The 55,992-nt window shown below is 69.9% G+C and carries 53 protein-coding genes and 1 riboswitch (1 of these 54 cut by a window edge); of the genes, 30 read left to right on the top strand and 23 right to left on the bottom strand.

Annotated features, from left to right (window positions below; genetic code table 11):
* Window positions 1-75 precede the first annotated feature (75 nt).
* The 4 genes from K7G59_RS25170 to K7G59_RS25155 all read left to right on the top strand — a co-directional run bounded on the left by K7G59_RS25170 (window position 76) and on the right by K7G59_RS25155 (window position 3,993).
* Window positions 76-843 (top strand): enoyl-CoA hydratase/isomerase family protein, encoded by a 768-nt coding sequence (locus K7G59_RS25170; RefSeq protein WP_225837952.1) that lies wholly within the window; start codon window positions 76-78, stop codon window positions 841-843.
* 298 nt (window positions 844-1,141) lie between these two features.
* The gene (locus tag K7G59_RS25165) at window positions 1,142-1,645 is read left to right on the top strand and encodes an ATP-binding protein (RefSeq protein WP_225837951.1); all 504 of its coding nucleotides are present in this window, start codon (window positions 1,142-1,144) and stop codon (window positions 1,643-1,645) included.
* A gap of 357 nt (window positions 1,646-2,002) precedes the next feature.
* Window positions 2,003-2,806: a polysaccharide deacetylase family protein gene (locus tag K7G59_RS25160; RefSeq protein ID WP_225837950.1), complete on the top strand. Its 804-nt coding sequence runs from the start codon at window positions 2,003-2,005 to the stop codon at window positions 2,804-2,806.
* A complete protein-coding gene (locus K7G59_RS25155; RefSeq protein ID WP_225837949.1) occupies window positions 2,806-3,993 on the top strand; it encodes a YncE family protein in 1,188 nt (395 codons plus the stop codon). The genes K7G59_RS25160 and K7G59_RS25155 overlap by 1 nt, the downstream gene beginning before the upstream one ends.
* Here K7G59_RS25155 and K7G59_RS25150 read toward each other — a convergent pair.
* Window positions 3,960-4,619, bottom strand: coding sequence for a GNAT family N-acetyltransferase (locus tag K7G59_RS25150; RefSeq protein WP_225837948.1), 660 nt, complete (start codon window positions 4,617-4,619; stop codon window positions 3,960-3,962). The genes K7G59_RS25155 and K7G59_RS25150 overlap by 34 nt on opposite strands.
* 348 nt (window positions 4,620-4,967) lie before the next feature.
* Between K7G59_RS25150 and K7G59_RS25145 the strand changes: the two genes are divergently transcribed.
* Window positions 4,968-5,180, top strand: a complete 213-nt coding sequence (locus tag K7G59_RS25145; RefSeq protein ID WP_225837945.1) for an EF-hand domain-containing protein — start codon at window positions 4,968-4,970, stop codon at window positions 5,178-5,180.
* Window positions 5,181-5,254: 74 nt separating this feature from the next.
* On the opposite strand, the gene K7G59_RS25140 is transcribed toward K7G59_RS25145, so the two are convergent.
* The 4 genes from K7G59_RS25140 to K7G59_RS25125 all read right to left on the bottom strand — a co-directional run bounded on the left by K7G59_RS25140 (window position 5,255) and on the right by K7G59_RS25125 (window position 9,097).
* Window positions 5,255-5,809: a glycoside hydrolase family 25 protein gene (locus tag K7G59_RS25140; RefSeq protein WP_225837943.1), complete on the bottom strand. Its 555-nt coding sequence runs from the start codon at window positions 5,807-5,809 to the stop codon at window positions 5,255-5,257.
* Window positions 5,810-5,885: 76 nt separating this feature from the next.
* Window positions 5,886-6,926 (bottom strand): Ca2+-dependent phosphoinositide-specific phospholipase C, encoded by a 1,041-nt coding sequence (locus tag K7G59_RS25135; protein WP_225837941.1) that lies wholly within the window; start codon window positions 6,924-6,926, stop codon window positions 5,886-5,888.
* A 138-nt stretch (window positions 6,927-7,064) separates the two neighbouring features.
* On the bottom strand, window positions 7,065-7,640 hold the full coding sequence (locus K7G59_RS25130; protein ID WP_225837938.1) for a low molecular weight phosphatase family protein: 576 nt from the start codon (window positions 7,638-7,640) through the stop codon (window positions 7,065-7,067).
* On the bottom strand, window positions 7,637-9,097 hold the full coding sequence (locus K7G59_RS25125; protein WP_225837936.1) for a polysaccharide biosynthesis tyrosine autokinase: 1,461 nt from the start codon (window positions 9,095-9,097) through the stop codon (window positions 7,637-7,639). Before K7G59_RS25125 ends, K7G59_RS25130 begins: the two co-directional genes overlap by 4 nt.
* A gap of 1,445 nt (window positions 9,098-10,542) precedes the next feature.
* Between K7G59_RS25125 and K7G59_RS25120 the strand changes: the two genes are divergently transcribed.
* The 3 genes from K7G59_RS25120 (at window position 10,543) to K7G59_RS25110 (ending at window position 13,747) form a co-directional block, all read left to right on the top strand.
* Window positions 10,543-11,394: a glutaminyl-peptide cyclotransferase gene (locus K7G59_RS25120; protein ID WP_225837934.1), complete on the top strand. Its 852-nt coding sequence runs from the start codon at window positions 10,543-10,545 to the stop codon at window positions 11,392-11,394.
* 197 nt (window positions 11,395-11,591) lie between these two features.
* Window positions 11,592-12,800, top strand: coding sequence for a glycosyltransferase (locus K7G59_RS25115; protein ID WP_225837932.1), 1,209 nt, complete (start codon window positions 11,592-11,594; stop codon window positions 12,798-12,800).
* Complete coding sequence (locus tag K7G59_RS25110; RefSeq protein ID WP_225837930.1) at window positions 12,797-13,747, top strand: NAD-dependent epimerase/dehydratase family protein; 951 nt, start codon at window positions 12,797-12,799, stop codon at window positions 13,745-13,747. Before K7G59_RS25115 ends, K7G59_RS25110 begins: the two co-directional genes overlap by 4 nt.
* Window positions 13,748-14,555: 808 nt before the next feature.
* Here K7G59_RS25110 and K7G59_RS25105 read toward each other — a convergent pair.
* Window positions 14,556-15,842: a nucleotide sugar dehydrogenase gene (locus K7G59_RS25105; RefSeq protein ID WP_225837928.1), complete on the bottom strand. Its 1,287-nt coding sequence runs from the start codon at window positions 15,840-15,842 to the stop codon at window positions 14,556-14,558.
* Window positions 15,843-16,087: 245 nt separating this feature from the next.
* Here K7G59_RS25105 and K7G59_RS25100 point away from each other — a divergent pair, with 245 nt between their 5' ends.
* Both K7G59_RS25100 and K7G59_RS25095 read left to right on the top strand, forming a co-directional pair.
* Window positions 16,088-17,167 (top strand): NAD(P)-dependent oxidoreductase, encoded by a 1,080-nt coding sequence (locus K7G59_RS25100; RefSeq protein ID WP_225837926.1) that lies wholly within the window; start codon window positions 16,088-16,090, stop codon window positions 17,165-17,167.
* Entirely contained in the window at window positions 17,164-18,309 is a 1,146-nt protein-coding gene (locus K7G59_RS25095) for an MraY family glycosyltransferase (protein WP_225837924.1), read from the top strand. The genes K7G59_RS25100 and K7G59_RS25095 overlap by 4 nt, the downstream gene beginning before the upstream one ends.
* A gap of 116 nt (window positions 18,310-18,425) precedes the next feature.
* On the opposite strand, the gene K7G59_RS25090 is transcribed toward K7G59_RS25095, so the two are convergent.
* Window positions 18,426-18,944, bottom strand: coding sequence for a DapH/DapD/GlmU-related protein (locus K7G59_RS25090; RefSeq protein ID WP_225837922.1), 519 nt, complete (start codon window positions 18,942-18,944; stop codon window positions 18,426-18,428).
* Between the two features lie 264 nt (window positions 18,945-19,208).
* Here K7G59_RS25090 and K7G59_RS25085 point away from each other — a divergent pair, with 264 nt between their 5' ends.
* Window positions 19,209-20,306, top strand: coding sequence for a glycosyltransferase (locus K7G59_RS25085; protein WP_225837920.1), 1,098 nt, complete (start codon window positions 19,209-19,211; stop codon window positions 20,304-20,306).
* 105 nt (window positions 20,307-20,411) lie between these two features.
* Window positions 20,412-21,716: a lipopolysaccharide biosynthesis protein gene (locus K7G59_RS25080; RefSeq protein ID WP_225837918.1), complete on the top strand. Its 1,305-nt coding sequence runs from the start codon at window positions 20,412-20,414 to the stop codon at window positions 21,714-21,716.
* Between the two features lie 44 nt (window positions 21,717-21,760).
* Here K7G59_RS25080 and K7G59_RS25075 read toward each other — a convergent pair whose 3' ends face one another.
* The 10 genes from K7G59_RS25075 to gcvT all read right to left on the bottom strand — a co-directional run bounded on the left by K7G59_RS25075 (window position 21,761) and on the right by gcvT (window position 33,141).
* A complete protein-coding gene (locus K7G59_RS25075; RefSeq protein ID WP_225837916.1) occupies window positions 21,761-22,609 on the bottom strand; it encodes a bifunctional 2-polyprenyl-6-hydroxyphenol methylase/3-demethylubiquinol 3-O-methyltransferase UbiG in 849 nt (282 codons plus the stop codon).
* A 9-nt stretch (window positions 22,610-22,618) separates the two neighbouring features.
* Window positions 22,619-23,884 carry an O-antigen ligase gene (locus K7G59_RS25070; protein WP_225837914.1) on the bottom strand — a complete coding sequence of 422 codons (1,266 nt, stop codon included), beginning with the start codon at window positions 23,882-23,884 and terminating at the stop codon, window positions 22,619-22,621.
* Between the two features lie 130 nt (window positions 23,885-24,014).
* Entirely contained in the window at window positions 24,015-25,934 is a 1,920-nt protein-coding gene (asnB, locus tag K7G59_RS25065) for an asparagine synthase (glutamine-hydrolyzing) (RefSeq protein ID WP_225837912.1), read from the bottom strand.
* A 137-nt stretch (window positions 25,935-26,071) separates the two neighbouring features.
* Complete coding sequence (locus K7G59_RS25060) at window positions 26,072-27,931, bottom strand: DUF4012 domain-containing protein (RefSeq protein ID WP_225837910.1); 1,860 nt, start codon at window positions 27,929-27,931, stop codon at window positions 26,072-26,074.
* Between the two features lie 284 nt (window positions 27,932-28,215).
* Window positions 28,216-28,464: a hypothetical protein gene (locus K7G59_RS25055; protein ID WP_225837908.1), complete on the bottom strand. Its 249-nt coding sequence runs from the start codon at window positions 28,462-28,464 to the stop codon at window positions 28,216-28,218.
* Entirely contained in the window at window positions 28,461-28,592 is a 132-nt protein-coding gene (locus tag K7G59_RS34770) for a hypothetical protein (protein ID WP_263976732.1), read from the bottom strand. The genes K7G59_RS25055 and K7G59_RS34770 overlap by 4 nt, the downstream gene beginning before the upstream one ends.
* 87 nt (window positions 28,593-28,679) lie before the next feature.
* Window positions 28,680-30,047: an L-serine ammonia-lyase gene (locus K7G59_RS25050; RefSeq protein WP_225837906.1), complete on the bottom strand. Its 1,368-nt coding sequence runs from the start codon at window positions 30,045-30,047 to the stop codon at window positions 28,680-28,682.
* Between the two features lie 167 nt (window positions 30,048-30,214).
* Complete coding sequence (gene glyA, locus K7G59_RS25045) at window positions 30,215-31,480, bottom strand: serine hydroxymethyltransferase (protein WP_225837905.1); 1,266 nt, start codon at window positions 31,478-31,480, stop codon at window positions 30,215-30,217.
* 14 nt (window positions 31,481-31,494) lie between these two features.
* The gene (gene gcvH / locus K7G59_RS25040; protein ID WP_225837904.1) at window positions 31,495-31,872 is read right to left on the bottom strand and encodes a glycine cleavage system protein GcvH; all 378 of its coding nucleotides are present in this window, start codon (window positions 31,870-31,872) and stop codon (window positions 31,495-31,497) included.
* A 141-nt stretch (window positions 31,873-32,013) separates the two neighbouring features.
* Complete coding sequence (gene gcvT, locus K7G59_RS25035) at window positions 32,014-33,141, bottom strand: glycine cleavage system aminomethyltransferase GcvT (RefSeq protein WP_225837903.1); 1,128 nt, start codon at window positions 33,139-33,141, stop codon at window positions 32,014-32,016.
* Window positions 33,142-33,293: 152 nt separating this feature from the next.
* A riboswitch (glycine riboswitch) is annotated at window positions 33,294-33,393 on the bottom strand.
* A gap of 181 nt (window positions 33,394-33,574) precedes the next feature.
* On the opposite strand from gcvT, the gene K7G59_RS25030 reads away from it, so the two are divergent.
* The 9 genes from K7G59_RS25030 (at window position 33,575) to K7G59_RS24990 (ending at window position 43,563) form a co-directional block, all read left to right on the top strand.
* Window positions 33,575-34,291, top strand: a complete 717-nt coding sequence (locus K7G59_RS25030) for an AAA family ATPase (protein WP_225837902.1) — start codon at window positions 33,575-33,577, stop codon at window positions 34,289-34,291.
* A gap of 65 nt (window positions 34,292-34,356) precedes the next feature.
* Entirely contained in the window at window positions 34,357-35,154 is a 798-nt protein-coding gene (locus K7G59_RS25025; RefSeq protein WP_225837901.1) for an enhanced serine sensitivity protein SseB, read from the top strand.
* A 211-nt stretch (window positions 35,155-35,365) separates the two neighbouring features.
* A complete protein-coding gene (locus K7G59_RS25020; protein ID WP_225837987.1) occupies window positions 35,366-36,124 on the top strand; it encodes an enhanced serine sensitivity protein SseB C-terminal domain-containing protein in 759 nt (252 codons plus the stop codon).
* A gap of 330 nt (window positions 36,125-36,454) precedes the next feature.
* Complete coding sequence (locus K7G59_RS25015) at window positions 36,455-37,453, top strand: ABC transporter permease (RefSeq protein ID WP_225837900.1); 999 nt, start codon at window positions 36,455-36,457, stop codon at window positions 37,451-37,453.
* Window positions 37,454-37,489: 36 nt separating this feature from the next.
* Window positions 37,490-39,271: an ABC transporter substrate-binding protein gene (locus K7G59_RS25010; RefSeq protein ID WP_225837899.1), complete on the top strand. Its 1,782-nt coding sequence runs from the start codon at window positions 37,490-37,492 to the stop codon at window positions 39,269-39,271.
* Window positions 39,272-39,343: 72 nt separating this feature from the next.
* The gene (locus tag K7G59_RS25005) at window positions 39,344-40,351 is read left to right on the top strand and encodes an ABC transporter permease (protein WP_225837898.1); all 1,008 of its coding nucleotides are present in this window, start codon (window positions 39,344-39,346) and stop codon (window positions 40,349-40,351) included.
* On the top strand, window positions 40,348-41,439 hold the full coding sequence (locus tag K7G59_RS25000; RefSeq protein WP_225837896.1) for an ABC transporter ATP-binding protein: 1,092 nt from the start codon (window positions 40,348-40,350) through the stop codon (window positions 41,437-41,439). Before K7G59_RS25005 ends, K7G59_RS25000 begins: the two co-directional genes overlap by 4 nt.
* Window positions 41,436-42,830 (top strand): ABC transporter ATP-binding protein, encoded by a 1,395-nt coding sequence (locus tag K7G59_RS24995; protein WP_225837894.1) that lies wholly within the window; start codon window positions 41,436-41,438, stop codon window positions 42,828-42,830. The genes K7G59_RS25000 and K7G59_RS24995 overlap by 4 nt, the downstream gene beginning before the upstream one ends.
* 73 nt (window positions 42,831-42,903) lie before the next feature.
* A complete protein-coding gene (locus K7G59_RS24990; protein WP_225837893.1) occupies window positions 42,904-43,563 on the top strand; it encodes a trimeric intracellular cation channel family protein in 660 nt (219 codons plus the stop codon).
* Here the strand turns inward: K7G59_RS24990 and K7G59_RS24985 are convergent.
* Window positions 43,472-44,698 carry an esterase family protein gene (locus K7G59_RS24985; RefSeq protein ID WP_225837892.1) on the bottom strand — a complete coding sequence of 409 codons (1,227 nt, stop codon included), beginning with the start codon at window positions 44,696-44,698 and terminating at the stop codon, window positions 43,472-43,474. The two genes, K7G59_RS24990 and K7G59_RS24985, sit on opposite strands and share 92 nt — an antisense overlap.
* Window positions 44,699-44,855: 157 nt before the next feature.
* Between K7G59_RS24985 and K7G59_RS24980 the strand changes: the two genes are divergently transcribed.
* Window positions 44,856-45,716 carry a thioesterase family protein gene (locus K7G59_RS24980; protein ID WP_225837891.1) on the top strand — a complete coding sequence of 287 codons (861 nt, stop codon included), beginning with the start codon at window positions 44,856-44,858 and terminating at the stop codon, window positions 45,714-45,716.
* Between the two features lie 177 nt (window positions 45,717-45,893).
* Here the strand turns inward: K7G59_RS24980 and K7G59_RS24975 are convergent, their stop codons facing one another.
* Window positions 45,894-46,535, bottom strand: a complete 642-nt coding sequence (locus K7G59_RS24975) for a TetR family transcriptional regulator (RefSeq protein ID WP_225837890.1) — start codon at window positions 46,533-46,535, stop codon at window positions 45,894-45,896.
* Window positions 46,536-46,656: 121 nt separating this feature from the next.
* Between K7G59_RS24975 and K7G59_RS24970 the strand changes: the two genes are divergently transcribed.
* The 4 genes from K7G59_RS24970 (at window position 46,657) to mnmA (ending at window position 49,987) form a co-directional block, all read left to right on the top strand.
* Window positions 46,657-46,824: a hypothetical protein gene (locus K7G59_RS24970; protein ID WP_225837889.1), complete on the top strand. Its 168-nt coding sequence runs from the start codon at window positions 46,657-46,659 to the stop codon at window positions 46,822-46,824.
* A 32-nt stretch (window positions 46,825-46,856) separates the two neighbouring features.
* Window positions 46,857-47,135, top strand: coding sequence for a DUF4190 domain-containing protein (locus K7G59_RS24965; RefSeq protein ID WP_225837888.1), 279 nt, complete (start codon window positions 46,857-46,859; stop codon window positions 47,133-47,135).
* A 160-nt stretch (window positions 47,136-47,295) separates the two neighbouring features.
* A complete protein-coding gene (locus tag K7G59_RS24960; RefSeq protein ID WP_225837887.1) occupies window positions 47,296-48,465 on the top strand; it encodes a cysteine desulfurase family protein in 1,170 nt (389 codons plus the stop codon).
* 397 nt (window positions 48,466-48,862) lie between these two features.
* Window positions 48,863-49,987 (top strand): tRNA 2-thiouridine(34) synthase MnmA, encoded by a 1,125-nt coding sequence (gene mnmA / locus K7G59_RS24955; protein WP_225837886.1) that lies wholly within the window; start codon window positions 48,863-48,865, stop codon window positions 49,985-49,987.
* Window positions 49,988-50,073: 86 nt separating this feature from the next.
* Here mnmA and K7G59_RS24950 read toward each other — a convergent pair whose 3' ends face one another.
* From K7G59_RS24950 to K7G59_RS24935, 4 genes are all read right to left on the bottom strand, one after another.
* Window positions 50,074-51,072 carry an SRPBCC family protein gene (locus tag K7G59_RS24950; protein ID WP_225837885.1) on the bottom strand — a complete coding sequence of 333 codons (999 nt, stop codon included), beginning with the start codon at window positions 51,070-51,072 and terminating at the stop codon, window positions 50,074-50,076.
* 4 nt (window positions 51,073-51,076) lie between these two features.
* The gene (locus tag K7G59_RS24945; protein ID WP_225837883.1) at window positions 51,077-51,730 is read right to left on the bottom strand and encodes a histone protein; all 654 of its coding nucleotides are present in this window, start codon (window positions 51,728-51,730) and stop codon (window positions 51,077-51,079) included.
* Window positions 51,731-52,102: 372 nt separating this feature from the next.
* Window positions 52,103-52,897, bottom strand: coding sequence for an alpha/beta fold hydrolase (locus K7G59_RS24940; RefSeq protein ID WP_225837881.1), 795 nt, complete (start codon window positions 52,895-52,897; stop codon window positions 52,103-52,105).
* A 63-nt stretch (window positions 52,898-52,960) separates the two neighbouring features.
* On the bottom strand, window positions 52,961-53,284 hold the full coding sequence (locus K7G59_RS24935; RefSeq protein WP_225837879.1) for a DUF427 domain-containing protein: 324 nt from the start codon (window positions 53,282-53,284) through the stop codon (window positions 52,961-52,963).
* Between the two features lie 51 nt (window positions 53,285-53,335).
* Between K7G59_RS24935 and K7G59_RS24930 the strand changes: the two genes are divergently transcribed.
* The 4 genes in view from K7G59_RS24930 to ligA are tightly spaced (at most 55 nt apart) and all read left to right on the top strand, a layout consistent with a single transcriptional unit that may run on beyond the window.
* Window positions 53,336-53,875, top strand: a complete 540-nt coding sequence (locus K7G59_RS24930; RefSeq protein WP_225837877.1) for a TIGR00730 family Rossman fold protein — start codon at window positions 53,336-53,338, stop codon at window positions 53,873-53,875.
* A gap of 7 nt (window positions 53,876-53,882) precedes the next feature.
* Entirely contained in the window at window positions 53,883-54,581 is a 699-nt protein-coding gene (locus tag K7G59_RS24925) for an SDR family oxidoreductase (protein WP_225837875.1), read from the top strand.
* A gap of 55 nt (window positions 54,582-54,636) precedes the next feature.
* On the top strand, window positions 54,637-55,626 hold the full coding sequence (locus tag K7G59_RS24920; RefSeq protein ID WP_225837985.1) for a methionine synthase: 990 nt from the start codon (window positions 54,637-54,639) through the stop codon (window positions 55,624-55,626).
* A 15-nt stretch (window positions 55,627-55,641) separates the two neighbouring features.
* Window positions 55,642-55,992: the 5' end (the start) of an NAD-dependent DNA ligase LigA gene (ligA, locus tag K7G59_RS24915; protein ID WP_225837873.1), read on the top strand. Its footprint extends 1,848 nt past the window's final position; only the first 351 of its 2,199 coding nucleotides appear in the window; its start codon is at window positions 55,642-55,644; its stop codon lies beyond the right edge, outside the window.

Here is a 55,992-nt window from a genome sequence, read left to right as displayed (position 1 = left end):
CATGATGCGCGCTTCTACGCGCGTTGGCCAGAGGGGGCGCTGCTGCTTCGTGTGAACGCCCGCTAACCTGCGGGCATGACCGTCACTCTCGAAGTCGCTGAAGGCGTCGGAACCCTGCGCCTGGACCGCCCGCCGATGAACGCCCTGGACGTCGCCACCCAGGACCGACTGAAGGAACTCGCCGAGGAGGCCACGCGGCGCGACGACGTGCGCGCCGTGGTGATCTACGGCGGCGAGCGGGTGTTCGCGGCGGGCGCGGACATCAAGGAGATGCAGGACATGGACCACACCGCGATGGTCCTGCGCGCCCGCGCCCTGCAGGACTCCTTCACCGCCGTGGCCCGCATCCCCAAGCCCGTCGTCGCCGCCGTCACCGGTTACGCGCTCGGCGGCGGCTGCGAACTGGCCCTGTGCGCCGACTACCGCATCGCGGCCGACAACGCCAAGCTCGGCCAGCCCGAGATCCTGCTGGGCCTGATCCCGGGCGCCGGCGGCACCCAGCGGCTGCCCCGGCTGGTCGGCCCCTCCAAGGCCAAGGACCTGATCTTCACCGGCCGGATGGTGAAGGCCGACGAGGCCCTGCAGATCGGCCTGGTGGACCGGGTCGTCCCGGCCGCCGAGGTGTACGAGCAGGCGCACGCCTGGGCCGCGAAGCTCGCCCAGGGCCCGGCGATCGCCCTGCGCGCGGCGAAGGAGTCCGTCGACACCGGCATCGAGACCGACATCGACACCGGGCTCGCCGTGGAACGGAACTGGTTCGCGGGGCTGTTCGCCACCGAGGACCGGGTGCGGGGCATGCGCAGCTTCGTCGAGGAGGGGCCGGGCAAGGCGAAGTTCCTGTGATCCTCGCGACGGATGTCGCGGTGTGAACTCGCCCTGGCCTGCTTGCGGTGCACGACGTCTCACCCGGGTCCCTCGATGGGGCTGATTGCGGGAGCCTCGAGGCGGCCTTGACTCCGCTGTGTCGAGGGAGCCTGACGATTGCCCGGAACTGAGCCGTCGTGGCAGGTCGCAGCGGTCGAGTCGGACATACCCATGCCGTCGGCATATGCCGATCGAGTGGCCCGGAACGGGGTCGTGCGAGGGGCGTATTCCTCCGGAACGGCCCCGAAGGCGGCTCCGGACGGCCATCATGGGGGGCATGGCGGGGCTGGAGGGCATCGAACAGCCGCAGGGGCACAGCCGTGCGACCGCGGCACGCTGGTCGCCGGCGGTCGAGGACGAACACGCACTCAAAGCGCTCGAACTGTTCGGCGACCCGACCGAGGCGGAGGTACCGCTGCCGTCCCGCCCCGAGTCCGCGGCCACTGCGCGCCGGCTGACCCAGGTCGTCGTCCTGCGCCACTGGCGGCTGACGCCCAAGCTGGCCGAGGACGCGGTCCTGCTCGTCTCCGAACTCGTCGGCAACGCGGTACGACACACCGGCGCCCGCGTCTTCGGCCTCCGCATGCGCCGCCGCCCCGGCCGGATCCGCGTCGAGATCCGCGACCCCTCCCGCGGCCTGCCCTGCCTGATGCCGGTCCAGGAGCTGGACGTCAGCGGACGCGGCCTGTTTTTGGTGGACAAACTCTCCGACCGCTGGGGCGTCGACCTGCTGCCATGCGGCAAGACAACCTGGTTCGAGATGCGCGTCGCCGACCGCTGAGCCCGGCCGTGGACGGGTGGCTGGTCGCCGGGGTCGTCATGCGGGGGTCGCGGGCGTGCGCCGCCGGCCGATGAGCCCTGCCGGGGTGTCGTCGGGGCGGCTCGTCCATCGTTGGTGCGGCCTCGCGGGCGTCGATGCGCGCGGGCGGGCCCGGGCCTTCGCCGCAGGTGTCGGCACCAGGCCGGCTGCCGCGCCGTAGCAGCCCGTGACGACCCGTGAAGAGTCGTGAAGACCCGTGAAGACCCGCGATGAGCGGAGTGGCAATCCCCCCTGCTGTCGCAGGCATTGCGGGCGCTGCGACCCGAAAATGTCCCCCGAATGGGGCAATCGGTGATTTTCTTACCAATCACCTCTTAAATGGTGCGGGTGACCACGACCAACCGACGCGGAGTGCTGCGCGCGGGCACCGGGCTCGTTGCCTCGTGCGCGCTCGCCGCCGGTTGCGGCGCCGAACCGGCCGCCGCCCCGCACGCCACCGCCACCTCCGCGGCTTCCGGCTCCGGCCGGCGTCCCGCGGGTGCCGTCTCCCGGACGGCCCCCGGCCCCCGCGCCTACCCGGGGCAGCCCGCGCAGATCACCCACGGCCCGCGCAGCCGTCCCCAGGTAGCCCTCACCTTCCACGGCCAGGGCGACCCCGCCCTGGCCCACTCCCTGCTCACCGCGGCCGAGCGGCGCGGTGCCCGGCTCACCGTCCTCGCCGTCGGCACCTGGCTGGACGAACACCCCGACGTCGCCCGCCGCATCCTCGACGGCGGCCACGACCTCGGCAACCACACCCAGCGGCACATCGCCGTCAACACCCTGACCGAGGCTCAGGCACGCAAGGAGATCACCGACTGCGCCGACCGCCTCAGACGGCTCACCGGGTCCATCGGCACCTGGTTCCGGCCCTCCCGCGCCCCGGCCGCCACTCCGCTCGTCACCCGACTGGCCCGCACCGCCGGCTACCCGCACGTGCTGGCGTACGACATCGACTCCCTCGACTACACCCGGCCCGGCGCCCGCGCCATCACCCGCAAGATCCTCGCCGAGGTGCGGGGCGGATCGGTGGTGAGCCTGCACCTCGGTTACCCGGACACGGTCGCCGCCCTGCCCGACGTCCTCCACGAACTCGACCGCCGCGGACTGCGCGCGGTCACCACCACGGAGCTGCTGAGCTGATGCGATCCACGAAAGCCGCCCGCCTGCTGGCCGCCTGTGCCGCCCTCACCGCCCTGTCGCTGCTGTCCGCGTGCGGCGCGGGCTCCGAGCAACACGAGAACGAGGCCCTCGGCAGCAAGGCACCGGCCCCGCCACAGGTGAGGAAGCCGCAGGTGAACGTCCTGCCCGGCATGCCCCCGGTGCTGGACCCGAAGGACGTCTACGCCGCCGACCGCCCGAACCGGCTCTCGCCGGTGGTCAGGAACTTCCCCTCCCGGGTGTACGTCCCCAACACCAACTCCGACACGGTGACGGTCATCGACCCGACGACCTACCGGATCCTCGAGACCATCCCGGTCGGCCGCCAGCCCCAGCACGTGGTGCCCTCCTGGGACCTGAAGACCCTCTGGGTCAACAACGACCTCGGCAACAGCCTGACCCCCATCGACCCGAAGACCGGCCGGGCCGGCCGGCCGGTCGCCGTGCATGATCCGTACAACCTGTACTTCACACCCGACGGCAAGTACGCGGTCGTCATGGCCTCCATGGACCGGGCACTCGTCTTCCGCGATGCGCACACCATGAAGGTCGTGAAGTCCGTGCCGGTCAGCTGCTACGGCGTCAACCACGCCGACTTCTCCCGCGACGGCCGCTACTTCATCGTCTCCTGCGAGTTCAGCGGCGAGATCCTCAAGGTCGACACCGCGAAGAGGAAGGTCGTCGCGCAGGAAAGGCTGCCGCTCCACGGTGCCATGCCGCAGGACGTCAAGGTCTCACCCGACGGCAAACGGTTCTACATCGCCGACATGGTGGCCAACGGGCTGTGGATCCTGAACGGCGACACCTTCGAGCGGCCCCGTTTCCTCGCCACCGGCAAGGGCGCCCACGGCCTGTACGTCAGCCGGGACTCCCGCGAGATGTACATCTCCAACCGGGGCGAGGGAACCATCTCCATCTTCGACTTCAGCCGGAACCGGCTCATCGGGAAATGGCATCTGCCCGGCGGCGGCAGCCCCGACATGGGCGGGGTCTCGGCCGACGGCCACGTGCTGTGGCTGTCGGGCCGGTACAACTCCGAGGTGTACGCCATCGACACCCGCACCGGCACGCTCCTGGCCCGCATCAAGGTCGGCAGCGGTCCGCACGGCCTCGCCGTCTACCCCCAGCCCGGCCGCTACTCCCTCGGCCACACCGGCATCTTCCGCTGAAGCAGCAGCTCCGAGCCCACCGGCCGGTACCCGGCCGCCTGGAACGCCCGCAGACTGCGGGCGTTCCCCGCCGAGACCTGCGCCCACACCGGTTCTCCGGCCAACTGCCGTGCCGCCGTCACCAGCGCCCGCCCCAGCCCCCGGTGCCGTACCCCCTCCTCGACCTCCACGGCCACCTCCAGCCGGCCCCCGACCCCGCGTCCCAGCACCAGCAGCCCGCCGTCCGCCGCCCACACCCGCACCGCCTCGCGCCGCTGCCGGGAGCTCATCACCCGGGGATGGGAGGGCTCGGTGACCTCCCGCAGTGCGAGCGTCGGGCCGTCCGGCAGCGGGGAGCCGACCAGCAGCACGTCGATCGTGTCGCCGCGGCGGCCCGTGCGGTCCATCAGGGCGGTCAGGAAGCGGGCGTTCATGGCGGCGGCCAGGGCGTCGCTCTCCCGTTCGGCCGCGCGCAGTGTGCCGTACACCCAGTCCGGGTCCTGGTCCGTGAACACCACCGAGTGCGCGGTGAACGCCAGCACCCCGGCGTCCCGCTCCGAGGGCTGCGGCACGACCGTCGTACCGCCGTCGGCCGGCGGGAAGACGCCACCCGCCGCCGCGTCCAGGATGTCCCGCAACGTCTGCATCACCACGCTCCTTGAGTCTCCGTCCACTGGAAGGCCCAGACTCCCAGCCATGGCGGAAGACGGCACCGGACTCTTCGCCATCCGTGGGCCGTTCCGCGGACGGCTTCCGGCACCGGGCGCCGCCTTCGTCGCCCGCCTGGAACCGATCCGCACCCTGCGCGAGCCGGGCCTGGCTCGTCCGGCTGTCCGCCGCCGGACGGCACCGCTGACTGCTCGCCCCCGTGAGCCGGCGGCCCGCACCACACGTCGCCTGGGTGGTCGCCGCACTCCGCGCTGAGGAGGGCCGTTAATCTGACCAGCGTCAGTACGCCTGCACGGCATGAGAAAACGAACAAAAGGGGCGGATCGGTGGCGGACATCGAGGAAGCACGCAAGCAGTTCCAGCGGATCGACGCGAACGGTGACGGGTTCATCACCGCGGCCGAGTTCAAGCACGCCCTGGCGCAGGAGGGTGACTGGAACGTCACCGAGACGGTGGCCGAGGCCATCATCAGGACCCGCGACCTCAACGGCGACAAGGTCCTGTCGTTCGACGAGTTCTGGGCCTACCTGAGCAAGTGAGGTGAGCGAAAGGGGGTGCCTGCTTCCGGTGGGGAGGGGCACCCCCTTCGTCATGCAGGAGCAGGAGCGGGATGTCAGGGCGCGGCCCACTCGCGCAGTGCGGACGCGTGGGCGAACGCGGCCACGCTCCTGTCGTGCGGGTCGCTGGAGTACTGGTGGAAACGCCACTCGGCATTGATGCGGGGATGGCCCGCGGTGACGTAGTCGGCGATCCACAGGCCGTCGCCGGCGTACGAGGTGACGTCGACGTTCAGCCAGTACTCCCGGTTCGTGTAGAGCAACACGCGGTTGTGCGGCCGGAGTCTCTTCAGAGTCCGGATGAACAGGTCCTTGTCCGCGTTGCTCGCGTGTGTCCCGGCACCGGTGGTCTCCCAGTCGACGGCCAGGAGGTCACCCGGGTGCTCGGGCGCGTGTCTGACGAAGTGCTGGGCCTGGTCGGAGAGGTGACCCGGCCAGAGGAAGTGGTAGAAGCCGACCACCAAGCCGGCGTCCCGCCCCCGTTTCGCCTGGGCGGACAGTCGTGGATTGACGTACGAACGCCCCTCCGTCGCCTTGACGAAGACGAAGGAGAGGCCGTCCGTGCCGTAGGAGGACGACTGGAAGGAGCTTACGTCGATGCCGTGCAGCATACGGTCGTTGTGCCCCTGTTCCCGCTTGCGGAACGTCCATGCGCGGAACCCTCACGATCGGGTCCGCGCCGCGAGGTCAGCTCCTGGCCGTCGCCGAGCTCAGCACCGACGCCGACTTCGCCGACCAGTCGGAGGTGATGACGCTTGCGTGATCCCCTGCCAACAGGGCGAGCCGGGCAGCGACTTCCGCATCGGTCGGGTCGGTGGAGGAGATCGCCGGAGACACCTTGTCGGCGGCCGTCATGATCAGGATGTAATGGCTGGTGGAGTAGAAGGACGTGGCGTAGCCGTTGTTCACGTACGTCGCCGCGTCACCGTCGAAGAACACGAACCAGGGCCGGATCGAGGCGTCGTAGCGGCTGGTGCGCGGGTCGCCGTTCTCCGCGCCGAGCACTGCCGGGAAGGCCTGTGCGCGCGTGATGTTCCCGGCCGTGTACAGGTCGCGCAGATGGTCCCCGTACTCCTCGTCCGTCCAGTAGTGGTCGAACGGGTTGGACTGCTCCACCGTGCCGGGGATCAGCTCGAAGAGGAACTTGCCCTTCAGTGCGTCCCGGGCGGGCCAGGCGTCGGCCTTGGCCGCCGCGTCCAGCGAGGTGTACGTCCCGCCCAGCAGGTCGGAGGGCTTGTAGACGCTGCTGCCGAGCTTCTGTGACACGAGCGTGTCGAACTCGTCGGGGCCGAGGCCGGCGTTGTTGGCGAAGCCCACCTTCATCTCCACCTTGAAGATGATGGGCGGGTGGTCGGGGTGCAGTTGGTTCCAGGCCGCGATGTTGTCCAGGCAGCCGCCCAGGTCCTGGTTGCGGTTCTTGCTGTACAGCTCGCCGGGCGTGTCCGCGTCCTCGCAGTTGTTGTCGTTGCCCCACGGGTTGCTGTGACTCACGCGCCACCGGTGACTGATGGTGTCCACATAGACGTCCAGCTCCAGCAGCGAGGCGCCTGAGTCCAACGCCTGTGCGAAGTAACTGTATTTAGCCTTGTCGTACGCGTTGTGCGTCCCGATCGCCGTCGTCCCGGAGAACTTCGGCGACGCCGCGTGAGCGTTCCCCGGCGCCACCGCCAACAGAGCCGCGGCCGCCGCCAGCGCCGCCGCCCGTCTCACCGACCCAATCCCGCGCATGCCTCAAGTCCCCTTTGCTGTCGGACCAGTTGGCGGCAGCGTAGGGTCAAGGGGTTACTGCGCGGTAGCCCTTGGGGGAACATCGACCACGGAGCCGGAGGGCGTCACCGGACCGGTGTGCGGCCGGAGAGGGGGCGTTCAGGCCCTCGCGCTGCTGCCGTCCAGCAGCCCGGCGAGCCTGCTCACCTCATGGTCGATCTCGCGGGCGCACGCGTACAGCACATGCCGGGGCCTGCCCCACGGGTCCGCGATGTCGTCCTCGGCCGATGGGACCGGGGCGGCGGTTCCTCTGCGGGCTGCCGCGACCGCCACCGCGGCACAGCGCCCCGAATCCACCCGGAACTCCCCGCTCCGCACTCCGCCCGGTCCGCCGGTGGCCAGACGCACGAACTCCTTCAGGGTGAAGCAGCGCCGCAGCGCCGACGGCACCAGGCGCACGGCTGCCTCCCGGTGCTCGCGCGCGAGTCCGAGGACCAGCGCCGCTCCCGTGACGAGTTGGGCGGTGAGCGGGCGGGCCGCGAAGCCCGAGCCGTCACCGCCCAGCTCCTCCAGCACCGCCCTGGTGGACGCCTCCATGTCGGAACAGGGCAGCGCCTCCGTGCCGGCGCTCTCCGGCCGCACGGCCGAGCCGGGCGGGAGCCGGATGGCCAGCAGTCGCTCGGCGAGCACCGAACGGTGCACGTTGCCCGTGCAGACGAACAGGACCCGGGTCATTTCCGGCCCGTGCCCCGCGTACCCGAGGTGATGCCGGCCTTCTCCGGGAAGGCCGAGGCACGGGGAGCGGGCAGCTCGCTGTACCGCCCGTAGGTGCCGTAGAGGTCGCCCTTGGGGGCGGGAGCCATGCTGAAGACGGTACCGAGGATGCGGACGCCCACGCGTTCCAGCGACGCCGCGGCGGTGCGAACCTGGTCCCGGCTGGTCTTGGCCGCGCGGACGACGAGCAGCGCGCCCTGGGTCAGCGAGGCGAGTCCGACGGTGTCGGCGACGGGCAGCAGCGGCGCGGTGTCGACGATCACGACCTCGTAGGTGTCGGCCAGCTCGTGCAGCACCTCTTTCATGCGCGCCGAGGCGAGCAGCTCCGTGGGGTTCGGCGGCACGGCGCCGGCGGCGAGTACCGCGAGCCGGCCGGACTGCTGCATCACGTCCTCGATACGGGCCTGTCCGATGAGTACCGTGGTCAGACCGGCGTCCTGGACCAGCCCGAAGGCCGCGGCCACGCACGGCCGGCGCAGGTCCCCGTCCACCAGACAGGTGGAGATGCCGGCCTCGGCGAGCGAGAGGGCGAGGTTCACCGAGGTGTTGGTCTTGCCCTCACCCGGCACGGAACTCGTCACCACGATGATCCGGGGCGGGTCGTCGACCTGGGAGAACTGCAGATTGGTGCGCAGTTTGCGGAAGGCTTCGGCGCGCTTTGAGTGCCCGTCGGTGCTGACGAGCGGCTGCCGGGGGGCGTTCTTGTCGTACGGGATGGTGCCGAGGCCCGGCAGCGCGATGAACTCGCTCAGCGCCTCGCTGGTCTTGAGCGTGGTGTCGAGGTTCTCGCGCAGGGCGACCACGCCGGCACCCAGCAGCAGGCCGGCCACCACCCCTGCGGACAGGTTCAGCAGGGGGCGGGGCGAGACCGGTCGGGCGGGGGGGACGGCTTCCTGGGTGACGCCCAGGGAAACGGGTGATGTTGCGGCTCCGCCGCCCGTCAGGACCTTTCCGGGCGGCACCGGGCCAGGGTTCTGCCTGGGCGTCTCCAGCCGCTCGACGACCGCGCTGAACCGCTCCGCCACGGCATTGGCGATGAGCGCCGCCCGCTTGGGTGTGGTGTCCCGGACGGCGATGTCGATGAGCACGGTGTTGAGCGGTGCGGCGGCGGTGATCCGCGAGGCCAGCTCCTCCGGTGTGGTGCGCAGCCTCAGCTCCTTCACCACGGGCCCGGTGACCTGACGCGTCGTCACGATCGCCGCGTACGACTGCACGCGCGCCTGCGAGAAACTCTGCCCCTGGTTCAGCTGGGCGGAGTCCTCGCCGCTGCGGGTGGCGACGAAGAGCTGAGTCCTGGCCTCGTAGACGGGGGTGACCAGGAACGTCGCGGCGAGTGCCGCCCCGCTCGCTAGCACCAGGCAGGCCACGACGGTAGGCCAGCGCCTGGCGAGAGCCTTCAGGAATCCGTGGAGATCCAAGCTGCACCCCTCATAGGACCGAAGGGAACAGCCCGAAAGTGGACATTCTGTTCCCTGTTGCGCACAGCAGACGATAAGGATTCGCGGGTTGCGGAGGGAGTAGCCACCCCCGTGTCGGCCTGTCGTGCTACCCCATCTGGTGAGTCCTGGGCGGAGTCGCGCTAGTCGGCTTAGATATGTCCCATTTATTCGATATATCCAGTCTTGGTAACTAGATCTTGAGTCCGGCCGACGTCAGCCGGGCCGGACTGGACCTAAGCCGAGGAGAGTGAGTGAAGAAAATGACGGCATCGCCCAGATGGCGCGTCGCACTGGCATCGGCGGCATCCGCCGCCCTGCTCGTCGCCGCACCGCTGGCAGCGACTCAGACCGCCTACGCGCAACCATATCCACCATCGACGAGGCTCCTGTCGGTCAGTAGGACCGACGTGTCAGCCGGAGATTCGCTGAGCTTCAGCTCGAGAGATGTGTTCGCCCCCGGGGCGGGCGTCACGGCGCTGCTGGAGTCAACGCCGGTCGTCCTCGGTCACTTCCGGGCCGACGCCCACGGGGCGGTGTCGGGAACCGTGACCATCCCGAGGTCGACCCCGGGCGGCTGGCATGTCTTCCGGCTCACCTCGGACAACCCGGATCCCAGCATCGGCACGAGCATCTACGTGGAAGGCGTGGTCGGCTCGCCCCCGCCGACGAGCCCGCCTCCGACGAGCCCGCCCCCGACGCATCACCCGCGGCCTGAACCCTCGCACACGCACCACCCTGGCGGACACCACGGAGATGACGGAGGCCACCACCACGGACAGGGGGACGACGGACGCAACCCCTACGACCCGGGGCGCGACCCGCACCATGGCAGACTCGCAGACACGGGCAGTGAGAAAGCCATGGCCTTGGGCGGCGCCGCAGCGGCACTGCTCTTGACGGGCAGCGGCACGATGCTGGCCGTGCGCCGTCGCCGTAATTCATGACGGAGAGAGACCTCCGCAGGGAACCCTGGCGCCCCGGCTTCGGCCGGGGCGCCAGGCGAATGTCCTGGCCCGGCCGCTTCGGCGGCGCGGCACCGCACCGTCGTCGCACCCTCCCGACCGCCCCGCCGGCCCGCGCCGAGCACCCGCTCGCCGACGCCGGCCCGGTGCCGCGCCGAAGGCGCTGGTGGACAGCCGTCACAGGGCTGCTCAGCCGTTCCCGCCCCATGGCCGCCCAACGGCACCTCGCCGCCCGGCCGCAACCGCTGACGGCCGCGTCGGCGCCGGGCTCCGCCTTCCACGGGGGCCTGCGTCCGCCCGGGAACGTCACCTCACACCGCCGCGAGACCGTCCGCCCTGCCGCACGGCGCCGGGTGACAACCGGCCCCTGGGGTCGCACCGCGCGAGCGGTCACCCCCGGCCCGCCGCGGCAACTCCTGACGACACCGCTGTGCACCGCGCTGACGGCGAGGGGCGCGTGCGATGCGTGAGCGCCTGCGGAGCATGGGGACGGCGGCCCTCATCGGTGCGCTCGCGCTCGGATCGTGCGCGGCCGGAAAACCGGCGGACGGAGGCACCGACGCCTTCGACGGTGCGGCCCGCCGGATCGCCGGCGGGCGGCTGACCGCCGCGCACGGCGTCGAGCGCCTGCGGGTCAAGGTACTCCGCGTCCTGCCGCACGACCCCAAGGCGTTCACCGAGGGCCTTGAGATGGCCGGCGGCACGCTCTACGAGAGCACCGGGCTGTCCGCCCGGTCCTCCGTACGGGCCGGACCTCCGGGCAGACCGCCCACCGTGCGCGCCGCGCTTCCCGCACCGCTCTTCGGCGAGGGCATCACGGTGCTCGGCCGAACCCTGTGGCAGCTGACCTGGCGGGACCGGATCGCCATCGAGCGCGACGCCAAGACGCTCGCGGAGCTGCGCCGCGTTCCGTACCCGGACGACGGCTGGGGCGTGTGCCTCCAACGGGCACGGCACCGGCTGGTGACGAGCGACGGCTCGGCCCGGCTGACGTTTCGTGACCCCGCCACCCTTGCGAGGACGGGCGAGGTCGTCGTGACCGACAGGGGCCGCCCGGTGACGGAGCTGAACGAGCTGGAGTGCGTCGGCGCAGCCGTGTACGCCAACGTGCTCTTCACCGACCGGATCGTACGCATCGACCCGGCCACCGGAGCGGTGACGGCGAGCATCGACGCGTCGGGCCTGCTGCGCGGCGACGAGCTGGTCCCGGGGTCCGCGTTGAACGGCATCGCGGCCGTCCGGGGAACGGATCAGTTCCTGGTGACCGGGAAGTTCTGGCCCAAGATGTTCCGAGTGGTGTTCGTCCCGGCATGAGGAACGGGCGACCGGACCGCGCAGGACACCCGGGGTCCCTGGAGACCAGCGGGGTCACGTAGGCCATAGGTGTGGTGCTGTTCCGGCGGACGGCAGGTCGCCGTCGTCTCCCCGGCCCGTCCTGCCAGCATGACTGCCCGTCGTGATCATGTACCAGTGCCCGCCTCAGCGGTTGGCCAGGAACGCGGTGAGGCTGAATGGTGATTGCCCGGCGTCGCACGGTCGGCCCCGAACGCTCCCGTATCCGGGTGATGAGGGTCATCGCCAGAATGAACGTGGGCGGTCCGGCCCTCCAGGTCTCCACACTGATGCGGGGGCTCGACCCCGAGCTGTTCGACCATCGCCTGTACGCCGGGTTCGTCGGTCCGGACGAGGCCGACTACGTGGTTCAACGGGCCCCCGATGTGCAGGTCTGCCGGGTACCCACCCTGGGCCGGGCGGTGCGGCCCACCGACGACCTGCGTGCGCTGGCCGAACTGACCGCCGCGATGCGCCGGTTCCGACCGCACATCGTGCACACGCACACAGCCAAGGCAGGCGCACTCGGACGTGCGGCGGCCGTGCTCGCGCGGGTGCCGGTACGGGTGCACACGTTCCACGGCCACCTCCTGCACGGCTACTTCACACCGGCGAAGACACGGCTGCTGGTCCAGGCCGAGCGCAGCCTGGCGGCCGTCACCGACCGGCTCGTGGCGGTGGGGTGCAGCGTCCGTGACGATCTCCTGGCCGCTGGAATCGGCCGGCCCCGGCAATACGCCGTGGTCCCGCCCGGCACCACACTGGCCGCGCCTCCGTCGCGCTCGCAGGCACGCGAGGAGCTCGGCCTGCCGCAGGAATGCCCCGTCGTGGCCTATGTCGGGCGGGTGACGAGGGTCAAGCGGCCCGATCGGTTCCTGTCGGTGGCCCGCGAGGTCCGCCGCACCGTGCCGAACGCCCGGTTCCTGGTCTGCGGGGAAGGTGACCTGCAAGGCGACCTGGAAACAGCCGCCGATCTGCGCGAGTCGCTGCACCTGCTGGGCTGGCGCGCTGATGTGGAGACCGTCTACGCAGCCGCGGATCTGGTGCTGCTCACCTCTGACAACGAGGGCATGCCGGTCAGCCTCATCGAGGCGGGTCTGGCCGGCGTACCGGCAGTGGCGACGAACGTGGGCAGCGTGGCAGAGGTGGTACGGGACGGGCACACCGGGTTTCTGGCCCCTCCCGACGCCGGTGACCTCACCCGACACGTCGTCAGGCTCCTGGGTGACGACCGGCTCCGCCACCGCATGGGGCAGCAGGCCCGCTCTTGGACGACACAGCGGTTCGGGGCCGAACGCCTGGTCCGGGACACCCACGACCTCTATGCCTCCATCGCCGGCGCACGCGGCTGGTGGCCGACAGCCCTACCGAAAGGTGTGAATCGTTGAACATCGTAGTGACCGGAGGCGCCGGCTTCATCGGATCGAACCTCTGCCGGGAGCTGGCCGCCCATGCCTCGGTCAGCAAGGTCGTCGCCCTGGACGACCTGAGCACCGGTTCGGCGGCCAATCTCGCGGGCGTGGACGTGGAACTGGTCGAGGGCAGCATCCTCGACCGGGACCTGGTCGGCGATGTGGTGGCGGGGGCCGACGCCGTGGTCCATCTGGCGGCGCGACCGTCCGTGCCGCGTTCCCTGGCGGACCCGTTTGCCAGCCATGAGGCCAACGCCACCGGCACGGTGCGCGTGCTCGAGGCGTGCCGCCGCCGGCTCACCCACGTGGTCGCCGCGTCGTCGTCCTCGGTGTACGGCTCGGTCACCGACCTGCCCAAGCACGAGAATCTGCCGACCCGTCCGCTCAGCCCCTACGCGGCCAGCAAGCTCGCGACCGAGTCCTATGTGCTCGCCTACGGAGCGGCCTTCGGCCTGCCGGCCCTTGCCTTCCGCTTCTTCAATGTCTACGGCCCGCTGCAGCCTGCCGGACACGCCTACGCCGCGGTCGTTCCGGCCTTCATCGACGCGGCGCTGCGCGGTCGACCGCTGACGGTCTTCGGGGACGGCCACCAGACTCGCGACTTCACCTACGTCGGCACGGTCGCACGGGTGCTCGCCGACGCCGTCCTGCGGAAGGTGACCTGCGCAAGCCCGGTCAACCTGGCCTTCGGCACCCGGGTCAGCGTCCTGGAACTCGCGCACCACCTCGCCAAGACGCTGGAACTGGCGGTCGAGATCCGTCATGAGGCACCTCGCCGTGGTGACGTGCGGGACTCCCAGGCCGACGACGGGGTGCTCCGCAGTCTCTTCACCAACCTCGAGGCCGTCCCGCTGGAACAGGGACTGTCCGAGACCGTCCGGTGGTTCCGCTCCCTGCCGGCCTACGCCGGCAGCGCTTCGTAGGTTCCCGTTCTGCCGGCCGGCAGGGGCCGGCCGCGCAGGTGCAGGTGCCGGTCCAGCACCTCAGCAGTTCCTGAAGGAGACCGAGGACCTGCTGGGGGCTCAGACCGGCACCTGCGCTCTCTGGTGTCGGCATCCCAGCGGTGCCGCCATCGACGAGGCCGGGCAGGGACGGGCCGCCTGACCGCAGCGGGACGGCGTGGGCGGATCCCGCCCGCCACCAAGTGGGCTGATAGGGCAGGCCGGTTCGGCAGCCCCGTGCCAGGCGGGTTCTCGGTGTCGGTGGCCGCGTGCACACCCAGCGGACCAGGCCGTTGGGAGGCCGGGCAGGGACGGGCCGCCTGACCGCAGCGGGACGGGGTGGACGGATCCCGCCTGCCACCAAGTGGGCTGATAGGGCGAGCCGTTCGGCAGCCCCGTGTCAGGCCGGGTTCTCGGTGTCGGTGGCCGCGTGCGCACCCAGCCGACCAGGCCGTCGGCCCGCTCGCCCGGCGCACCGCAGCACACAGCAGGGGCCTGGTGCGTCCGTCTGCCGTGCAGTTGGACGCACCAGGCCCCGCTCCCCTTGCCGCTCGGCCGGCGGTCCGGAGAAGACCTCACGGCCGCTGCGGCCTGTGACCGGGCCCCCCTTGCGACGGCGCTCACGGCTGCGGTCCACGCCAGGCGCGAGCAGCCTCGTACAGATGGTGTACCGCCGGCTGACAAGGGGAGGCCGCGGCCCGCGCGTCAGCCCCGACTGCCGCACGGTTCGCCCCGAACAGGCGCCCTGTACGGGGCCGAGGACACCCGGGCCGCCTCGGGCACCACCCTGTCACAGGATCTCGACACGCTCCCCCCGGCAGCGGTTGCGGGTGTCGAGCACGTAGGCGCCGGCCTCTTCGACGAGCGCGTAGTCGAAGGCATCGTGGTCGGTCGCCACGACGATCACGTCGGCCGCCCGGACCTCTGCCTCGGTGAGTTCCACACGGGTGATCTCCGGGGGAACCAGGTAGGAGTCGGTGTGCGGCTCCGCCACGACCAGCCGGGCGCCGAGCTGGAGCAGCGACCGCGCGAGAACGAGAGCCGGCGACTCCCGGATGTCGCCGGTGTTCTTCTTGTAGGCGAGGCCGAGTTGCAGTACCCGGGACCCCTTGACCGACTTGCCACGTTCGTTCAGTCCACGGGTGATCCGCCGGACGACGTGATCAGGCATGTGGTCGTTGATCTCGTTCGCCAGCGTGATGAACCGGAGGTCCTGCTTGAGCAGCCTCTTGACCTGCCAGGACAGGTAGGAGGGGTCCACCGGCAGGCAGTGCCCGCCCACGCCCGGACCAGGCCTGAACGGCATGAATCCGAACGGCTTGGTGCTTGCGGCCTCGACCGCCTCCCAGATGTCCGCCCCCAACTGACGTGACACCACGGCCATTTCGTTGACCAACGCGATGTTGACGTGGCGGTAGGTGTTCTCCAGCAGCTTGGTCAGCTCGGCGGTCCGGCAGGAGTTCACCGGCACGGTGCGCTCCACGATGTCGCCGTAGAAACGCTCGATGCTGCGCAGCGACGCGGCATCGATCCCGGAGACCACCTTGGGCGTGTTCTCCAGGCGCCAGTCCGGGTTCCCCGGGTCGATGCGCTCTGGGCTGTAGCCCAGGTGGAAGTCGCCGCCCGCCTTCAGGCCGCTGCCCGCCTCCAGCAGCGGACGCAACAGGGTGTCGGTCGTCCCCGGATACGTGGTGGACTCCAGGACCACGGTGGCGCCGGGTGCGAGGTGCGGGGCGATGTTCCGTCCGGCGCACTCCACGTAACTCAGATCGGGCACACCATCGCGCAGTGGCGTCGGCACGGTGATGACACACACGTCGAAACCGTCGGTGTGCTCGTAGGCGGTGGTGGCGCGGAAGCGGCCGCTGTCCACGGCGGCCAGGAGACGCGTGTCGTCGATGTCTTCGATGTAGGAGTCACACGCCCCCAGGCGCTTCACGCGCAACTCGTCCGTGTCCACGCCGATGACGGAATACCCTGCTTCGACGCCTCGCACGGCCAGGGGAAGGCCTACGTACCCCAGCCCTACGACAACCAGCTTGCCCCTGTGGATGTTGCGTTCCTGACGCACCCTCATCACTCCTTTGTTGCAGGGGGTGGCATATGCCATCTCCCATTGATGCATGCCGGTGCGCTCGGTCGAGATTCTGCGGGAATGTGTCTCACCGGCATCACCTTGATTCCGTAATCGGCAGACGCGCCGGGGGGCCAGGTTCAGTTGACGAGGTTTCAATTTCCGCTATTCATCGCATAGGTGAACGTTGGCTCAGCCATCGAGATCTGTGGAACCCGACCCCACCCGAAACCGGAGTGAAGCCGCGCATGGATCGAAGCTCGAAGTATCTTGTCACCGGTGGAGCCGGCTTCATCGGCTCCCATCTAGTGGACGCGTTGCTGGCCAACGGACACAGCGTCGTGGTCCTCGACGACCTCACCACCGGACGGCAGGAAAACCTCACCCAGAACTGGACCGACCCGCGTTTCCGTTTCCGTCATGGCTCGGTCCTGGACGCGCCGCTCGTGGACGAGCTGGTACAGGAGTGTGACACCGTCATCCATCTGGCTGCGGCCGTAGGGGTAAAACTCATCGTCGAGAAGCCGCTGCAGTCGTTCATCACGAACACAAAAGGCACCGAGACCGTCATCGAGTCCGCGCAGCGGTACGATCGCAGAATCCTGATCGCCAGCACTTCGGAAATCTACGGAAAGAACTCCTCCGGTCCCCTCGACGAGACCTCCGACCGCATCCTGGGAAGCCCGTCCATCGCCCGCTGGTCGTACAGCACGGCCAAGGCGGTGGACGAGATCATGGCCTGCCTCTACCACCAGGAGCGAGGACTGAGGTCGACCGTCGTCCGGTTCTTCAACACCGTGGGGCCCCGCCAGAGTCCGGCGTACGGAATGGTCATCCCGCGCTTCGCCAGGCAGGCCGTGCGCGGCGAACCCCTGACGATCCATGGGGGAGGCCGCCAGCGGCGTTGCTTCCTGCACGTCGCCGACGCCGTCGCGGCGCTGCTGCTCCTGCTGGAAGAACCGGGGGCGGTCGGGGGGACCTTCAACATCGGCGCGGACGGCGAGATCAGCATCCTCGACCTGGCCGACCGGGTCATCGCTCAGGCCGAGAGCGTCTCGACGGTGGAGCACGTGTCGTACGCCGATGCGTACGGACCAGGCTTCGAGGACATGGAACGACGCGTCCCCGACACGACGAAGCTGCGCGCCCTGACCGGCTGGCGGCCTCGGCACACTCTCTCCGACGTCATCGCCGACGCGATCGCCGACGCCCGTGCCGCATGGGGCGACAAGCTGCCGGCCCGCGGGCCGGGCGCCCCGGAGCAGCGTCGTCCCGTGGGTCAGGATCCCGTTGCCGGGACCGCTCTGGCGGGGCGGTGGCCGGTGTGAGTACGGAGGTGGCGACGGTGGGCGCGGGCGGCGTGGCCCTGCTGCTCGGACTACTGCTGACGGAGCCGCTGAGGCGCTTCGCCCTGCGCCGTGGGATCACCGACCGCCCCAGCGGTCGCAAGGCGCACACCAGGCCGACGCCTTATCTCGGCGGTATCGCCATCGCGGTCGCCACCCTTGCCGCGGGTGTGGCCGCCGCGCTCGCCGGGAGCGCCTTCGACCCGGTTCTCGCGGTCGTGCTCGGGAGTGCCGCTCTCATGTGCGTTCTCGGGCTCATCGACGATCTGCGTCAGCTCAGCCCGCGACTTCGGCTGTGCGTGGAGACGTCGGCCGCCTCGGCGGTGGTGGTGGCAGGAGGGCATCCCACCGTCTTCGGCGGCACGTTCGACGCGGTGTTCGCCGTCGTATGGATCGTCTTCGTGACGAACGCCTTCAACCTGCTCGACAACATGGACGGTGCCGCGTCGTCCCTGTCTGTCGTCATCGGCGGATTCCTCTGCCTGACCGCACTGGCCGACGGTTCCATGGGCCTGGCCGCGGTGATGGCGGCCCTCGGCGGCTCCTGTCTCGGTTTCCTGTTCCACAACAGGCATCCGGCACGGATCTTTCTCGGTGACGCAGGCTCGCTCTTCGTCGGCTTCATGCTGGCCTCGACCATGATGGTGGTCCACAACGACGCCGAAGGCCTTTCCGGGCCCGCCAGCCTTCTGCTCGCCACCCTGGTCCCGACCTTGGACACCACGCTGGTGATGCTTTCCCGCTACCGCGAGTCGAGGCCCCTGATGCAGGGCGGCCTGGACCACATCGCTCACCGGTTGCGACGGCTGGGCATGACGGTTCAGCAGGTCGTCCGGTGCCTCAGCGTCTTCGCGGTGGCGGGCTGCCTGGCGGCGATGCTGGTGACCCACGGGCTGCTCGCTCCCGGCATCGCACTCGTCGTCGTCTCCGCCACGAGCGTCGGCGCGGTGGGGCTGCTGCTCAAAGTCCCCGCCGGCGCGACCGCTGTGCCGCACGCCGACGTCCCGGCCTGGACGGCTGTGGCCGACGGTGCCCGCTGCACGGTGCCGCCGTCACGGGATCAGTCTCGGGAACCACGGAAGGACACCACGCTGTTGCCGGCCCCGGGCACTCCGGCCGGGTAGCGGTGATACCGCAGACCTCCGGCGTCGGTTTTCCCCTCTTCGGTCGCTGGTCCCGTGCGACGCGCGGGACCAGCGACCGGGTGTCCGCTGTCTTCAGTCAGCCGACGGAACTCCGCTCACTTCGCGCGGACACGGATGACTCTGGCCGGATTTCCCGCAACGACTGCCTCGGCGGGAACATCCTTCGTCACCACGCTTCCGGCCCCCACGGCAGCACCTCGACCGATGGTCACACCCGGGAGAACCGTCACGCGGGCGCCGAGGAAGACGTCTTCTCCCACGACGATGTCCGAATGCACCGAGGCGTGGTCACGAAAGTTCCCTCCGGATTTGGGAACGGGATGGTCCCCGGTGATGAAAAGACAATCCGGCCCCATGGTCAGATGCTCGCCGAGGGACACGCTGCCCAGACCGAGGAACTGGGTTCCCTGCCCGATCCCGGCGTGCTTTCCCATCCGCAGGGACGGCGGGAGCCCGACGCGGGCGTTGATCGTGACCGGCAACCGTACGTCTTTGCAGATCTTGTGCGCGCACCAGCCGCGCAGGCTACGGGCACCTGGCACGCGCCAGTGCAGCCGCTGTGCGAACAGTTTGTAGAAGCAGCGGACACCGAGGACAAAGAGTCGATTCTTCATATCGGTGCTCCCTTCTGTCGGCGCGGAATTCGAGGCGGTGGGCGCATGCTGGAGAAGGAAACCGGCGCCCTCTGACACGCGGACGGGCGACCGTCAAAACCGCGACTCGGATCAAGGTGCGGCATATGCTATTCCAGACCATGGAGGCTTCGCGGAAAGAAACAGGTTGTGCCGCACATGCCGCTGACTGAAGAAACATGCGCATCACCGGCCCCGGCTGCCCAGGACGAAGGACTGCGTCGATTTCCCAGCAGAGTCTGCCTGATGATCGGTCAGCTGGGCCTCGGCGGCGCGGAGAAACAGCTTGTCCTGCTCGCCCGGGGACTGAGTGCCCGGGGCGTGCGGACCCATTTGCTGGTCATGTTCGAGAAAGGGCCGCGGGAGGAGGAACTCCAGGGCTCCGGCGTGCGCGTCGTGGAACTCGGGTTTCGCGCCCGGTCCCACGGCTGGACCTCGTACGTCGCCAACATCCGCGCCTTCGTCCGCCTCGTGGTCTTCCTGCGCAAGGAAAGGCCACAGGTCTTGCAGGCCTTTCTGTTTTTCGCCTACGTGATGGCCGCCCCCGCCGCGCGACTGGCGCGCGTACCGGTGCTCGTGGCAGGACGGCGGAGCCTCGGCTACTTCAAGAAGGACCACCGTCCGGCGCTCGCCGTGGAGCGGATCGCCACACGGTGGACGGACTTCGTGGTCGCCAACGCGACCGCGATCGCGGACGAGGTCCGGCGTGACGAGGGAGTGCCGGCCGCCAAGATCTCCGTCATCCCCAACGGAATGCGGCCGAGCGAGTTCGAGCCCGCCGAGCCCGCCGATGTCCCCACCTCCCTCCCCGTGGTGTTGTGCGTCGCCAACCTCGGCCCTCACAAAGGGCATCGGTACCTCCTCGAGGCATGCGCGGCACTGCGGAGCAGCGGACACCCTTGCACCCTTGTCCTCATCGGTGACGGCTCCGAGCGCACCTCGCTGGAACAGATGGCCGACCGCCTGGGCATCGACGTGCGGTTCCTCGGGGCCCGTACCGACGTGGCCGGTTTCAGGGCCCGGGCCGACGTGGTCGTCCTGCCGTCCCTGTACGAGGGTTCCAGCAATGCCGTCATGGAGGCCATGGCGGCCGGCCTGCCGGTGGTGGCGACCGCGGTGGGCGGTACCCCGGAGCTCCTTGAGGAACGGGGAGTGCTGGTCCCCCCTGCGGACGTGACCGCCCTCGCCGAAGGACTCCGTCAGGTGCTCTGTGACCGGGACGCTGCCGCTGCCCTCGGACGCAAGGCCCGCGAGTGGGCCATGGCGAATCTCACGGCCGACGTCATGGTGGAACGCTACGTCACCCTGTACCGGCAGCTGCTGGAGCACCGTCCCACGACGTAGCGGAACGCCGACACGCTCAGGGTGCCGATGTGTTCCGCCTTGGCATCGCACGTTTCCCGATCAGCCCCACCGGGCTGTTCGCCGCCCGGGAGGTTCCCCGACACAGTGGCTGACCGCAGACCGCAATTCGTCTCGATGCTGATGGCGCGCGGGGGCGCCGTCGTCATGGGTGTTCTCGCCAGTGTCGTCGTGGCCAGAGCGCTGCCCCCCGAAGGGCGTGGAACCTACTACATGGCTGTCACCGTGGCCACCACCGCCATGGCGCTGGGCCACCTGTCCGTCGAACAGGCCCAGACCGCCATGTGGCCGGAGAAGGGACGACGGACCTCCCTGGACGCGAACAGCGTCCCGCTCGGGCTGCTCGTCGGTACCGCCGCGGCCGTGGTGGCGATCGGGCTGGGGCTGGTGTTCCAGGGGCGCGGCAACCTGCCGGGCTTCCCGCTCCTGGCGACGGCCTGTGTGGGCGTGCCCCTCGGCGTGGGTGTGCTGTACGGGACGAACATCGCCCTCCTGCGCGACCGTTCTCGTGCGGCGGCACGGGCGACGCTGGCGAGTGCCGTCGTCCAGTGCCTCTGCCTGGTCGTCCTCGGCGTGACGAGGCACCTCACCGTGGGGACGGTGGTGATCGTCTGGGTGCTCTCGTTCGCCGTCTCCCTGGCCGTACTGGTCGCTGCGGGCGGAGTCAGCGTCGGGTGGCCCGACGTACGCCTGGCCAAGGCGACGTGCGTCAACGGAGTGCGGTTTCACGCCGGCACCGTCGCCGCGTACCTGTTGCTCCGGTCGGACGTCTTTCTGCTCAACTCCCTGGGCGGCCGACGGGAGGTCGGGGTCTACACGCTTGCGGTGACGCTGTCGGATCTGAGCCGACTGACCGTCGACGTGTGCGCGCAAGTCACCTTGTCCCGCCAGTCCGGCCACGATGTCAGGGACTCCGCGGTGGTCACGGCGCGGATCGTCCGGTTCATGCTGCTGCTGGGCCTCGTGTCCGGGGCGACGACCGTGACCGCGGTGTCGGTCCTGGTCATTCCGCTGTACGGCCATGCGTACGCGGAGGCGGCCACGGTCGTCGCCTGGCTGGTGCCCGGAATCCTGTTGCTGTCCGCCGGCCGGCCTCTGTCCATTTTCCTGCTGCGCATGCGATCGTCGCGCATCGTCGTGCTGCCGTCGCTGATCGCTCTGGTGGTGAACGTCGGGCTGAACGTCGTCCTGATTCCCCTCTGGGGTGCGGTCGGCTGCGCCGTCGCGTCCACCGTGGCCTACACGGTCGTGGTCATCTTCCAGGTGACGTACTTCAGCCGGATGAGCGGAGTCAGTTGGAAGTGTCTGCTCCCGACGGGCGCCGAGACGGCGCGGGTCACGATGGAAGTCAGGCGTCGCTGCAGGGAACTGAACCTCGGCCGGGTGGCCTGACCGATGAGGTGCCGCCCCCCCCCGCGGACCGCGCACGGGAGGTGTCACCCGCCGGTGGGGGAACCGAGAGTGAAGACGAACTCGTTGCAGCCGATGCTGCCTCTGCAGGTCTTCAGGTGGCGCAGTTCGAAGCCACGCTCGCGACAGAAGGTGAAGACCTTCTCCGGAGTGGCGACCTCGAAGGGGAAGCCCCCCACCCAGTCGACGAGGTCGTGCTTGCGTGACATGCCCCGGCGCCGGGGAACGGTCGTGGTCGCCGAGCTGCCCCCGACGCGCTTGGCCAGCCTCATCGCGGCAGACAGCGGGTAGTGCCTGCCGAGGTAGAGCACGCTGCCGGCCAGCAGCACCTGGCGTGCCACGGCCCCGGACGTGTTGTAGCGCCGTTTCACGGACGTCCAGACGCGACTCTCCGCCCCCTGGTCGTTGTAGATCGACACGTACAGCGTTCCGCCGGGGGCGACCAGGCCGCACGTGGCCTCCATCGCGGCCCAGAGATTGCCGGTGTGGTGCAGCACGCCCCACGAGTAGACGACGTCGGCCTGCTCCAGCCCGCGTACGAACGTCGCGTCGAGGATGGAGGCGCGCTGGATGCTCCAGTCGCTGTCCGGGGCGAATTCCTGGCGCAGCTTCTCGGTCGCCCGGACCGAGTCGGGGTCGTAGTCGAACGACTGTACTCGCGCACCCATGCGCAGGGCCGCCAGCGAGAAGAGGCCGCTTCCGCAGCCGACGTCCAGGAACCTGCGTCCCGTGAGATCGGACGTGCCGAGAGCGGACTCCAGCGACTCCCTGGCGCCGGCGATGCGTTCTTCGTCGATGAGCTGCCCGAATCGGAGCCAGTTCCTGCCGAAGGCGAAGCGCCGGCCTTGGCTGATTTCGGTCTGGCAGTCGATCATTCGGCTTCCTTACGTGGTGGAGGGGAGGGGTGAGGGATCTTTCTTCCGGTGTGCGGCGTGGCCCATCAGGCAGCCCAGAGAGATCCAGAAGGGGGTGGAGACCACGAAGCTGGTCAGCGCGTTGGCGAAGAGCAGTCCGACCGCGAATGCCGCACACAGTGACTGGAGGATCGAGTGATCCGCCGCGTACCTGCGGACGAGCCCGAGCCACAGCAGCGCCACCAGGAGCGCAAGAGTCACCGATCCGGTCTCGGCCGCCAGCCTGAGGTAGTCGTTGTGGGTGTCGATGTAAATGCCCAGAGTGGACGAGGTCCTGGCGTATTCGGGGAACAGCCCGTATCCGATGCCCCGCAACGGATGGTCGAGTGCGACCCGCAGGGCGAGGGCGGCGGCCTGCTTGCGCACTTCGGTGTTCGCGGTGAGCTCGGTCGACGTCCTGCTGCCCGTAAGGTCCCCCTGTACCGAGTCCAGGGCTTCCGGCAGCGCCTGCGTCGCGACGATCAGCGCCAGCGCGATCAGCACCTTGTACCGCACCGGACGGCCGGCGAGAAGAACGCCGGCCAGCCCGACCGCGGCCATCAGAAAAGCCCCTCGGGACCGGGTTTCCACCAGGGCGGAGGTACAGACCACGGCCGGTCCGAGCCACACCCAGGTGCGGTGGAACCGCGCCAGCCCGATGGTGGCCACCAGGGCGAGCGCCAGGACGGCTCCCACGTAATTGGGGTTCAGGCCGAGACCCGTCAGGCGGCCGGAGGCATATTCCCCCCGGGCGAGGAGGTACCCGGCGACACCCGCGCCCGCACCGCCCACGAGCTGCGCGATCCGTCGAGGGTCGGGGGGTGCCAGCATGGAGGCCGCGAGCATACCGAGCCCCGCAAGCATCAGGGCACAGCCCTTCCATTGGTGCTCGATACGGAGCGATTCCGGCGGCAGTAGACAACTCAGCGTCACGGCACAGGCCATGAGCAGGATGAGAAGCAGTTCCAGACGCGCCCGCAGCCCGTTCAGTGTGAGCCGGACCAGGAGCAGTCCCACGCCACCGACGACCGTCACGTACAGCGGCGAGCCGCCGGAGTGCACGACGGCGATCACCGGCACGAGCCCGAGCAGCATCAGCAGCGCCACGTCCGGCCGCGGCCAGACGATGACGGCGAAGGCGATCGCCACTGCCGCCGCGGTGGCCGCCGCGCCGTGGAACAGCGCCAGGTAGACGATGACCGGGCCCGCGGCCAGCAGTGCCACCCGGTCGATCACGACGGCGGGGAGCGATCTCATGGCCGGCCTGTTGGTGATCAGCACTCGTCCTCCGTGGAACCGTCGGCGAGGATCCTCATCGAACCGCCTCGCCCGAGGCCGGACATCTGCAGGGGGAATCGGACCGGGGCAAGAGGATGTTCGTCGCCGGTCATCCGATCGATCGCAACGGCTCTTCGGCATGCACCGGCGGGCCGGACACGGGCTGGTCGACGAACCTGCGGTGCCAGAGTTCGAACTGCATCAGCGCCCAGATCCGTCGCGCGTGGTTCTCTCCGGCCTCGTGCTCCTCCAGCATGGTCCTGACGGCGTCGGGCCGGAAGAACCCCCGGTCCACCGCCGTCCGGTCGGTCAGCACGTCCCACGCCACGTCCTTGAGCTCCGTACGCAGCCAGTGAGCCAGCGGAACACCGAACCCCTGTTTGGGCCGATGCAGCACCTCGTGGGGGAGCCAGTCCTCCAGCGACTTCTTCAGCAGGTACTTGGTCGTGCCGTGACGCACCTTCAGCTCGGCGGGCAGGCGCGCCGCCCACTCCATGAGGTGGTGGTCCAGGAACGGTGACCGGGCCTCCAGCGAGTTGGCCATGGTGCTGATGTCCACCTTCACCAGGAGGTCGCCGGGAAGGTAGCTGTTCACGTCCACATCCATCAGCTGGTTCACCCGGCTCACCGCCCGCGACTCACGGAACGCCCGGTCGAGCAGGACGTAGCTGTCGACTCCGGACGTAGCCTCGCGCTGCTGTTCGGTGTAGAGGGCGTGCTTCTGCTCCGGCAGGAAGTACGACATCATCCGGGCGTAACGACGCTGGGACGTCTCGCTCAGCACTGTCAGGGCCAGGCCGGCCCTGCGCAGTCGCGAGCCGGCCGGAGCGGTGGCGAGAAGGGACCGTCCCAGGCGCCCGAAGGCCGGTCGGGTGGCTTTCGGGACGGAGAACCGTTCCATGCGGGCCAGGCGGGCGTAGCGCGTGTAACCACCGAACGACTCGTCGCCGCCGTCTCCGTTCAGGGCGACCGTCACGTGCCGGCGGCTCAGTTGGGCGACGTAGAAGGAGGGAATCGCGGAGGAGTCGGCGAACGGCTCGTCGAAATACCACGCGAGGGTGGGCAGGACGTCCAACGCGGAGGCGTCCACGACGAATTCGTGGTGATCGGTGCCGTATCGCTTCGCCACCGCACGAGCGTGTGACCGCTCGTCGAACCGGGCGTCGTCGAAACCGATGGAGAAGGTCTTCACGGGCTGTCCGGAGATCCGGGCCATGGCCGCGACGACGGCGGAGGAATCGATGCCGCCGGACAGGAAGGCACCCAGAGGCCGCTCCGACACCATGCGGATCCGTGTGGCCTCCAGGAGCAGCTCCCGGGTCCGCTCGGCCGCCTCCTGTTCACTCGTGACGGAGCCCGGTGAGAAGTCGAGCGACCAGTAACGCCGCACCCGGGACTGGCCGCCCTGCCAGGTGAGGAGAGAGCCGGGCGGCAGTTTGCGGACACCGCTGAGGATCGACCACGGCGCGGGCACGTACTGGTAGGTCAGGTAGTGGTGGAGGGCGACGGGATCCACCTCGCCACGGCTGGGAGCGGTCGCGCTCAGCGCCTTGAGTTCGGATGCGAAGGCGAGCGAACCGTGAGCGTCCCGGTAGTACAAGGGCTTCTTGCCGACACGGTCACGAGCCAGCAGCAACCGCTCCTTGCCCGCGTCCCACAAGGCGAACGTGAACATGCCGCGGAGGTGGTGGACCAGGTCCTCACCGTGTTCCTCGTACAGGTGGACGATGCATTCGCTGTCGCCGTGCGTACGGAAGGTGTGACCGCGGCGCAGCAGATTGTCGCGCAGTTCCGGGTAGTTGTAGATCTCCCCGTTGAAGACGGCGACCACGCTGCGGTCCTCGTTGAAGACGGGCTGGTCTCCACCCTCGACGTCGATGATGGCGAGCCGCCGCATGCCGAGGGCGACATGGTCCGCGGTGTGGAAGCCCTCTCCGTCCGGACCACGATGGGTGAGAACGTCGCACATCGCCTTGACGGCTGCCGGATCGGGTGACGTCGTCGACACCATGCCCGCTACACCGCACATCGGCCCTCCCTGTTGAGGTGTGAAAGATAAGGAAAGGTAAGTGGATCAACCAACGCATCCGAAAAGGACCATACCGGCGCAATCAGTACATAGCGGGCAACCCGCAGGGCCGTGGTGCCATTGGGTGACGGCCTTTCCTATGCGCCGCTTCCCGGGCACGCCGGGCCAGGGCGCACGGTCACCCGCAGCGGGCGGGACAGTTGTTGGCGCAGCACCCTCGGTGGCTGATCGGACGCGGGCTCCAGCAGACGCAGTGTCACCGTGCGGCGCTCGGCCGCGGGCACCTCGACGTCGAACGTGTAGACCGGATGTCCCCGTTCGATGCCCGGGGACGCGAGGACACGCTTTCCGCCCTCACTCGCCTCGACCAGTCGTGCCCCCGCGGTCGCGAAGTAGGAGACCAGCAGGCGGTTGTCGCCCTGGTGGGTCGAGTGAGCGGGCTTGTCCAGCCGGTCCGTCACGTAGGTGGGGAGGCCTGCGGACGGAGCGCGGTTCACGAGCACGGCCTTGACGGTGACCTCACGGCCGGCGGCGGTGCAGCGACCGGAGGACCACTCCAGCGTGCGGTCGAGGTAGTAATCCAGCTTGGTGCCCGCCGCGTTGTTGACCACCAGCCCGGCGTAGGGTTCGGGCCCCCGCGACACGGATCCGCCGACCGGGCGCGCCGCCAGCTCCTGTTCCTCCTCCGCATGGGCACTCCATGCGGACATCTGCCCGCTGCCCAGCACCTTGTACAGGCCCTGAAGCAGGGCGGGGCGCTGCCGGGGGTCCCCGGCGGCGACCAGCATCCGTCCGGCAGCGGCGCGCGCCACGTCCAGCAGGAAGGCCTTCCGCCTGACGGGGTCCGGGTACATCGCGTAGTTGGCCCGCTCGGTGAGATCCACCGCGTTCCCGGCCGTGACGAGAGTGCCGTCGGCCGTCCGCGCCGGCCCGACAGCCGCCAGCAGTCTCGCGAGCGCCTCCGGACCCAACGACATGACCCCGTCGACGCGTTCCCCGCTCCTGACACGCCATGCGGCGGACCAGATGCGCGCGGCGTAGGGAAAATGCGGGCTCATATTGGAGTTGGGCCAGGTCTTCACCGAATCGTAGGGCGCGTACATGGCCGCGAACTCGGCACCGAGGTTGACGTCGGGCCGGGCGGTCGCCATGTCGGTGTCCCGTCCGAACTCCGGCAGCGCCAGCCGGCCCCGGTCGGCCGTCAGCACGGCGTAAGCACCGGGCATGCCGCCGGTACCACGCGCCTCCGCCGGGTTCTGAAACACCAGGAGGTAACGTCTCAGGCCGCCCTCCCCCAGCATGGGAGGCAGCAGGCGGGCGCCGGCAGCGGCGTTGTCCATGGCGGGCGCCATCCGGTCGAGCCCGCCGAGGAACTGGCTTCGGACGCGGTCCACAGGGGACAGCCAGGTTCGCTGCGGCAGTCCGTCCACCTCCGCCCGGGCCACGGCCACCTCACGTGCGGCATACCCCAAGTCCGGTGCGGCCCGCCGTAGTTCGGAGAGATTGATGTGACTGCCACCGGCCTCTGCGGTGAGACGATCGACGCTCCGTACCACGGCGGGCAGCGCTTTTCCGCCCAGTCGGTCGAGCGCGTCGGTCGTCCCCCGTACGGTCTGGAAGGGACCGCCGATGCCGGGCAGGGACGCTGCCAGGTACCACGCCGGTCCGGTGGTGAGCGAGTGCGCGCGTTCGGCCCGCTCCGCCAGGGAACGAGCAGCCTGCCGGGCGAGTAGGCCGCGGCTCGCGCCCTGCCCTGCCGCCGAGGTCGCCCGGGGGGCCGCCGTCAGCGAACTGCGCAGTGTCTTCAAGTCACCTCGGGCCGCGGCGAGTTCCCCACGAGCCAGCAGGCCGGTGACGACGATCCAGCCCGCCCCCGCGAGCAGAAGACCCGCGAGGACCCACAGCAGCGGCCTGGCACGACGACGATGTTGTCGCAGGAGGTCTGCGAGCGCGGACAGGGCTGAACTGCCGGGAAGTGTGCGGTCGGTCCACGGCATGGCAGGCCCTCAGTCCCGCCCGGCACGAGGGGATGGGCCGTGGCCTTCGAGGGTGGGACATCTGAGCATGGGGATCGGGCTCCTCCCAAAGGGCGCAGGCCGACTGCTCGCGCGGTTGCCTCAGTGGCCCGGGGCGGCTGTTCCACCGTTGGTATCACCTCCGCGCCCTCCCCACGCGTATACGCCGCCGAGGATGTCCACTAATGCATGGGGCCCGGGACCTTTCGGGGGCGGAGCTCGGTGCCCACTTCGTGGTGGCCGGGAAGCGGCCTCTCCACATCGGCTCAGACCTTGATCACTCGGGTGCCGGTGCCGCACAGCATGAGGAGATCCTCCGGGTCTGAAGTCAGGATCGGCGGCCACGATAGGCGGGCGCGCTGGCGGAGGTGCTCGGCAGCTCCCTCGGCCGCGGCGTGCGCCAGCTGGTGGCGACGCGGATGTCCTCGGCCTCGGGCCAGCCACTCGGTGAGTTCGGGGGAGCGTCGTACGAGTTTGGACAGGCCTTCGCAGTCCAGGACGAGGGTGCCGCTCACGCGGTGTCCGCCGAATCGGCCGCGTCGCCGCGCAGGAGGGCTCGCTTGGCCTCGACGGCAGCCTGGTCGACGGGGCCGTGTTCGGTTTCGGCGTCCTCGATGAGTTCGCGCAGCCGCTCGCGTTCCAACTGGCGCTGGATGAGGGCTTCGACGTAGGCGGAGGAAGGCCCTGACAGCGCTGAAAGATGCGAACGCGCTGGTCAGGGCCTGTTCCGTCAGCACTCGATGATGTTCACCGCGAGCCCGCCCCGGGCCGTCTCCTTGTACTTCACGGACATGTCCGCTCCGGTCTCCTTCATGGTCTTGATGACCTTGTCCAGGGAGACCTTGTGGGAGCCGTCGCCGCGCATCGCCATCTTCGCGGCCGTGACCGCCTTCACCGCGGCCATGCCGTTGCGCTCGATGCAGGGGATCTGGACCAGGCCACCGACCGGGTCGCAGGTCAGGCCCAGGTTGTGCTCCATGCCGATCTCGGCCGCGTTCTCCACCTGCTCGGGGGAGCCGCCGAGCACCTCCGCCAGCGCGCCCGCCGCCATGGAGCAGGCGGAGCCGACCTCGCCCTGGCAGCCGACCTCGGCGCCGGAGATGGACGCGTTCTCCTTGAAGAGCATGCCGATCGCGCCCGCGGCCAGCAGGAAGCGGACCACGCCGTCCTCGTCGGCGCCCGGCACGAAGTTGATGTAGTAGTGCAGGACCGCCGGGATGATGCCGGCCGCGCCGTTCGTCGGGGCCGTGACCACCCGGCCGCCCGCCGCGTTCTCCTCGTTCACGGCCATCGCGTAGAGCGTGATCCACTCCATCGCGTGCGCCAGCGGGTCGCCCTCCGCGCGCAACTGGCGGGCCGACACCGCGGCGCGGCGGCGGACCTTGAGGCCGCCGGGCAGGATGCCCTCGCGGGACATGCCGCGCGAGACGCACGCCCGCATCACCTGCCAGATGTCCAGCAGGCCCGAGCGGATCTCCTCCTCCGTGCGCCAGGCACGCTCGTTCTCCAGCATCAGCGAGGAGATCGACAGGCCCGTCTCCTTCGTCAGGCGCAGGAGTTCGTCGCCGGTGCGGAAGGGGTACTTCAGGACCGTGTCGTCCAGCTTGATGCGGTCCTCGCCCACCGCGTCCTCGTCCACGACGAACCCGCCGCCGACCGAGTAGTACGTCTTCGACAGGATCTCGGCGCCCGCGCTGTCGTACGCCCAGATCGTCATGCCGTTGGCGTGGTACGGCAGCGCCTTGCGGCGGTGCAGGACCAGGTCGTCGTCGAAGGAGAACGGGATCTCGTGCTCGCCGAGCACCTTCAGACGGCCCGCCGCCTTGATCGCCTCCACCCGCTCGTCCGCCGTCTCCACGTCCACCGTGCGCGGCGAGGCGCCCTCCAGGCCGAGCAGGACCGCCTTCGGGGTGCCGTGGCCGTGACCGGTCGCGCCGAGCGAGCCGTACAGCTCGCAGCGCAGGTTCGCGACCGAGCCGAGCAGGTCCTCGTTGCGCAGCCGACGGGCGAACATCCGGGCCGCGCGCATCGGGCCGACCGTGTGGGAGCTGGACGGGCCGATGCCGATCGAGAACAGGTCGAAGACCGAGATGGCCACGGGGAACTCCTCAATGGGGGGTGGTGCAGGGTGATGCCGGGCTGCAGGGGTGGTGCAGAGGTACCGGGGTGACACAGGGGCAGGGGTGCTGCCGGGAGGGGGCGCGGAGCACCGCGCACACCGGACACGTGTTCTTCCAGTGTGCGCGGTTTCCGCACAGAGGTGACTTACTTGTTCAGGCCCGGGTACAGCGGGTGCTTGTCGGCGAGCGCCTTCACGCGCGCCTTCAGGGCCTCCGCGTCGTACGACGGCTTCAGGGCCTCGGCGATCACGTCCGCGACCTCGGCGAAGTCCTCGGCCGTGAAGCCGCGGGTGGCGAGGGCGGGCGTGCCGATCCGCAGACCCGAGGTGACCATCGGCGGACGCGGGTCGTTCGGGACGGCGTTGCGGTTGACCGTGATGCCGACCTCGTGGAGGCGGTCCTCGGCCTGCTGGCCGTCCAGCTCGGACGCGCGCAGGTCGACCAGGATCAGGTGCACGTCCGTGCCGCCGGACAGGACGTTCACGCCGGCCTCGCGGGCGTCGGCGGCCGTCAGGCGCTCGGCGAGGATCCTCGCACCCTCGACCGTACGGCGCTGGCGCTCCTTGAAGTCCTCCGAGGCGGCGACCTTGAAGGAGACCGCCTTGGCCGCGATCACGTGCTCCAGGGGACCACCCTGGAAGCCCGGGAACACGGACGAGTTCAGCTTCTTCGCGAAGTCCTTCTTCGCGAGGATGATGCCGCCGCGCGGGCCGCCGAGCGTCTTGTGCGTGGTGGAGGTCACCACGTCCGCGTACTCGACCGGGTTCGGGTGCAGACCCGCCGCGACCAGGCCCGCGAAGTGCGCCATGTCGACCCACAGGTAGGCCTCGACCTCGTCCGCGATCCGGCGGAACTCGGCGAAGTCCAGCTGGCGCGGGTACGCCGACCAGCCAGCGATGATCACCTTCGGGCGGTGCTCCTTGGCGAGCCGCTCGACCTCGGCCATGTCGACCAGGCCGGTCTCGACGTCCACGTGGTAGGCGACCACGTTGAACTGCTTGCCGGAGAAGTTCAGCCGCATGCCGTGCGTCAGGTGGCCGCCGTGCGCGAGGTCCAGGCCGAGGATGGTGTCCCCGGGCTGGGCCAGCGCGAACAGCGCCGCCTGGTTGGCGGAGGCACCGGAGTGGGGCTGCACGTTGGCGTACTCGGCGCCGAACAGCTCCTTGATCCGGTCGATGGCGATCTGCTCGGCGACGTCGACGTGCTCGCAGCCGCCGTAGTAGCGGCGGCCCGGGTAGCCCTCGGCGTACTTGTTGGTCAGCACCGAGCCCTGCGCCTCCATCACCGCGAGCGGCGCGAAGTTCTCGGAGGCGATCATCTCCAGCGTGGACTGCTGGCGGCCGAGCTCGGCGTCGACCGCGGCGGCGATCTCCGGGTCCAGCTCGTGCAGGGGCGTGTTCAGTACGGTCATCCGGGTACGACTCCTCAGCCGGCGGTGTAGGCGGTGTACTCGTCGGCGGAGAGCAGGTCGGCCGGCTCGTCGGTGACGCGCACCTTGAACAGCCAGCCGCCCTCGAAGGGGGCGGAGTTGACCAGGCCCGGCTCGTCCACGACGTCCTGGTTGATCTCGGTGATCTCACCGGAGACCGGCGAGTACAGCTCGCTGACCGACTTGGTCGACTCGAGCTCGCCGCACTCCTCGCCCGCGGTCACGGTGTCACCGACCTCCGGGAGCTGGACGAAGACGACGTCGCCGAGCGCGTTGGCCGCGTGCTCCGTGATGCCGACCGTCGACACGCCGTCCTCGGCGTCCGACAGCCACTCGTGCTCCTTGCTGTAACGCAGCTGCTGGGGGTTGCTCATGGTCTGAATTCTCCTGTACGCGGGAGTGTGCTGGTGAGTGGGGACTGCTGGAACCGCTGATGAGCAGGCGAAATGTGCGCGGTATCACGCCACGGCGGCACGCCGACGGCGTCACGCCGGGGGACGGACCGCGCTCAGTGCCTACTTCTGGCGCTTGTAGAACGGCAGCGCCACGACCTCGTACGGCTCGTGGCTGCCTCGGATGTCGACGCCGACTCCCTCGGTGCCCGGCGCCGCGTACGCCGCGTCGACGTACGCCATGGCGATCGGCTTGCCCAGCGTGGGGGAGGGGGCGCCCGAGGTGACCTCGCCGATCACCTCGCCGCCGGCGACGACGGAGAACCCGGCGCGCGGCACCCGGCGGCCCTCGGCGATCAGACCGACCAGCACACGCGGCGGGTTCTGCTCGGCACGGGCAGCGGCCTGCGTGAGCGCCGCGCGGCCCACGAAGTCGCCCTCCTTCTCGAACTTGACCACACGGCCGAGACCGGCGTCGAAGGGGGTCAGCGAGGTGCTCAGCTCGTGCCCGTACAGCGGCATGCCCGCCTCCAGGCGCAGCGTGTCCCGGCAGGACAGGCCGCACGGGACCAGGCCGACGCCCTCGCCCGCCTTGGTCAGCGCCTGCCACAGCTCCACGGCGTGCTCCGGCTTCACGAACAGCTCGAAGCCGTCCTCGCCGGTGTAGCCGGTGCGCGCGATCAGGGCGGGGACGCCGGCGACCGTGCCGGGCAGGCCCGCGTAGTACTTCAGACCGTCCAGGTCGGCGTCCGTGAGCGACTTCAGGATGCCGGGGGACTCCGGGCCCTGGACCGCGATCAGCGCGTACGCGTCCCGGTCGTCGCGCACCTCGGCGTCGAAGCCGTCGACCCGCTCGGTCAGCGCGTCCAGCACGACCTGGGCGTTGGAGGCGTTGGCCACGACCATGTACTCGGTCTCGGCGAGCCGGTAGACGATCAGGTCGTCCAGGATGCCGCCGTCGGCCTGGCAGATCATGGTGTAGCGGGCGCGGCCGACACCGACGGAGGCGATGTTGCCGACCAAGGCGTGGTTCAGGAAGGCCGCCGCATCGGCGCCGGTCACCGTGATCTCGCCCATGTGCGAGAGGTCGAAGAGCCCGGCCTTGGTCCGGACCGCGTTGTGCTCGTCGCGCTCGGAGCCGTAGCGCAGCGGCATGTCCCAGCCGGCGAAGTCGGTCATCGTCGCACCGAGCGAACGGTGCACCGCGTCCAGCGCGGTGTGGCGGAGTCCAGTGGGTTCGGTACTGCTCATCGGTCGGTCGTCTCCCAGGGCAGGCATGGCGAGGAACGTTCCTCCCCATCTGTCATCGGAACCTGAGAGGTTCGCCACGACCGCCAAGGGGACGATCACGGCTTGCACCTTGGGTGGAGCCACTGTCGCAGCGGCCCGCTTTTCAGATGTGCCTCGCCCGCGCGGTAACGGGGCCTGAGAGATTCAAGGGAGGGACTTGCTCCTTCGGCGCCCCAGCGAGACGACTGCTGGGGACTCTCCCGCGCGGATTCAAGCGGCCGGTATGCAGTTGGCGGGCACATCATTGCACGCGTGGACGCCGCTCGTCAGGCCCCACCTGTAACCGACCTGTGGCAGTACGGGCACCGAACCGCCGGACACCGCGCATTACCTTCCCTTTACACACGGGGGGCAGGGAGACCGGAACGGGATCTCCGAGCCGCAGGGGAGGACGATGACGGTGAACAGGACGACGGCCTACGCCACCACCGGCGGCATCGCGGTACCCCGGCAGCCCTCCGGCCCGGCCCGCGAGCGCCGTCTCGCCGGGCTGCGTCTCGCGGGGCGCCGCGCCGCCCGTACCGCCGGGCGGCCCGCCCCGGTCGTGCGCGACCTGCGCGGGCGCGCCGGCCGCAGCCCCCGGACCCTGACCTTCGGCCGCGACGACCTGGTCGTGATCACCGGCCTGCCCGGCAGCGGCAAGTCCACCCTCATGCACCGTGCGGTCCCCGGCCGCCGCGTCGACTCCCAGGACACCCGCGAGCGCTGGGCCGCCCGCCTGCCCCGCGTCCTGCCCTACGCCCTCTACCGCCCCCTGGTCCGCCTCGCCCACTACGGCGTCCTGCGGCATGCCCTCGGGACCGGCGAGGGAGTCGTCGTGCACGACTGCGGCACCCAGCCCTGGGTGCGCGGCTGGCTGGCCCGCGCCGCCCGCCGCCGTGGCGGCACCCTGCACCTGCTCGTCCTCGACGTCACCCCGGACACGGCCCGCGCGGGCCAGCGCGAGCGCGGCCGGGGCGTCTCCCGGTACGCCTTCCGCCGCCACCGCCGTACGACGGCCCGGTTGCTCGGCGCGGTGGAGCGCGGTGAACTGCCCGGCGGCTGCGGCTCGGCGCTCCTGCTGGACCGGGAGGCGGCGGACGCCCTGGAGCGGATCTATTTCGCGCGGTGAGGGTCTGTCACCGGCACCCGCTAGCCTGTGGGCCACAGCAGTGGTTCCCAGCAGGCGGTAGGCACATGGACTTCCCGGCGGACGTTCCCGCGGACTTCCCGGCACAGGCACAGGCGCACCCCCACCCGCACGGCGGTTGGCCCGGCAACGAACTGGAGGAGGTGCTGTCGGCCTCGCTCGGCGTGCCCTCCGCGGCCGGCCGGATCATCGAGGTGCTGGGCCGCAGCTTCGTCTGGATCCCGCTGCCCAATGGCGGCGGCCCGGACAGCGGCCCCCTGGACCTGCCCACGCTGGAGATCGACGGCCAGGTCTTCGTCCCGGTGTTCAGCTCCGAGGAGCAGTTCCGCCAGGTGGTCGGCGCGCACATGTCGTACACCGTCGCCCCGGCCGTCGAGTTCGCCCGCGGCCTGCCCCCGCAGGCGGGGATGGCCGTCAATCCCGGCGGTGTGGTCGGCGTCCCGCTCCCGCCGGACGCGGTCGCCGATCTCTGCCGCGCGGGCCGCACCCCGCTGGACGGGCCCAGCACCGGCGGCCGGGTCCGTCTCTTCGAGCCCGACTGGCAGGACGACCCGATCGACTTCCTCTCCGCCGCCTCCGCCGAGTTCGCCACGACGGGCGTGGTCCTCACCGCCCGCCGCTGCCTGGCCGCCATCGAGACGGCCGACCCGGTGATGTTCGTCGGCGTGGAACTCTCCCAGTGGGAGGGCGACCTGAGAGCCCGCCCCCTGGACGCCCTGGGCCGCGCCCTCGGCAAGGCCCCCGTTCCGTGGCCGGTCAACCTCGTCCTGCTCGACGTGGCCGAGGACCCGGTGGGCGACTGGCTCAGGACGAACGTCCGACCCTTCTACGAGCACGGCCACTAGCCGGCCCCGGGGGCGGCACCCCACGGGTGCGGGGCCGTGTCCGGCAGCGGCTGCGCCGCAGGGCGCGAGAAACCCACGAGCACCCGCACTCGCCGACGAACCCCGAGGCCCCGAGCCGCTGGGCGCTTAAGCTGTGTCCGAACATGGGGCAAGGAGAGAAGGGCCGGTACGACAGGTGAGCGCGAGCCACAGTGGCAGCGACCTGGCGCAGATGCTGCGCCAGGTCACCCCCGGGCGCTACGACGCCTACGAGGCACTGCTGCGCGCCCTCGCCACCCCCTCCTCCGGTCAGGTCTGGATGCTGCTGTGGCACGGCCAGGCAGGCTCACCGGACGCCCAGTACGGCGACATGGAGGTCGACGGCTTCCACTACGCCCCTTGCGTCACCTCCGCCCAGGAACTGTCGGCCAGCGGCTGGAACCGCTCCTACGAGGTGATCGACGGCCTGGACGTGGCCCGCACCCTCTATCCCGACCACTACGGCCTGTGGCTCAACCCGCACGCCCCGGGCGGCGGTGTCGGCATCCCCTGGCTGGACCTGCGCCGGATCGCCACCGGTCTCGACCGTCAGCCCGCCGGCCCGCTCCGGCTGTCGGAACCCGCCATCGAGATCCCGCAGTTCTACGCGCTGCTCGCGCAGAACGCCCACCGCACCCCGGCGCTGCGCTCGCTGCGCCGGGCCTGGGTGCAGCCCGCGCTCGGGGCGCCGTACCTCGTCGTCGGTCTGGACGTGTACGACACCTCGCCGGCCGCCGTCGACTCGGTGCGCGCGATGATGCAGCAGTCCGTCGGTGCGGTCCCGGAGGGGCTGCCCGTGTCCACGGTGGCGATGACCGACGACCACGATCCGGTCGTGATGTGGATGCGGGCCAACGCCCGCCCGTTCTACGACCGCGATGCCCACGCGGCGGCCCAGCCGCAGGCCCCGGCGGCCGGGTACGGCTACCCGCCCGCCCACAGCAGCTACTGACGCAGAACCACAGAATTTACGTCATCGCCGTGCTTCTGCGCGGGTAGACAGTGTCGGATCGATCCGATCCGGGCAAAATAGTCGTTCTGCCCCCACTGTGTCCCAACTTCCTTGCGTTCGGCCGTCGTTATCCGCTGTTCGGATAACGGAATCCCCTGCACTGCATCACGGTTGCGCATACTTTCACCGTCGGCTCTGGCGGGTGATCGTGACCACGTTGAAGACTCCCCACTCAAGACACGAGGTCGAGGCCTCGTGATGGCAAGTCGACAAAGCCGCAATCCGCGGCAGGCGCAGGCCGGTCACCACCGGCGAGAGGGGTCGCTCACCGTGACCGCACCGATCGAGACCACCGGGGCATCAGCCGAGGCCCAGCCGGAGGCCGTGCTGGAGGGTGCCGGTAAGGGGCAGATCGAGGGTCGTTCCCTGGGTCAGATCGCCTGGTCCCGGTTCAAGAGGGACAGAGTCGCAGTCGTCGGCGGCGTCATCGTGATCCTGCTGATCCTCCTCGCGATCCTCTCGCGCCCCATCCAGGCCATGTTCGGCCTGGACCCGAACGCCTTCCACCAGGACCTGATCGACGCCAACACCTCACTGCCCAAGGGCGGCTGGGGCGGCATGAGCGTGGATCACCCGCTGGGCGTGGACCCGAAGTTCGGCCGCGACATCGCCACCCGCATCCTGGAGGGCTCCTGGGTGTCGCTGGTGGTCGCCTTCGGCGCGACGGTCCTGTCCAACGTGATCGGCGCGGTCATGGGTGTCGTCGCCGGCTACTACGGTGGCCGGGTCGACTCCATCATCAGCCGGCTGATGGACGTCTTCCTCGCCTTCCCCCTGCTGCTCTTCGCGATCGCCATCTCGGCGACGCTGCAGGGCGGTGCCTTCGGCCTCAACGGTCTGCCGCTGCACCTGAGCGTGCTGATCTTCGTCATCGGCTTCTTCAACTGGCCCTACCTGGGCCGCATCGTGCGAGGTCAGACGCTCGCCCTGCGGGAGCGCGAGTTCGTGGACGCTTCCCGGGGCCTGGGCGCCAAGGCCCCGTACATCCTCTTCCGTGAGCTGATGCCCAACCTGGTCGGCCCGATCATCGTCTACTCGACGCTGCTCATCCCGACCAACATCCTCTTCGAGGCTTCCCTGAGCTTCCTGGGTGTGGGCATCCAGCCGCCGCAGGCCTCCTGGGGCGGCATGCTCCGGGAAGCCGTCACCTACTACCAGGTCGATCCCCAGTACATGATCGTGCCGGGCCTCGCCATCTTCATCACCGTCCTGGCGTTCAATCTGCTCGGCGACGGTCTCCGCGACGCTCTCGACCCCCGCAGCCGCTAGGCCGCACACCCCGAGAGTCCATCAAGTTTCCGATCAATGGAGGGGAAGCAGACCATCATGCGAAGGTCAGCGCTGGCCGCGGTCGCGGCTATCGGCTCCGCCAGCCTGTTGCTTGCAGGCTGCAGCAAGGCCGACGACAACAAGGACGGCGGCAGCGGCACTCCGAAGGCGGCCGGCGCCAACGCGGCCACCACGGGTGTCGTCAACGCGTCCGACAAGAAGGGTGGCACGGTCACCTACGAGATGTCGGACGTCCCGGACTCGTTCGACCCGGGCAACACGTACTACGCGTACATGTACAACTTCAGCCGGCTCTACGCCCGCCCGCTGATGACGTTCGCCCCCGGCCCCGGCGAGAAGGGCAACACCCTCGTCCCGGACCTCGCCGCGAGCAAGGGCGTTCCGAGCGACGGCGGCAAGACCTGGACGTACAAGCTGCGTCCGGGCCTGAAGTACCAGGACGGCACGCCGATCACCTCGAAGGACGTCAAGTACGCCGTCGAGCGGTCCAACTTCGCGCGTGACGTGCTCTCGCTCGGCCCGAACTACTTCCAGCAGTTCATGAAGGGCGGCGACAAGTACAAGGGCCCGTACAAGGACAAGAGCGCCAAGGGCCTGTCCTCCATCGAGACGCCCGACGACACCACGATCGTCTTCCACCTGAACCGCGCCTTCCAGGAGTTCGACTACCTGGTCTCCGCGCCGCAGACCGCTCCGGTGCCGCAGGCCAAGGACGACGGCGTCGACTACGTCAAGCACATCGTGTCCTCCGGCTCGTACCAGTTCCAGAGCTACGAGGAGGGCAAGCAGGTCGTCCTCGTCCGCAACAAGAACTGGGACCCGAAGACCGACCCGCTGCGCAAGCAGCTGCCGGACAAGATCGTCGTCAACCTGAAGGTCAACCCGGAGACGATCGACAAGGACCTGCAGTCCGGCGACGCCACCGTCGACCTCGCGGGCTCCGGCGTCCAGGCCTCCACCCAGGCCCAGCTGATCAACTCGGCGGACGGCAAGGCCGCGACCGACAACACCTACGCCGGTCGCCTGGTCTACATGGCGATCAACTCCCAGGTGAAGCCGTTCGACAACGTGGCCTGCCGCAAGGCGGTCCAGTACGCCATCGACAAGGTCTCCGTGCAGACCGCCGAGGGCGGCCCGATCCGCGGTGAGGTCGCCACCACCGTCCTGCCGCCGGACATCACCGGCTACCAGAAGACGGACGTCTACGCGACTCCCGGCAACAAGGGCGACATCGCCAAGGCCAAGGCGCAGCTGAAGGCCTGCGGCAAGTCCTCGATCTCGACCAACATCTCGGCGCGTTCGGACCGTCCGCAGGAGGTCGACGCCGCCACGGCGATCATCAACTCGCTGAAGAAGGTCGGCATCAACGCCAGCCTGAAGCAGTACCCGTCCGGTAAGTACTTCACCGACTACGCGGGTGTGCCGAAGTTCACCGAGAAGCAGAACATCGGCCTGATGATGATGCAGTGGGGTGCCGACTGGCCGTCCGGCTACGGTTTCCTGCAGCAGATCCTGAACGGCAAGGCGATCAGCCAGTCCGGCAACACCAACCTGTCGCAGTACGACAACAAGAAGGTCAACGGCCTGCTCGACTCGGCGATCGCGACCGAGGACCCGGCCAAGCGCAACGAGCTGTACGGGCAGATCGACAAGCAGACGATGGATGACGCCGTCCTGGTCCCGCTGACCTACTTCAAGGTCCTGCTGTACCGCTCGCCGTACGCCACCAACGTGGTCTCCACGGCCGCCTTCAGCGGTGAGTACGACTACCTCAACCTCGGCACCACGAAGAAGTAGCAGCCCCGGAAGGCAGGTGAAGGCATTGGTGCCCGCGGGCTTCGCGGCCCGCGGGCACCAGCGCCGGTCCCCGTGATCTCGTACATCCTCCGCCGGACGTTCGCGGCAGTGATCCTGCTGCTGGTCGTCACCGCGGTCACCTTCGCCATCTTCTTCCTGCTGCCGCGACTCGCCGGCCAGACGGCGGACCAGCTGGCGCAGCAGTACATCGGCAAGAGCCCCTCGAAGGCAGACATCGCCGCGGTCAAGCACAACCTCGGCCTGGACCAGCCCGTCTACACGCAGTACTGGCACTTCGTGAAGGGGATCGTGGCCGGCGCCGACTACAACGTCGGCCCCTCCAAGGTGCACTGCAACGCACCCTGCTTCGGCTACTCCTTCAAGACCCACGAAGCGGTCTGGCCGCAGCTGACCTCGCGCCTTCCGGTGACGCTGTCGCTGGCCATCGGTGCCGCGGTGCTGTGGCTGGTGTCGGGTGTGGTCATCGGTGTCGTCTCCGCGCTGAAGCCGCGCTCGATCTTCGACCGCACCTTCATGGGCGTCGCGCTCGCCGGTGTCTCGCTGCCCATGTTCTTCACGGGCAACCTGGCGATCCTGCTCTTCACCTACAAGTGGGCCATCTTCGGCCGCACCTACGTCCCGTTCACCGAGAACCCCGCGCAGTGGGCCAACACCCTCATACCGGCGTGGTGTTCGCTCGCCCTGCTCTACTCCGCCATCTACGCCCGGCTCACCCGCTCGGGCATGCTGGAGACGATGAGCGAGGACTTCATCCGCACCGCCCGTGCCAAGGGCCTGCGGGAGCGCACCGTCGTCACCCGGCACGGTCTGCGGGCCGCGCTGACCCCGATCATCACGGTCTTCGGCATGGACCTCGGCCTGCTGCTCGGCGGCGCCGTGATCACCGAGTCCGTGTTCTCCCTGCACGGTGTCGGCCAGTACGCGGTGCAGGCCATCGACGACAACGACCTGCCCCCCATCCTCGGCGTGACCCTGCTCGCCGCCCTCTTCGTCGTGATCGCAAATCTTGTGGTGGACGTGCTCTACGCCGCCGCCGACCCGCGGGTGAGGCTCTCGTGACCGAACTCTCCAAGACCGGCGCCGCAGTGGGGGAGCCCTCCACCGGCAAGGCGCCCGAAGCCTTCCTGGAGGTCCGTGACCTCAAGGTGCACTTCCCGACCGACGACGGCCTGGTCAAGTCCGTCGACGGGCTCAGCTTCTCGCTGGAGAAGGGCAAGACCCTCGCCGTCGTCGGGGAGTCCGGATCCGGCAAGTCGGTCACCTCGCAGGCCATCATGGGCCTGCACCGGCTCGGCACCCGCGGCAAGAACGTGCAGATGTCCGGCGAGATCTGGCTGGCCGGCAAGGAACTGGTCGGCGCCTCCCCGGACGAGGTGCGCAAGCTCCGCGGCCGGGAGATGTCGATGATCTTCCAGGACCCGCTGTCCGCGATGCACCCGTACTACAAGGTCGGCGACCAGATCGTGGAGGCCTACCGGGTCCACCACGACGTCAGCAAGAAGGTCGCCCGCAAGCGGGCCATCGAGATGCTCGACCGCGTCGGCATCCCCGAGCCGGCCAAGCGGGTCGACGGCTACCCGCACGAGTTCTCCGGCGGTATGCGCCAGCGAGCCATGATCGCCATGGCGCTGGTCAACAACCCCGAGCTGCTCATCGCCGACGAGCCGACCACGGCCCTCGACGTGACCGTCCAGGCGCAGATCCTCGACCTGATCCGCGACCTGCAGAAGGAGTTCGGCTCCGCGGTCATCATGATCACCCACGACCTGGGTGTGGTCGCCGAGATCGCCGACGACGTGCTGGTGATGTACGGCGGCCGGTGCGTGGAGCGCGGCTCGGCCGGCGAGGTCTTCGAGAAGCCGCAGCACCCGTACACCTGGGGCCTGCTCGGCTCCATGCCCCGCATCGACCGTGAGACCTCCGAACGGCTCATCCCGGTCAAGGGTCAGCCGCCGAGCCTCATCAACGTCCCCTCGGGCTGTGCCTTCCACCCGCGCTGCCCGTACGCGGACCTCCCCAAGGGGAACGTCACCCGCACGGTGCGGCCCGAACTGCAGATGGTGAGCACCGGGCACTGGTCCGCCTGCCACCTGTCGGCCGAGGACCGTGAGCGGATCTGGACCGAAGAGATTGCGCCGAAGCTGTGAGTGAGACGAAGAAGACGGACGCCGTCCCCGAGGCCACGGACGTTGTCGAGGAGGCCGCGGTTCCGCAGCATGCGGCGTCGTCGGAGGACCGGGAGGTGCTGCTCAGGGTCGAGAACCTGACCAAGCACTTCCCGATCAAGAAGGGCATCCTCCAGCGCCAGGTCGGCGCCGTGAAGGCCGTCGACGGCATCGACTTCGAGGTGCGCAAGGGCGAGACCCTGGGCGTGGTCGGCGAGTCGGGCTGCGGCAAGTCGACCATGGGCCGGGTCATCACCCGCCTGCAGGACCCGACCGGTGGAAAGATCACCTTCGAGGGCCAGGACATCACGCGGCTGAGCACGGGCAAGATGCGCCCGCTGCGCCGCGACATCCAGATGATCTTCCAGGACCCGTACGGCTCCCTGAACCCCCGGCACACCATCGGCTCGATCGTCTCCGCGCCCTTCCGGCTGCAGGGCGTGGAGCCCGAGGGCGGGGTCAAGAAGGAGGTGCAGCGCCTCCTGGAGCTGGTCGGTCTGAGCCCCGAGCACTACAACCGGTACCCGCACGAGTTCTCCGGCGGTCAGCGCCAGCGCATCGGCATCGCCCGCGCGCTCGCCCTGAAGCCGAAGCTGGTGGTCGCCGACGAGCCGGTGTCCGCGCTGGACGTGTCGATCCAGGCGCAGGTCGTGAACCTCATGGACGACCTCCAGGAGGAACTCGGCCTGACCTACGTGATCATCGCGCACGACCTCTCGGTCGTCCGGCACGTCTCGGACCGGATCGCGGTGATGTACCTCGGCAAGATCGTCGAACTCGCCGACCGCACCTCGCTGTACGAGACGCCGATGCACCCGTACACCAAGGCGCTGATGTCGGCGGTGCCGGTTCCGGACCCGAAGCGCCGGGGCGCGAAGAGCGAGCGCATCCTGCTCCGCGGGGACGTCCCGTCGCCGATCGCCCCGCCCTCCGGCTGCCGCTTCCACACCCGGTGCTGGAAGGCGACGCAGATCTGCAAGACGACCGAGCCGCAGCTGTTGGAGCTGAGGCCCGGCCAGCGGGTCGCCTGCCACCACCCGGAGAACTTCGCCGACCAGGCCCCGCAGGACACCGTCCTGCTGTCGGCGGCGAAGGAGGCCTCGGAGCTGGTCCCGGACGCGGTCCTGGACGGGGAGACGCCGGCCACGGAGGCCGCTCCGGCGGAGACCGCGACGGAGTCCGAGGCGGAGGCCGCTCCGGCAGAGACCGCGACGGAGTCCGAGGCGGAGCCCGAGGCAGAGACCGCGACGGAGTCCGAGGCGGAGGCGGAGCCCGAGGCGGAGACGGCTTCGGCGGAGGCGGCCACGGAGGAAGCCCCGGCGGGCGAGGCGGCCACGGAGGAAGCCCCGGCGGAGGATCCCACGGAGAAGTAGCTCACCGTAGCCCATAGCCGCCAGGGGCCTGGCTTTGCAAGGTTCATGGCCCCTGGCGGGTGAGAATAGAAGGGTGCACCTCCAGCCACTCTTCAGTCCCTCCGTCCAGCACACGCTCGACGTCATCGGCATCTTCGTTTTCGCGATCTCCGGCGCGCTGCTGGCCGTCCGGAAGAACTTCGACGTCTTCGGGATCGCCGTACTCGCCGAGGTCACCGCGCTGGGCGGAGGGCTGTTCCGTGATCTGGTCATCGGGGCCGTACCCCCCGCCGCCTTCACGGACCTCGGGTATTTCGTGACCCCCCTGCTCGCCGCGCTCGTGGTCTTCTTCCTGCACCCGCACGTGGAGCGCATCCAGGCGGCGGTGCTGGTCTTCGACGCGGCCGGGCTCGGCCTGTTCTGTGTGAGCGGTACGACGAAGGCGTACAGCTACGGCCTCGGCCTGACCGCGTCCGCCACCCTCGGCCTCGCCACCGCGGTCGGCGGCGGCGTGCTGCGCGACGTGCTCGCCAACGAGGTCCCCTCACTGCTGCGCTGGGATCGCGACCTGTACGCGGTCCCGGCGATCGTCGGCGCCACCATGGTGGTGCTGTGCATCCGCTACGACGCGCTGACCCCGCTCACCAGCGGGCTCGCGGTGGTCACCGCCTTCGTGCTGCGCCTGCTCGCGATGCGGTTCCACTGGCGAGCGCCGCGTGCGTGGAACCGGCGGTCGACGGTGACCGAGGAGTAGTCACCGTGGCGCGGCGCCCGCCCGACTGGAGCGTCAGCCAGCGGAACACCGTGGTCACCTGGGGCCGCCACAGCGCCATGTTGTGGCCGCCCGCGCTGCGCGGCAGGAACACCAGGTGCACGGTCGTCGGCGCCTTGGCGACGGACTTTAGGGCCACGCCCGCCTGGTATCCGTCACCGCCCTCGCCGGAGATGTACAGCGCGATCCTGGGCGGCACCCGAGCCTTCCGCAGCAGCAGGTACGGGTTGTTCGCGGCGCGCAGGGCGGGGCTCTGCGCGGCGAGGGAGTCGTTCTCGCCGATCGGGTCGTTGTAGCCGGACAGACTCACCGCGGCCCGGTAGCGGTCGGGGTGGGCCACGGCCAGCTTGACCGCGCAGTGCGCACCCGCGGAGTACCCGGCCACCGCCCAGCCCGAGGGGGCCGGCTCGGCCCGGAAGTTGTCCGTGACCATCTTCGGCACGTCGATGCTGAGCCAGCTGTCGGCGTTGACCTGCCCGGGGATGTCGGCGCAGCCGGTGTCGACGCCGCCCAGCAGGTCGGTGCGCGGCGCGACCAGGATGAAGGGCGCCACCCGGCCGCCGCGCATCAGCGGCAGCAGCTGCTCGTGGGCCCTCAGCGAGCCGAACCACGCCTTCGCCGAGCCCGGGTAGCCCGGCAGCACTTCCACCACCGGGAACTTCCGGTGGCGGTAGGCCGGTTGGCGGTACTGCGGTGGCAGCCACACGTAGACCTCGGCGTTCACGCCCGAGACCCGGCCCTGGAGCTGGGTGACGCGCACCCCGCCGGCCGCGTGCATCCCGGGCCCGTCGGCCGCCTTGAAGTCCTGCCTGGCCTTGGGCAGCCGTCTCACCGCCATCCCGCCGGTGCCGACCCGGCCGAGGTCCGCGGCCTGCTGGACGTGGTTGCCCGTACCGAGCAGGTCGGCCCAGTCGTCGTACAGGTTGTTCTGGTTGTTGACCAGCACGAAGACCAGGGTGACCGCCGTGCCCTGGGTGAACAGCAGCATCAGCACGCGGGCCGCGAGCCGTAGCGGCCTGGGCCCGCGCAGTCTCGACCAGAGCACGAGCGGCAGTACGAGGGCGACGACCGACAGTACGATCGTCGTCCAGAGGAACGCGGTCCCGGTGAGGCTCATGACCTCCATAGAGGCTGATCATCGGTCCGGGGTCGGGGACGTGTCCGGACACTTACCGAGAAATTGCCGGGATCTCACTCGGAGGCCGGATCCCGTCATCCCGCCGGCACCCGTGAAAAAGCTACCGCTTAGTAATTTCCTGTTGTACGGTTCAGGCATGCCAGAAGCAGCTTCCGTACCCGTCGCCCGAGCCGTGATCGGCGACAGCGAGTTCGACCGGGACACGGCGGTCATCCCTCGCGAGCCCGGTGTCTACGACATCGCCCTCAGCGCCGGCTGGACCATCATCAACGCCGTGAACGGCGGCTACCTGCTGGCCGTGCTCGGCCGGGCCCTCGCGGACACGCTCCCGCATCCGGACCCCTTCACCATCTCCGCGCACTACCTGACCGCCTCCCAGCCCGGGCCCGCGGTGATCCGCACCGAACAGGTCCGCACCGGCCGCACCCTCTCCACGGGACAGGCCTCGCTCTTCCAGTGCGACGACGAGGGCAACGAGGTCGAACGCATCCGCGTCCTCGCCTCCTACGGCGACCTCTCCACCCTTCCCGACGACGTCCGTACTTCGGCCACGCCGCCCGCGATGCCGCCCCTCGAGCAGTGTTTCGGCCCCGACGACTCACCTGCGCCGGTGCCGGGCAGTTCGGCGATCGCCGACCGGCTGATGCTCAAGCTCGACCCCGCCACCCTCGGCTGGGCGCTCGGCGCGCCCTCCGGCAAGGGTGAGATGCGCGCCTGGTTCGGCCTGGCCGACGGCCGTGACGCCGACCCGTTCTCCCTGCTCCTCGCGGTGGACGCGCTGCCGCCGACCGCGTTCGAGATCGGCCTGACGGGCTGGGTGCCCACGGTCGAACTCACCGTCCACGTCCGCCACCGCCCGGCCCCCGGCCCGCTGCGCGTGTCGATCACCACGCGCAACCTGGCCGGCGGCTTCCTGGAGGAGGACGCCGAGGTCTGGGACAGCGAGGACCGCCTGGTGGCCCAGTCCCGCCAGCTGGCCCGGGTCAGGCTCGGCTGAACCGAGGTTCGGCTGGTCCTTCCGCAAGGGTTCGGCCGGACCTTGCGCAAGCCGGGGCGGTTCGTCCCGGAACCGTGGTCGTCGATCACGCAGACCGCAACGCTCCCGCGGCATCCCCTCCGGGCGCGGGAGCTGTGGCGACGCCGGGCCTGATGTGCGTGGTGCGAGCCCGGTGCTTCAGTGACGGGTGGTCGACTCCAGCCAGTGGTCGCGCCCGATGGTGATGAGGTGCAGCTGCCGCTTCGCGAGCCGGGTGACGCGCTCCCGCTCCTCCTCGGGGGCCTCCAGCACCTCCAGGAAGAGCGAGGCGGTGATGAGCATCTGGTCGACGTAGAGATGGGCGAGCATCAGCAGGTCGTCCTCGCTCCAGCTCGCGGCCTCTGGGTCCTTGACCAGCTCGGCCTTCACCTCCTCGGCGAACCGGGCCAGTTGGGACCGGATGGCCTCGCGTACCGGCTGGACCCCGCCGTGCCGCTCGCGCGCGATGAAACGGACGTGGGCGGGATGGGTGTCCACGTGGTGGGCGATCAACTCGATGGCGCCCGCGATGCGTTCCTCGCTGTCACCGGCCGCGGACACCGTCCGGCCCACCATCGGGTGCAGGCTGCCGAGCGCCTCGTCGACGAGGGCCACACCGAGGTCGGCGGTGGAGCGGAAGTGCCGGTAGAAGGCGGTCGGGGCGACACCGACGGCCCGGGTGACCTCGCGCAGGCCCAGGCTGCTCAGGCTCTGCTCCTCCAGCAGCGTGAGCGCCGCATCCAGGAACGCCTGCCGGGTCTTCTGCTTCTGGGCCTGCCGGATGCCGAGGGTGTGACTCATGTCATCCAGTTAACAACTGTTCTCCGGAATTGGAAAGCCATGAGAAGCGCTAGACTCGAAGTCAGTGAACAACTGTTACTACAACTGTTCACCGAACCTTCACGGAGGGGGATCGAATCCCATGCTTTTCCTCGTCGCCGCACTCATGCTGCTCGGCGTCGTCCTGGGCACCGTGGCTCACGCACCGTTGACCGTCACGGCCGCCCTGGCCGCGTTCATCGGTGTCTGGCTCGGCATCTTCGCCGTCCGCGAGCGCCTCGGCCGCCGTCGCCAGTCGTCGGCCCACTGACCGTCCACAACGACATCCAGGAGCTGAGCACCGTGCAACTCACCGCGTCGGCCACAAGCCGCACCGACACCCCCGCGCGCACCCGCGACGCCGACGGCATGGCCGTCGCGTCCTTCATCCTCGGCCTCCTCGGCCTGCTCGTCCTCAACGTCTTCCTCGGCCCGGTCGCCATCGTCCTGGCCGCCGTCTCCCTCTGGCGCGGCACGGCCCGCCGCGGACGCGCCTGGCTGGGCCTGGTCCTGGGCGCCGCGGACCTGGCGGTCCTGGCGATCGCGATGCAGGTCTCGAACACCGTCTCCTGGAGCCTGTGAACCGGGAGCGCCACCGCCGTGGGCCGACGTTCTGCGGGGCGGAACGGGTGGGCGCGGCCGACGGTGCCGGGTATCCGGCCACCGGGACCAGGTGTGGCCCGGACAAGGTGTACGGCCGAAGCCGACTGCGGGAACCCCGCGCCGTAGAATCGGCCTCACCATGGCTTACCTCGACCACGCTGCCACGACCCCGATGCTCCCGGAGGCGGCGGAGGCACTGACCGCCCAGCTGAGCATCACCGGCAACGCGTCCTCGCTGCACGCCTCCGGCCGCCGGGCCCGCCGTACGGTCGAGGAGTCCCGCGAGACCCTCGCGGACGCGCTGGGCGCCCGCCCCAGCGAGGTCGTCTTCACCTCGGGCGGTACCGAGGCCGACAACCTCGCGGTCAAGGGCCTGTACTGGTCCCGCCGCGCCGCCGACCCGGCCCGCACCCGCGTCCTGGCCAGCCCCGTCGAGCACCACGCCGTCCTGGACGCCGTGCACTGGCTCGGCGAGCAGGAGGGCGCCACCGTCGAGTACCTCCCCGTCGACTCCTACGGACGTGTCCGCCCCGACGCGCTGCGCGAGGCGATCTCCCGCAACCCCGACGACGTCGCCCTGGCCACGGTCATGTGGGCCAACAACGAGATCGGCACCGTCCAGCCGGTCCGTGAACTCGCCGACGTCGCAGCCGAGTTCGGAGTCCCCCTGCATGCCGACGCGGTGCAGGCCTTCGGTCAGGTCCCGGTCGACTTCGGCGCGTCCGGCCTCGCCGCGATGACCGTTTCCGGCCACAAGATCGGCGGCCCGTACGGCATCGGCGCGCTGATCCTGGGCCGCGAGTACACCCCCGTACCCGTCCTGCATGGCGGCGGCCAGGAACGCCACGTCCGTTCCGGCACCCTCGACGTCCCGGCGATCGCCTCCTTCGCGGTCGCCGGCCGGCTCGCCGCCGAGCAGCGGGAGTGGTTCGCGCGGGAGATCGGTGCCCTGCGCGACCAGTTGATCGACGCGGTCCGTACGGCCGTCCCGGACGCGATCCTCGGTGGCGACCCGGCGCCGGAGGGGCGTCTTCCGGCCAACGCCCACTTCACCTTCCCGGGGTGTGAGGGCGACTCCCTGCTGCTCCTGCTGGACGCCCAGGGCATCGAGTGCTCCACCGGCTCCGCCTGCACGGCGGGCGTCGCCCAGCCCAGCCACGTCCTGCTGGCCACCGGTGCCGACCCGGACCTGGCCCGCAGCACCCTGCGCTTCTCCCTGGGCCACACCTCCACGGAGGCGGACGTCGAGGCGGTCGCCAAGGCGATCGGTCCGGCGGTGGAGCGGGCCCGCGCGGCGGGGCTCACCTGACCGGCGCGCGCAGGCGCACGGCCCCGAGGCTGCCTCCGCACGCACGCCGAGGCTGCCTCCGCACGCACGAAAGTGCCCCCGGGGCGCACGACAGGGCCCGGAGGCAATAAGGCGACCTACGAGGCGGGTTCCCTTCGCCGGCATTGTCCGGATCAGGTAATGGGGGTCGCCTTCCGGTCCTTCCGGACCTTCCGGCCTCTCAGCCCGAGCGTCGACGTCGGCACCAGCTGAGGCCTCCTACGGTGCCTCTCGCTGACGTCGGCTACTCCGCTTGGACTCCCTCACTCGTCCCGTAGGTCTATTAATAGGATAAGCCTTCCGAAGCGGAATGAAAGGGGCAGAACCTTGATTTTTTAGCGGTGACCCTCGATGCCGCGCCCCGTACTCTGGAAGGGCTATGACTGACACCCCGCAGCGCCCCCGTCCTCTCCGCGTCCTCGCCGCCATGTCCGGCGGAGTCGACTCCGCCGTCGCCGCCGCGCGGGCCGCGGAAGCCGGTCACGACGTCACCGGCGTCCACCTCGCGCTCTCCGCGAACCCGCAGTCCTTCCGCACCGGCGCGCGGGGCTGTTGCACCATCGAGGACTCGCGCGACGCCCGCCGCGCCGCCGACGTCATCGGCATCCCCTTCTACGTGTGGGACCTCGCCGACCGCTTCCGCGAGGACGTCGTCGAGGACTTCATCGCCGAGTACGAGGCCGGACGCACCCCGAACCCCTGCCTGCGCTGCAACGAGAAGATCAAGTTCGCCGCCCTGCTGGACAAGGCGCTGGCGCTGGGCTTCGACGCGGTGTGCACCGGCCACTACGCCAAGGTGATCGTGAACGAGGACGGCTCCCGCGAGCTGCACCGCGCCTCCGACATGGCGAAGGACCAGTCGTACGTCCTCGGCGTCCTGGACGACAAGCAGCTCGCCCACGCGATGTTCCCGCTCGGCGACACGGTCACCACCAAGGAGGAGATCCGCGCGGAGGCCGAGCGCCGGGGCCTGGCCGTGGCCAAGAAGCCCGACTCGCACGACATCTGCTTCATCGCCGACGGCGACACGCAGGGCTTCCTGGCCAAGCGCCTGGGCAAGGCCGAGGGCGACATCGTCGACGAGGACGGCAACCGGCTGGGCTCCCACGAGGGCGCGTACGGCTTCACCATCGGCCAGCGCAAGGGCCTGCGCATCGGCACCCCGGCCGCCGACGGCAAGCCGCGCTACGTCCTCGACATCTCCCCGGTGACCAACACGGTGACCGTCGGCCCGGCCGCCTCCCTGGACGTCGGCGCGCTCACCGCGGTCCGGCCCCGCTGGTGCGGCAGCGCACCCGAGGGAGCCGGCACCTACACCGCCCAGCTCCGCGCGCACGGCGGCGAGACGGAGGTGACCGCGGAACTCGTCGACGGCGAACTGCGCGTCAGCTTCACCGAGCCGGTCCGCGGAGTCGCCCCCGGCCAGGCGATCGTGCTGTACGACGGCACGCGCGTCGTCGGCTCGGCGACGATCGCGTCCACCCTGCGCGCCGCGGCGGTCTGACAACATCTGAGGGGCGGGCCGCTGGAGCATGCCCGAGGGCCGGCGCACACGGGTACCAGCCCAGTGCGCACGGCCACCTCACGCGATCAGCGGTTCTCCTCCTCGTCTTCCTCGTACCCCTCTTCCTCCTCCTCATCGGCGTACTCGTCGTCGTCGGCGGCGGAGGTGTCGTCGGCCTCTTCCTCCTCTTCGGGGTACTCGTCCTCCGTACCCTCCTCATCGGCGTACTCGTCTTCGGCGGAGGTGTCGCCGGTGTCGCCGGCCTCTTCCTCCTCGATGGCTTCCTCATGGGTGCGGACCACTTCACCGTCGCGCACTTCGCCACGCCAGCCGTCCGGTTCCTCGTCGGTCAGGGTGACGTAGCGCTGGAAGTGTTTGAAGTCCAGCCGCAGGCGGCGTCCTTGGGCGCGCCAGAGATTGCCGGTCTTTTCGAAGAAGCCAGAGGGGTAGTACTCAACTACGAGCACGATGCGCGTCAGTGTCGGGGTCAGCTCGTGGAAGCTGACGCAGCCGCGCGTGGTGCCCTTGGCGCCGTCCGAGGTCCACGCGATGCGTTCGTCCGGCACCTGTTCCTGGACCGTGGCTCTCCACCCGCGGGTCGACGGACCTACCTTGACCTTCCAGTCGCTGTCGGTGTCTGAACCCTTTGACACGCTTTGGACGCCCTTGGTGAAGCTGCTGAACTTGTCGTACCGAGTCCAGTGGTTATAGGCGAAACGAATAGGCACGCCGACGTCGGCCACCTCGATCATGTTCATGACCTTCTTGGTGCCGGACCCGCGGCCTTTACCCTTGCCGAACGCCTGCTTGACCTTGCCGAACACGCTGTCCTTGACGCTCTTCGTTCCCTCACCGAGCAGAGCCTTGAACGGTGAGTCACCTTGAAGAATTCTCAGACCTGCTTTGGGGAGCACGCCGCCGTTCTTCGCGACGCCCTCGAGTCCATGGGTGAACTCCCCCAGCTTGTCGCCTGCCTTTTCGGCCAGGTTCTCGACCTGGGCTCCCATGAAGTTCGTGAAGGCGCCGCGCAACTGGTCGAGCCCCGACCCCTGAGTGCTTCTGGTGTCACGTGCCGTGCTGGCCATGGGTCTACCTCCGCCGTCCGGTTGCCTTCCCTGGCATCGCCTTCGTCGCAGCAGCGGCCTTCCTCGCAACAGTCTTCTTGGCCGAGGCCGAGGACTTCTTCGCGCGCGCCGACTCCGTCGCAGCCGCCTTGCCCACGGCAGTCTTCTTCGCAGACACCTTCCGGCGAGCGGCTTCAGCTGGACGACCCCTGCTCGGCTCCCGAGCGGCACGGCGATGCCCGGACACGGGCCCTTCCCGCTCTTCCTCCTCCTCTGGTTCCTCTTCCTCTGGTTCCTCTTCCTCTTCAGGCTCTTCTTCGTCGCTCTCTTCGTACTCCTCCTCGGGCTCGCCCTCTTCCTCGCCCTTACGGCCTATGCGGGCGGTGCGTTTGTCGAGCGAGTCGGCCAACTCGGAGAGTTTGCGGTCGGCCACCGCGCTCATCGCCTGGCGTCCGGCCTTGAGGACATCACCGCGCAGCTGCTCGTTGAGGTCGGCGAACTGAGGAAGCTCACGCAGCTTCTTGACCCCGTCCGTCAGCAGCTGCTGTGGTTCCAGACCGAACCGGCGGCCGGCCAGGTAGCTCGCCACGGCGAAGGCGAGCCGCGCCTTCTTCGTCCGGCCGAGGACATACCCCCCGGCAACCGCGGCGGCAAGAGCGATCTTGGGTGTGCCACTCATCAGCTTTCCCTTCACAGGGGCTGCCCAACAGATCTTCCGCCCGGCGAGTGCCAGCTGTTCAAGGGCTCCACACTGCTCGGGCTGAGGGTGTAAATGAAGCAGCGGTCGATGGCCACGCCGATCAATCGCGCCACTTCCAAGTCTGCGCTGCGATGCCGGCGGACGCACGCGGGGACAGGGCCCTCTTGACTGGTCACCAGTAGCCACACGTCATGGGAATGGGGCCGCGGAAACGACCCCGCAGGGCCCGGACACCGTCCGGGGAGGGCCTCCGAGGGACGGCCCCTGTGGGTGCACCCACCCCCGTTGCCCTTCCTCGTCGACTACACCAGGCCACCGAGCACCGCCCGCGCCCCGGAAACATCCCTGCGCCTACGGCGTCGTACCGGCGGCGACGAAGTCCGCCAGCACCGGCCCCAGGACGTCGGGTTCCACCATGTGGGTCTGCCCCGGCAGGACCCGGTACCTGCCCTGGGGCGTTGCCTCCGCGACCGCCTGGCTCGCCCTGTGCATCCACTCCGGGCTCGCCCCGCCCGCGACGGACAGCACGGGCACCGAGATCGAGGCCAGCCGCTCCCGGGGCAGCAGGCCGTCGCCCATGACCGCGTCGTCGTACGCGAGGCTCGGGGCGACGGCCTCCATGCCCGCCCACATCGGCGACTGGCGGGCGCCCCGGATCATCTCCTCGCCGAGGCCCGTCAGACGCAGGAACAGCTCCACCGCGTCCCCGCGCCGGCCCTCCGCGAGCGCCCTGTTCAACTGCTCCTTGTACACGGCCTCCCGCTCGGCCCCGCCGGCCAGGTGGTCCGCGTACGGCACCTCGTAGACGGCGACCCGACCCACCGGCAGACCGCTCGCCGCCGCCTCCAGCGCGAGCGCGCCGCCGGAGGAGACCCCGAACAGTGCCGCCTCGCCGCCCACCGCGTCGAGCAGCGCGGCCAGGTCCTCGACCTCGCGCTCCACCGCGTACGGCGCCGTGTCACCGCTCGCGCCGCGCCCCCGGCGGTCGTAGACGACGGCCGTGCAGCGGTCCGCGAGCCGGTGCGCCAGGGGCGTGACCGTGCCGCCGGTGGACATCGCGCCGCTCACCAGGATCACCGTGGGCCCCTGGCCGATCACGCCGTACGCGAGGACGGTGCCGTCACGGGAAGTCGTGTTCTTGTCCATGCCGTTGCAGACTGCCGCACGGCGGGCGACTCATCGCCCACGACACGTCGGCGCGGTGCAAGGTCACAACACTTCGACCTCGTAGAAGCACAGATGGTTCCTGATCTGAGCCACCTCCGGCTTCGGGTCCGGGTACGCCCACGCGACGTCGGGCGCGTCCGGCAGCGACCAGTAGGAGGCGGTGCCCTTGAAGGGGCAGACGGTGTGGGTGGGGGAGGGGGTGAGCAGATCCGTGCGGACGTCCTCGGCGGGGACGTAGTACCGCACAGGACAACCGGTCTCGCGCAGCACCAGGGGACGGACGGTGTCCGCGACGACCCGGCCGCCGTGCACCACGCGCACGTGCTGCTCGCCCTGTTCGATGGTGATCGTGTGTCCTTGGCTCATATCCGAGGAGCGTCCGCGAGCCCGTACTTCTTCCCGCGTACGGTGAGGGACATGAACATCTGCGTCTTCCTCTCCGCCGCCGACCTCGACGAGCGGTACACGCGCCCCGCGCGCGAGTTCGCGGAACTGATCGGCAAGGGCGGCCACACGCTGGTGTGGGGCGGCTCCAACGTCGGCCTGATGAAGGTCGTCGCCGACGGCGTACAGGAGGCCGGCGGCAGGCTGCTGGGCGTTTCCGTCGAATTCCTCGCGGCCAAGGCACGCCCCGGGGCGGACGAGATGGTCATCGCCCGCGATCTCGCCGAGCGCAAGAAGCTGCTTCTGCAGAACGCCGACGCCGTGGTGATCATGGTGGGCGGCACCGGCACGCTCGACGAGGCCACCGAGATCCTGGAGCTGAAGAAGCACGGCCGTACCCACAAGCCCGTGGTGCTGCTGAACACCGCAGGCTTCTACGACGGCCTGGAGCAGCAGTTCCGCCGCATGGAGGCCGAGGGTTTCCTGCCGCGCCCGCTCAGCGACCTGATGTTCTTCACGCAGGAACCGGCGGACGCGCTGGCCTACCTGGAGGAGTCGTCGCACGACCGGTGATGCGAGCATGGCCGACATGGCAACTCATGTGATCACCGGGGCCGGGTCCGGCATCGGCGGGGCCGTCGCCCGCCGGCTCCACGCGCGCGGGGACCAGCTCGTCCTGCACGTGCGCGACGCGGGCCGCGCCAAGGAACTGGCCGCACAGTTCCCCGGCGCGCGCACCCTGGTCGGCGACCTGGCCGACCCCGACAGGCTGTCCTGGGCGTTCTCCCACCAGTCGCTGCCGGAACGGATCGACTCGCTGCTGCACGTCGCCGGGGTCGTGGACCTCGGTGACGTCGGCGAGCTGACCCCGAAGTCCTGGCGGCACCAACTCAACGTCAACCTGATCGCCCCCGCCGAGCTGACCCGGCACTTCCTGCCCCAGCTCCGCGCCGCCCGCGGCCATGTGATCTTCGTCAACTCCGGCGCCGGCCTCCACGCCCACGCTGGCTGGTCCGCGTACGCCGCCTCCAAGCACGGCCTGAAGGCGCTCGCCGACTCCCTGCGCGAGGAGGAGCACGGCAACGGCGTCCGGGTCACCTCGGTCTACCCCGGCCGCACCGCCAGCCCCATGCAGGCCAAGGTCCACCAGCAGGAGGGCAAGGAGTACGACCCGGCCGACTGGATCGACCCCGAGTCGGTCGCCACGACGGTCCTGATGGCCCTGGACCTGCCCCGGGACGCGGAGGTCAACGACCTCACGGTGCGGCCGGGCCGGTGACCGCCGGGCACCGGTCCGCCGACGGCTACGTAGGCTTCACCCCGTGAACGACAACATGCGCTTCGGCGCCGCGACCGGTGTGGGCTCCATGCCCGGCGGGGACGCACGGGAGGCCGCGAAGACCGTCACCGGCAGCTTCGAGGACTTCCCGTTCCTGCCCGAGCTGCCCGCGCGCGGACCCGGTGCCGACATGATCGGCCGTACCGCCGGGATGCTGGTCGAGCTGTACGCACGCGTGGAGCCCAGCGGCTGGCGGATCGGCGACCGGCCGGGCCGGGACACCCGGCGGGCCAGAGCCTGGCTGGGCGAGGACCTCGACGCCCTCGAGGAGTTCACCCAGGGCTACGAGGGCGACCTCAAGGTGCAGGCGGTCGGGCCGTGGACACTGGCCGCCGCCCTGGAGCTGAAGAACGGCGAGGCCGCCCTGTCGGACCCCGGCGCCTGCCGCGACCTCGCCGCCTCGCTCGCCGAGGGCCTGCGGCTCCACCTCGCCGAGGTGCGGCGCCGGATCCCCGGCGCCCGCCCGGTGCTCCAGCTCGACGAGCCCTCCCTCACCGCCGTCCTGCGCGGACAGGTACGCACGGCCAGCGGCTACCGTACCCACCGGTCCGTCGACCGGCAGGTCGTGGAGGCGACGCTGCGGGACGTCGTCGCCGTGACCGAGGGCGGACCCGTCGTCGTCCACTCCTGCGCGCCGGACGTCCCCTTCGCCCTGCTGCGCCGGGCCGGGGCGGCGGCCGTCTCCTTCGACTTCGCGCTGCTCACCGAGCGTGACGACGACGCCATCGGTGAGGCTGTCGAGGCCGGCACCCGGCTGTTCACCGGCGTCGTGCCGGGCACGGACGGCCCGTTGTCAGACCCTGCCGGTAGCGTCATGGGTGTCAGGACGCTGTGGCGCAGGCTGGGGCTGCGTCCCGGGCTGCTCGCGGAGGCGGTCACGGTCACCCCGGCGTGCGGTCTCGCGGGCGCATCCCCCGCCTACGCGCGCCAGGTGCTCGCCCACTGCGTCCGGGCGGCGAGGTCCCTCGCGGACAACCCGGAGTAACGGAAGGACAACACGGTGGCCGGCGACAAGCAGGCGGAGACGACGGCGGTGCCCGCCGAGGCCCGCGACAAGCACGCGCAGCTGGCGGAGCAGGTCGAGGAGCACCGCTTCCGTTACTACGTGAAGGACGCCCCCGTCATCAGCGACGCGGAGTTCGACCAGCTCCTGAAGTCCCTGGAGGCGCTGGAGGAGCAGTACCCGGAGCTGCGCACCCCGGATTCGCCGACCCAGAAGGTCGCCGGGTCGTACGCGACGGAGTTCACGGCGGTCGAGCACCGCCAGCGGATGATGTCCCTCGACAACACCTTCAACGACGACGACCTGGCCGCCTGGGCCGACCGGATCGCCCGTGAACTGGGCGCCCAG

It is taken from the genome of Streptomyces sp. NK08204 (assembly GCF_020400585.1).
Taxonomy (GTDB): Bacteria; Actinomycetota; Actinomycetes; order Streptomycetales; family Streptomycetaceae; genus Streptomyces.
Note: the sequence above shows the minus strand (reverse complement) of the source record. Positions and strands in the feature narration are given on the sequence as shown.

What these genes read in the sequence shown, in the direction of transcription:
- K7G59_RS24980 (WP_225837891.1), top strand. Translation starts at nt 44,856, where the DNA reads ATGCCAGAAGCAGCTTCCGTACCCGTCGCCCGAGCCGTGATCGGCGAC.
- K7G59_RS25150 (WP_225837948.1), bottom strand. Translation starts at nt 4,619, where the DNA reads ATGCAGACGTTGCGGGACATCCTGGACGCGGCGGCGGGTGGCGTCTTC.
- K7G59_RS25085 (WP_225837920.1), top strand. Translation starts at nt 19,209, where the DNA reads ATGATCGGTCAGCTGGGCCTCGGCGGCGCGGAGAAACAGCTTGTCCTG.
- K7G59_RS25140 (WP_225837943.1), bottom strand. Translation starts at nt 5,809, where the DNA reads ATGCTGCACGGCATCGACGTAAGCTCCTTCCAGTCGTCCTCCTACGGC.
- K7G59_RS24935 (WP_225837879.1), bottom strand. Translation starts at nt 53,284, where the DNA reads ATGAGCCAAGGACACACGATCACCATCGAACAGGGCGAGCAGCACGTG.
- K7G59_RS25105 (WP_225837928.1), bottom strand. Translation starts at nt 15,842, where the DNA reads ATGAGGGTGCGTCAGGAACGCAACATCCACAGGGGCAAGCTGGTTGTC.
- gcvH (WP_225837904.1), bottom strand. Translation starts at nt 31,872, where the DNA reads ATGAGCAACCCCCAGCAGCTGCGTTACAGCAAGGAGCACGAGTGGCTG.
- K7G59_RS25130 (WP_225837938.1), bottom strand. Translation starts at nt 7,640, where the DNA reads ATGACCCGGGTCCTGTTCGTCTGCACGGGCAACGTGCACCGTTCGGTG.
- K7G59_RS24970 (WP_225837889.1), top strand. Translation starts at nt 46,657, where the DNA reads ATGCTTTTCCTCGTCGCCGCACTCATGCTGCTCGGCGTCGTCCTGGGC.
- K7G59_RS25100 (WP_225837926.1), top strand. Translation starts at nt 16,088, where the DNA reads ATGGATCGAAGCTCGAAGTATCTTGTCACCGGTGGAGCCGGCTTCATC.
- K7G59_RS25075 (WP_225837916.1), bottom strand. Translation starts at nt 22,609, where the DNA reads ATGATCGACTGCCAGACCGAAATCAGCCAAGGCCGGCGCTTCGCCTTC.
- K7G59_RS25030 (WP_225837902.1), top strand. Translation starts at nt 33,575, where the DNA reads ATGACGGTGAACAGGACGACGGCCTACGCCACCACCGGCGGCATCGCG.
- K7G59_RS24975 (WP_225837890.1), bottom strand. Translation starts at nt 46,535, where the DNA reads ATGAGTCACACCCTCGGCATCCGGCAGGCCCAGAAGCAGAAGACCCGG.
- mnmA (WP_225837886.1), top strand. Translation starts at nt 48,863, where the DNA reads ATGACTGACACCCCGCAGCGCCCCCGTCCTCTCCGCGTCCTCGCCGCC.
- K7G59_RS24950 (WP_225837885.1), bottom strand. Translation starts at nt 51,072, where the DNA reads ATGGCCAGCACGGCACGTGACACCAGAAGCACTCAGGGGTCGGGGCTC.
- K7G59_RS24930 (WP_225837877.1), top strand. Translation starts at nt 53,336, where the DNA reads ATGAACATCTGCGTCTTCCTCTCCGCCGCCGACCTCGACGAGCGGTAC.
- glyA (WP_225837905.1), bottom strand. Translation starts at nt 31,480, where the DNA reads ATGACCGTACTGAACACGCCCCTGCACGAGCTGGACCCGGAGATCGCC.
- K7G59_RS24920 (WP_225837985.1), top strand. Translation starts at nt 54,637, where the DNA reads ATGCGCTTCGGCGCCGCGACCGGTGTGGGCTCCATGCCCGGCGGGGAC.
- K7G59_RS24940 (WP_225837881.1), bottom strand. Translation starts at nt 52,897, where the DNA reads ATGGACAAGAACACGACTTCCCGTGACGGCACCGTCCTCGCGTACGGC.
- gcvT (WP_225837903.1), bottom strand. Translation starts at nt 33,141, where the DNA reads ATGAGCAGTACCGAACCCACTGGACTCCGCCACACCGCGCTGGACGCG.
- K7G59_RS25160 (WP_225837950.1), top strand. Translation starts at nt 2,003, where the DNA reads ATGGTGCGGGTGACCACGACCAACCGACGCGGAGTGCTGCGCGCGGGC.
- K7G59_RS25010 (WP_225837899.1), top strand. Translation starts at nt 37,490, where the DNA reads ATGGAGGGGAAGCAGACCATCATGCGAAGGTCAGCGCTGGCCGCGGTC.
- K7G59_RS25020 (WP_225837987.1), top strand. Translation starts at nt 35,366, where the DNA reads ATGCTGCGCCAGGTCACCCCCGGGCGCTACGACGCCTACGAGGCACTG.
- K7G59_RS25155 (WP_225837949.1), top strand. Translation starts at nt 2,806, where the DNA reads ATGCGATCCACGAAAGCCGCCCGCCTGCTGGCCGCCTGTGCCGCCCTC.
- K7G59_RS25115 (WP_225837932.1), top strand. Translation starts at nt 11,592, where the DNA reads ATGGTGATTGCCCGGCGTCGCACGGTCGGCCCCGAACGCTCCCGTATC.
- K7G59_RS25070 (WP_225837914.1), bottom strand. Translation starts at nt 23,884, where the DNA reads ATGAGATCGCTCCCCGCCGTCGTGATCGACCGGGTGGCACTGCTGGCC.
- K7G59_RS25170 (WP_225837952.1), top strand. Translation starts at nt 76, where the DNA reads ATGACCGTCACTCTCGAAGTCGCTGAAGGCGTCGGAACCCTGCGCCTG.
- K7G59_RS24925 (WP_225837875.1), top strand. Translation starts at nt 53,883, where the DNA reads ATGGCCGACATGGCAACTCATGTGATCACCGGGGCCGGGTCCGGCATC.
- K7G59_RS24960 (WP_225837887.1), top strand. Translation starts at nt 47,296, where the DNA reads ATGGCTTACCTCGACCACGCTGCCACGACCCCGATGCTCCCGGAGGCG.
- K7G59_RS25060 (WP_225837910.1), bottom strand. Translation starts at nt 27,931, where the DNA reads ATGCCGTGGACCGACCGCACACTTCCCGGCAGTTCAGCCCTGTCCGCG.
- K7G59_RS25165 (WP_225837951.1), top strand. Translation starts at nt 1,142, where the DNA reads ATGGCGGGGCTGGAGGGCATCGAACAGCCGCAGGGGCACAGCCGTGCG.
- K7G59_RS24985 (WP_225837892.1), bottom strand. Translation starts at nt 44,698, where the DNA reads ATGAGCCTCACCGGGACCGCGTTCCTCTGGACGACGATCGTACTGTCG.
- asnB (WP_225837912.1), bottom strand. Translation starts at nt 25,934, where the DNA reads ATGTGCGGTGTAGCGGGCATGGTGTCGACGACGTCACCCGATCCGGCA.
- K7G59_RS25120 (WP_225837934.1), top strand. Translation starts at nt 10,543, where the DNA reads ATGCGTGAGCGCCTGCGGAGCATGGGGACGGCGGCCCTCATCGGTGCG.
- K7G59_RS25090 (WP_225837922.1), bottom strand. Translation starts at nt 18,944, where the DNA reads ATGAAGAATCGACTCTTTGTCCTCGGTGTCCGCTGCTTCTACAAACTG.
- K7G59_RS25025 (WP_225837901.1), top strand. Translation starts at nt 34,357, where the DNA reads ATGGACTTCCCGGCGGACGTTCCCGCGGACTTCCCGGCACAGGCACAG.
- K7G59_RS25135 (WP_225837941.1), bottom strand. Translation starts at nt 6,926, where the DNA reads ATGCGCGGGATTGGGTCGGTGAGACGGGCGGCGGCGCTGGCGGCGGCC.
- K7G59_RS24945 (WP_225837883.1), bottom strand. Translation starts at nt 51,730, where the DNA reads ATGAGTGGCACACCCAAGATCGCTCTTGCCGCCGCGGTTGCCGGGGGG.